This window comes from Pseudomonas sp. TE6283 (assembly GCF_054060555.1).
On record NZ_JBSSDH010000011.1, the window covers coordinates 1 to 55706 of the forward strand.

Consider the following 55706-nt stretch of genomic DNA (forward strand, 5'->3'; position numbering starts at 1 on the left):
TCCATGCCCGTCACCTCCCTCCGCAAGACCTCCGTTCGGCCTCCTGAAGTCGCGAAGTTACGGGCGGCGCCTGGACTGGCGCAGCTGTCGCTAGTGGGCTGCAGGGGTTAATCTTCTGATCGCCAAAGCCAAAGCCAAAGCCAAAGCCAAAGCCAAAGCCAAAGCCAAAGCCAAAGCCAAAGCCAAAGCCAAAGCCGGCAGGCGTCAAAGGGCGTCGTGGCGAGCCAGCGCCCACTCCACGTGCTCGCGTACCAGCTCCGAAGGATCATCCCGCCGCGCGTTGAGCGCCTCCAGCACGGGAATGGTCGATGGCGCATTCCCCAGTCCCACCGCCAGGTTACGCAAAAACCGCTCATACCCCGCCCGCCGCAAGGGCGAGCCCTCGGTGCAACCGAGAAAACGCTTTTCATCCCACAGGAACAGCTCGGCCAGCTCGATATTGTCCAGCCCCCGGCGGGGCATGAAGTCGTCTTCGGTAGAGGTCTTGGCGAAACGGTTCCAAGGACAGACGATCTGGCAATCGTCGCAACCGAACACACGATTACCAATCAATGGTCGCAGTTCCAGTGGAATGGCACCGCGCAATTCGATGGTCAGGTACGAAATGCAACGCCGCGCATCGAGTTGGTAAGGCCCGACGAACGCCTGGGTCGGGCAGATGTCCAGGCACGCCTGGCAGCGCCCGCAATGATCGCTGCCTTGCACGCCGTCGATCGGTAGCGGCAGGTCGACGAACAGCTCGGCCAGGAAGAAATAGCTGCCGGCCTTGCGGTTCAGCAGCAGGGTGTTCTTGCCGATCCAGCCCAGGCCGGCTTCCTGCGCCAGGGCCTTTTCCAGCACCGGGGCGCTGTCGACGAAGGCACGGTAGCCAAAGGGACCGATGGCCTCCTGGATGCGATCGGCGAAGTGCTGCACGCGCTTGCGCACCAGCTTGTGGTAATCGCGGCCCAGGGCGTAGCGCGAGATATAGGCCTTTTCCGGCTCCGCCAGGCGCTTGGCCATCTGCGTGTCGCCGGGCAGGTAGTCCATGCGCAGCGAAATCACCCGCAGCGTGCCGGGGATCAACTCGGCCGGGCGCGAGCGCTTGTGGCCATGGTCGCCCATGTACTCCATCTCGCCGTTGTAGCCGGCGGCCAGCCAGCGCTGCAGGTGCTGTTCGTGTTCGCCAAGATCGACGCCGGCGATGCCGACATGGGCAAAACCGAGTTCGCGGCCCCAATCCTTGATCGATTGGGCCAGTGTGGCGATGTCTGGGAGGTTGGCGGACATGGATGAACAAGCATTGCAAGCGGAGGTGCGTATAATTCTGCCAGACATCGGAGCCTTTGACCCCATGCCTCAGACCAAACACCCCCCATTGCTGCTGAGCAGCCTGACCTTGGCCGGGCTGCCACCCCGCGCCGCCGATGCCCACAAGGGCGATTTCGGCCATGTGCTGGTGATCGGCGGTGACCTCGGCACCGGCGGCGCGGTCTTGCTCAGCAGCGAGGCGGCGCTGCGTTGCGGCGCCGGCCTGGTCAGCGTGGCGACCCGTGCCGAGCACGTCGCCGCCGGGCTGGCCCGCCTGCCGGAGGTGATGTGGCAGGGCGTGAGCTCGGCCAACCAGTTGCTCGGCCCGCTCGCACGGGCCACGGTGCTGGTGGTCGGCCCCGGGCTGGGCCAGGCGGCCTGGGGCCGCAGCCTGCTGTCGGCGGTGACCCATGCGCATCTGCCGCAGGTATGGGACGCCGATGCTCTCAACCTGCTGGCCGCTGCGCCACTGGCGTTGCCCAGCGGCAGCATCCTCACCCCGCACCCGGGCGAGGCAGCGCGGCTGCTGGGCATCTCCACCGAGGCGGTGCAGGCCGACCGGCCGGGCGCCGCGCGCAAGCTGGCGCGGCGTTACGCCAGCGTCTGCGTGCTCAAGGGCGCGGGCACGCTGGTGGCCGATCCGGCGGGGCAGCTGGCGCAGTGCGGGCGAGGGCATCCGGCCATGGCCGGTGCCGGGCTGGGCGATGTGCTTACCGGCGTGTTGGCGGCGTTGTTGGCCCAGGGGCTGGACGCCTGGCAGGCCGCGTGCCTGGGGGTATGGTTGCATGCCTGCGCGGGCGAGCGCCTGGGTGTCAAAGGTAGAGGGCTGGCGGCCAGCGATCTGGTCCCGGTCATTAGAGCGTTATTGGAGGAGCATTCAGCGTGTCAGGTGTAACCCTGTTTCTGGCCGACGAGCCAGCCACCGTCGCCTTTGGCGCCAAGCTGGCCGAAGTGACCAAAGGTCATGGTGTGATCTTTCTCGAAGGCGACCTGGGCGCCGGCAAGACCACGCTGTCCCGTGGCCTGATCCGTGGCCTGGGTCATGAAGGTCCGGTGAAAAGTCCGACATTCACCGTGGTCGAACCTTACGAAATCGGCGACATCCGCGCCTTCCATTTCGACCTCTATCGCCTGGTCGATCCGGAGGAACTGGAGTTCATGGGCATTCGCGACTATTTCGAGGGCGATGCGCTGTGCCTGTTCGAATGGCCCGACAAAGGCGCGGGCGTTTTGCCAAAGCCCGACCTGACCATTACCATAAGCCCGCAAGCGGGCGGACGTTCGCTGAACCTGTCGCCGCAGGGGGCACGCGGCGAAGCCTGGTGTGCCGTTCTGGCCAAAGAATTCAAACAGTAAGTGGGGAAAGGTATGCGCATACGCGCACTGGTCGCCGTCGTTGGGCTGCTGCTGACCGCGGTGACCGTTGACGCGCTGGCCGTCACTCAAGTCAAGAGCATGCGCCTGTGGCGCGCTCCGGACAACACGCGGCTGGTCTTCGACCTGTCCGGGCCTGTGCAGCACAGCGTCTTCACCCTGACCGCACCCGATCGCCTGGTGATCGACATCAATGGCGCCACCCTGGGTGCGCCGCTGAACGTCTCCACCTCGAATACGCCGATCACCAGCGTGCGCTCGGCCCAGCGCACGCCCACCGACCTGCGGGTGGTGGTCGACCTGAAAAAGGCCGTCTCGCCCAAGAGCTTCACCCTGGCGCCAAACGCCCAGTACGGCAACCGCCTGGTGGTCGACCTGTACGATCAGGAGGCCGATGCCATCGCCGCCAGCAACCCGACCCCGCCACCGACGCCGCAGCCCCCGGCCACGACGCCAGCGGTGCCGGTCACCCCGGCGCAACCGGCGATCAAGCTGCCGCCAGCTCCGAGCGGCAAGCGTGACATCGTGGTCGCCATCGACGCCGGTCACGGCGGCGAAGACCCTGGCGCGTCCGGCTCGCGCGGCCAGCACGAGAAAGACATCGTGCTGGATATCGCCAAGGAGCTGCAGCGCCAGATCAACGCCGAGAAGGGCTACCGGGCCGAGCTGACCCGTACCGGCGACTACTTCATCCCGTTGCGCAAGCGCACCGAGATCGCCCGCAAGAAGGGCGCCGACCTGTTCGTTTCGATTCACGCCGACGCCGCGCCGTCGAAGGCCGCGTTTGGTGCTTCGGTGTTCGCCCTGTCCGACCGTGGCGCCACCTCCGAGACCGCCCGTTGGCTGGCCGACACGGAAAACCGCTCCGACCTGATCGGCGGTGCCGGCAACGTCAGCCTCGACGACAAGGACCGGATGCTGGCCGGCGTGCTGCTCGACCTGTCGATGACCGCCACCCTCAGCTCCAGCCTCAACGTTGGCCAGAAGGTGCTGGGCAACATGGGACGGGTCACGCCGCTGCACAAGCAGCGTGTGGAACAGGCCGGGTTCATGGTGCTGAAATCGCCGGACATTCCGTCGATCCTGGTCGAGACCGGGTTCATCTCCAACGCCAACGAGGCCGCCAAGCTGGCGACCCGCAGCCACCAGCAGGCGCTGGCGCGCTCGATCCACACCGGCGTGCGCCAGTTCTTCCAGCAGAACCCGCCACCGGGCACCTACATCGCCTGGCTGCGCGACAGCGGCAAGATCGCCCAGGGGCCGCGTGAGCACACCGTGCGCCCCGGCGAGACACTGGCGATGATCGCGGTGCGCTACCAGGTCAGCGTTGCCAGCCTGCGCAGCAGCAACAGCCTGAAGACCGACGAGCTGAAGGTCGGCCAGCACCTGGACATCCCCACCACCGCCTTGGCGTCCCAGCAATGAGTGGCGGCTCGCGCATCCAGCTGCTCAGCCCGCGGCTGGCCAACCAGATCGCCGCCGGCGAGGTGGTCGAGCGCCCCGCGTCGGTGGCCAAGGAACTGCTGGAGAACAGCCTCGACTCCGGTGCCCGGCGCATCGAGGTCGAGGTCGAGCAGGGTGGCGTGAAGCTGCTGCGGGTGCGCGACAACGGCAGCGGCATCGCCCCGGATGACCTGCCGCTGGCCCTGGCGCGTCACGCCACCAGCAAGATCCGCGAACTGGAGGACCTCGAAGGCGTACTCAGCCTCGGCTTTCGCGGAGAAGCCCTGGCCTCGATCAGCTCGGTGGCACGCCTGACCCTGACCTCGCGTACCGCCGACGCCAGCGAAGCCTGGCAGGTGGAAACGGAAGGGCGCGAGATGACGCCGAGGGTGCAGCCCGCCGCGCATCCGGTCGGCACCTCGGTCGAAGTGCGCGACCTGTTCTTCAATACCCCGGCCCGGCGCAAGTTCCTCAAGGCCGAGAAGACCGAGTTCGATCACCTGCAGGAAGTGATCCGGCGCCTGGCGCTGGCGCGCTTCGACGTCGGCTTCCACCTGCGCCACAACGGCAAGACCATCTTCAGCCTGCACGAAGCAGCCGACGAGATGGCCCGGGCGCGGCGCGTGGGCGCCATCTGCGGCCCGGGCTTCCTCGAGCAGGCGCTGCCGATCGACGTCGAGCGCAATGGCCTGCGCCTGTGGGGCTGGGTCGGCTTGCCGACCTTCTCGCGCAGCCAGGCCGACCTGCAGTACTTCTTCGTCAATGGCCGCGCCGTGCGCGACAAGCTGGTCGCCCACGCGGTGCGCCAGGCCTATCGCGACGTGCTGTTCAATGGCCGCCACCCGACCTTCGTGCTGTTCCTCGAGTGCGACCCGACCGGAGTGGACGTCAACGTGCACCCGACCAAGCACGAAGTGCGCTTCCGCGAAGGGCGCATGGTCCACGACTTCCTTTATGGCACCCTGCACCGCGCCCTGGCCGACGTGCGCCCGGAAGACCAGCTCGCCGCGCCTGCCGCGACCAGCGAGATGCTTCGCCCGAGTGGCCTGCAGGCCGGCGAGTTCGGTCCGCAGGGCGAGATGCGCCTGGCCTCGCCGGTGCTCGAGCAGCCCCAGGGCGAGGCGCGTCCTGCCTTCTCCTCCGGCGGTTCTGGCGCCGGTTATCAGTACCAGTACACCCCGCGCCCCGCGCAGCCGGTCAACGTCGGCGAGGCCCAGGCGGTCTACCGCGAGTTCTACGCGCCGCTGGACAACACCGCCGCCACGTCGAGCGCACTGCCGGAAAGCCAGGGCGACATCCCGCCGCTGGGCTACGCCCTGGCACAGCTCAAGGGTATCTATATCCTCGCCGAGAACGCCGTCGGCCTGGTGCTGGTGGACATGCACGCCGCCCATGAGCGGATCATGTACGAGCGCCTGAAGGTGGCGATGGCCAGCGAAGGCCTGAGCGGCCAGCCGCTGCTGGTGCCCGAGTCGCTGGCGCTGAGCCAGCGCGAGGCCGATTGCGCCGAGGAGCACGCCCAGTGGTTCCAGCGCCTGGGCTTCGAGCTGCAGCGCCTGGGGCCGGAAACCCTGGCTATTCGCCAGATCCCGGCGCTGCTCAAGCAGGCCGAGGCTAACCGTCTGGTCCAGGACGTGCTAGCTGACCTGATGGAATACGGCACCAGCGACCGGATCCAGGCGCACCTGAACGAACTGCTCGGAACCATGGCCTGCCACGGCGCGGTGCGCGCCAACCGGCGCCTGGCCATCCCGGAGATGAACGCGCTGCTGCGCGACATGGAAAACACCGAGCGCAGCGGCCAGTGCAACCATGGCCGGCCGACCTGGACCCAGATGGGCCTGGACGACCTGGACAAGCTGTTCCTGCGGGGCCGATGAGATGAGTGCGAAACCCCCGGCGATCTTCCTCATGGGACCGACTGCAGCCGGCAAGACCGACCTTGCCATCGAGCTGACCAAGGTGCTGCCCTGCGAGCTGATCAGCGTCGATTCGGCGCTGGTCTATCGCGGCATGGACATCGGCACCGCGAAGCCCTCCAAGGAGCTGCTGGCCGCCCACCCGCACCGTCTGATCGATATCCTCGATCCTGCCGAAAGCTACTCGGCCAAGCGGTTCTGCACCGATGCCCTCGAAGCCATGGCCGAGATCACCGCGCGCGGCAAGATCCCGCTGCTGGTCGGCGGCACCATGCTTTATTACAAGGCGCTGATCGAGGGCCTGGCCGACATGCCGGAAGCTGACCCAGCGGTGCGCGCAGAACTCGAGGCCCAGGCCGCCACGCTGGGCCTGGGCGAACTGCACCGGCAACTGGCTGAGGTGGATCCCGAATCGGCGGGGCGCATCCACCCGAATGACCCGCAGCGGTTGATCCGTGCGCTCGAAGTGTATCGGGTCAGCGGCCAGACCATGACCGCCCACCGCCAACGTCAATTCGCGGAAAGTAGCGCTGCAGACGCAGGCGCGGGCGGGCATTTGCCCTATACTGTCGCGAGTTTGGCGATTGCTCCTACAGATCGTCACATTTTGCATCAGCGAATTGCGTTACGATTTTCACAGATGCTGGAACAGGGCTTCGTCGACGAGGTCCGAACGCTGCGAGCCAGAAGTGACTTGCACGCGGAACTGCCGTCTATACGGGCAGTGGGCTATCGACAGGTCTGGGATCATCTCGACGGCAAGCTGACTGAGAATGAGATGCGTGAACGCGGTATCATTGCCACACGCCAGCTGGCCAAGCGGCAGTTCACCTGGTTGCGCGGTTGGGAAGGCGTGCATTGGCTGGATAGCCTGGCCTGCGACAATCTGTCCCGCACCTTGAAATACCTGGGGACCGTCTCCATATTGAGCTGAGTCCCTGCCAAATGCCGTCTATCCTTGCGGACGGGCGTCATAATTTATCGATTTTCTTGATTTTCTACTATTGATCCTTACAGGAGTGCGGCATATGTCAAAAGGGCATTCGCTACAAGACCCTTACTTGAACACCTTGAGAAAAGAAAAAGTCCCGGTTTCGATCTATCTGGTCAACGGGATCAAGCTGCAGGGCCAGATCGAATCCTTCGACCAGTTCGTTGTGCTGCTGAAGAACACTGTCAGCCAGATGGTCTACAAGCACGCCATTTCGACTGTCGTACCTGCCCGTCCGGTTCGCCTGCCAAGCCCGTCCGATGCCGATCACGGCGACAGCGAGCAAGGCAACGCTTGAAAAAAGTAGGAGCCTGCATTGTTCTTTGAGCGCCACGGTGGTGGTGAGCGAGCGCTGCTCGTTCACTTGGAAGGTCAGAACCCTGAGGCGCGCGAAGACCCGCAGGAGTTTCAGGAGCTGGCGCTGTCGGCCGGCGCCGATATCGTCTCGCTGGTAACAGTGGCGCGGCATCAGCCCACCGCCAAGTTTCTGATCGGCAGCGGCAAGGTCGACGAATTGCGCGACCTGGTCCAATCAGCCGAAGCCGACCTGGTGATTTTCAATCACACCCTTACGCCCAGCCAGGAACGCAACCTCGAGCGCGTCTTCGAGTGTCGCGTGCTGGACCGCACCGGGCTGATTCTCGACATCTTCGCCCAGCGGGCGCGCACTCATGAAGGCAAGCTGCAGGTCGAACTGGCCCAGCTCGAGCACATGAGCACGCGGCTGGTGCGCGGCTGGACCCACCTTGAGCGGCAGAAGGGCGGTATCGGCCTGCGCGGCCCGGGCGAGACCCAGCTGGAAACCGACCGCCGCCTGCTGCGGGTGCGCCTGCGTCAGATCAAGGCACGCCTGGAGAAGGTGCGCAGTCAGCGCGAGCAGGCCCGTCGCGGGCGCAAGCGCGCGGACATCCCGTCGGTGTCGCTGGTGGGCTACACCAACGCCGGCAAGTCGACCCTGTTCAACGCCCTGACGCAATCCGAGGTGTATGCCGCGGACCAGTTGTTCGCCACCCTCGACCCGACCTTGCGCCGGCTCGAACTGGCCGACCTGGGGCCGATCGTGCTGGCCGACACTGTGGGCTTCATCCGCCACCTGCCGCACAAGCTGGTCGAGGCATTTCGGGCTACGCTCGAAGAGTCGAGCAACTCCGACCTGCTGCTGCACGTGATCGACGCCCATGAGCCCGAGCGCATGGAGCAGATCGAACAGGTGCTGGCGGTGCTGGGCGAGATCGGGGCCGAGAGCTTGCCGATCCTCGAGGTCTATAACAAACTCGACCTGCTTGAAGATGTCGAGCCGCAGATCCAGCGCGATGCCGATGGCAAGCCGCAGCGGGTCTGGGTATCGGCACGTGATGGACGCGGCCTGGAGCTGGTTGGCCAGGCGATTGCCGAGTTGCTGGGGGACGATCTGTACGTCGGAACCCTGTGCCTGGAGCAACGGTTTGCCCGCCTGCGCGCGCAATTCTTTGCCCTGGGTGCCGTGCAGAGTGAAGAGCATGATGAAGAAGGGCGCAGCCTGCTGAGCGTGCGACTGCCCAGGGTCGAGTTGAATCGCCTGGTCAGCCGCGAAGGCATGGAGCCGCAAGTGTTTGTCGAGCAACACACTTTGCAATAAATGCCCGTCGAGGTCGGCGGGCAGCGGTGACAGGCATTCTGTAGCATTGGACGGCGCGCCGTGGGCGCGTCTTTGCTTTATCAGATGGAGAGCGCTATGGCTTGGAACGAGCCGGGTGGCAACTCGAACAATCAGGATCCCTGGGGCGGTCGCCGTAACGGCGGTGGCGGTGGTGGCGACAAGAAAGGTCCACCGGATCTCGACGAGGCCTTCCGCAAGCTGCAGGACAGCCTGAATGGCATGTTCGGCAGTGGCAAGAAACGCGGTGGCAGTGGCGACCGCAATATCGGCAAGGGTGGCGGCTATGGGCTGCTGGGCATTGGCCTGGCGGTGCTGGCTGCCATCTGGCTGTATAACGCCGTGTACGTGGTGGACGAGCAGGAGCAGGCCGTGGTGCTGCGCTTCGGCAAGTACTACGAAACCGTCGGTCCCGGCCTGAACATCTACTTCCCGCCGATCGATCGCAAGTACATGGAAAACGTGACCCGCGAGCGGGCCTACACCAAGCAGGGCCAGATGCTCACCGAAGACGAGAACATCGTCGAGGTGCCGCTGACCGTGCAGTACCGCATCAGCAACCTGCAGGACTTCGTGCTCAACGTCGACCAGCCGGAAGTCAGCCTGCAGCATGCCACCGACAGCGCCCTGCGCCACGTGGTGGGTTCCACCTCGATGGACCAGGTGCTGACCGAAGGCCGCGAGCAGATGGCCGTGGATATCCGCGAGCGTCTGCAGCGTTTCCTCGACACCTACCGCACCGGTATCACCGTCACCCAGGTCAACGTGCAGAGCGCGGCAGCCCCGCGTGAAGTGCAGGAAGCCTTCGACGACGTGATCCGCGCCCGGGAAGACGAGCAGCGTGCGCGCAACCAGGCCGAGTCCTACGCCAATGGCGTGGTGCCCGAGGCACGTGGCCAGGCGCAGCGCATCATCGAGGACGCCAACGGCTACCGCGATGAAGTCATTGCCCGCGCCAAGGGTGAGGCCGACCGTTTCACCAAGCTGGTGGCCGAGTACCGCAAGGCGCCGGACGTGACCCGTCAGCGTCTGTACCTGGAAACCATGCAGGAGGTGTACAGCAACTCCAGCAAGGTCATGGTGGCGACCAAGGACGGGCAGAACAACCTGCTCTACCTGCCACTGGACAAGATGGTCGAAGGCAGCCGCAACAGCACGCCAGCGCCGGTCAGCGGTGTTTCACCGTCGGTCAACGACGCCGCCGCGCGCGCCGCGCAGGACCTGCAACAACAACCGCCGCTGCGTTCCAGGGAGAGCCGCTGATGAGCAATAAATCGCTGTTCGCCCTGATTGGCGCCGTGGTGCTGGCGATCATCGCCTGGAACTGCTTCTACATCGTCTCGCAGACCGAGCGCGCGGTATTGCTGCAGTTCGGCCGCGTGGTCAAGGCTGATGTCCAGCCCGGCCTGCACGTGAAGGTGCCGTACGTGAATCAGGTGCGCAAGTTCGACGCCCGTCTGATGACCCTCGACGCCCCGACCCAGCGTTTCCTGACCCTGGAGAAGAAAGCGGTGATGGTCGATGCCTACGCCAAGTGGCGGGTCAAGGACGCCGAGCGCTTCTACACCGCCACATCGGGCATGAAGCAGATCGCCGACGAGCGCCTGTCGCGGCGTCTGGAAAGCGGTCTGCGTGACCAGTTCGGCAAACGCACCCTGCACGAAGTGGTGTCCGGTGAACGTGACGCGCTGATGGCCGACATCACCGCCTCGCTGAACCGCATGGCCAGCAAGGAGCTGGGTATCGAAGTGGTCGACGTGCGCGTCAAGGCCATCGACCTGCCGAAGGAAGTCAACCGCAGCGTGTTCGACCGCATGAGCACCGAGCGTGAGCGTGAGGCCCGCGAGCACCGAGCCAAGGGTAACGAGCTGGCCGAAGGTATTCGAGCCGACGCCGATCGCCAGCGCCGCGTGCTGCTGGCCGAGGCGTATCGTGAAGCGGAAGAGACCCGCGGTGATGGCGACGCCCAGGCGGCTGCCATCTATGCCAAGGCCTACAGCCAGGACGCCGATTTCTACGCGTTCCACCGTAGCCTGCAGGCCTACCGCGAGAGTTTCTCCAGCAAGAGCGACGTACTGGTCCTGGACCCGAAGAACGAGTTCTTCCGTTACCTGGACAAGAGCAAGCCCTGAGGCTGCTCTCATGACGGGGCACCCCGTCTGGCAGCTAAAATGCCAGGCGGGGTGCATCCTGAATGAAAAGGGGTGTATGATGCGGCAGCCGGGAAATTCCCGGCTTTTTTGCGTCTGCAAGGTTGATCGGCCCATGGCTTGTTGACGGTTTGGTCAGGACGCAAGGCAATTCGAGGGTATTGGGTACGGTGGTTGCGCTGGGATCAGTGCTGCCCGCTATTGTGCGCCAATGCCTGCTTCACTCACGGCTCGCCTGCGGGCAGGCCGCCCGGACCAGAGGGGAAATGGCGTAATGGCAACGGTAGACCGCTGGCTGCTGCCAGATGGCATCGAGGAAGTACTGCCACCTGAGGCGGCGCGCATCGAGATCGCGCGGCGTCAGGTGTTGGACCTGTTCCAGAGTTGGGGTTACGAACTGGTCGTCACGCCGCATATCGAGTACCTGGAGTCGCTGCTCACCGGCGCCGGCCAGGACCTGGACCAGCGCACCTTCAAGGTCGTCGACCCGCAGTCCGGCCGCCTGATGGGCTTCCGTGCCGACTTCACTCCGCAGGTGGCGCGCATCGACGCCCACACCCTGCGCCGTGAGGGCCCGAGCCGCCTGTGCTACGCCGGCAGCGTGCTGCATGCGCAACCGCGTGCCCTGTCCACCTCGCGCAGCCCGATCCAGCTGGGCGCCGAGCTGTACGGCGATGCCAGCCCCACCAGCGATGTCGAGGTCATCAGCCTGATGCTCGCCACGCTGCAGCTGACCGATGTGCCGGATGTGCACATGGACCTTGGCCATGTCGGTATCTACCGCGGCCTGGCCCGTGCCGCCAACCTGTCCGGCGACGTGGAGCAGCAGCTGTTCGACGCCCTGCAGCGCAAGGCGGTCGACGAAGTGCAGGCGCTCACCGCCGACCTGCCGAAGGACCTGGGCAACATGCTGCGTGCCCTGGTCGAGCTGTGCGGCGGCCGTGAAGTGCTGGCCGAAGCGCGCGTGCGCCTGGGTCGTGCCCCGGCCAGCGTGCTCGCGGCGCTGGACGACCTGCTGGCGATCGCTGATCGCCTGGCGGCGCGTTACCCGGATTTGCCGCTGTACTTCGACCTTGGCGAGCTGCGCGGCTACAACTATCACACCGGCGTGGTGTTCGCGGTGTTCGTGCCGGGCGAAGGTCAGTCGATCGCTCAGGGCGGTCGCTACGACGACATCGGCGCCGATTTCGGCCGGGCACGCCCGGCCACCGGATTCTCCACGGATTTGAAGACCCTGGTCACACTGGGGCGAGCGGAGGTCGTATTGCCTGCTGGCGGCATCTGGATGCCCGACAGCAGCGATGCGGCCCTCTGGCAGCAAGTCTGCCAGTTGCGCAACGAAGGCCAGCGTGTGGTCCAGGCCCTGCCTGGCCAGCCGTTGAGTGCTGCCTTCGAAGCGGATTGTGATCGGCAATTGATTCAGCAAGACGGGCGCTGGCAGGTTCTGCCGCTGACCCATTGAGATTCTTCGCCGGCAGTGGGCCGGCAACCAAGTTGCGTGAATGAGGACAAGTGTTATGGGTAAGAATGTCGTCGTCCTGGGCACCCAGTGGGGTGATGAGGGCAAAGGCAAGATCGTCGATCTGCTGACCGAACATGCTGCCGCCGTAGTGCGCTACCAAGGTGGCCACAACGCGGGCCACACCCTGGTGATCAACGGTGAGAAGACCGTTCTGCACCTGATTCCCTCGGGCATCCTGCGTGAAGGTGTGCAGTGCCTGATCGGCAACGGCGTGGTCGTTGCTCCCGACGCCCTGATGCGTGAAATCACCAAGCTGGAAGAGAAGGGCGTGCCAGTGCGCGAGCGCCTGCGCATCAGCCCGGCCGCCCCGCTGATCCTGTCCTACCACGTGGCCCTCGACCAGGCCCGTGAGAAGGCCCGTGGCGAAGCCAAGATCGGCACCACCGGTCGCGGCATTGGCCCGGCCTACGAAGACAAGGTGGCCCGTCGCGGCCTGCGCGTGGGCGACCTGTTCCACCGCGAGCGTTTCGCCGCCAAGCTCGGTGAGCTGCTGGACTACCACAACTTCCAGCTGGTGAACTACTACAAAGAACCGGCCATCGACTTCCAGCAGACCCTGGACGAGTGCATGGCCTACGCCGAGCAGCTCAAGCCGATGATGCTCGACGTCACCGCCGAACTGCACAACCTGCGCCGCGCCGGCAAGGACATCATGTTCGAAGGCGCCCAGGGTTCGCTGCTGGACATCGACCACGGTACCTACCCGTACGTCACCAGCTCCAACACCACTGCCGGCGGCATCTCCACCGGTTCCGGCGTTGGCCCGATGTACCTGGACTACATCCTGGGCATCACCAAGGCCTACACCACTCGCGTCGGTTCCGGTCCGTTCCCGACCGAACTGTTCGATGAGACCGGCGCCACCCTGGCCAAGCGTGGCCACGAGTTCGGCTCGACCACCGGTCGTGCCCGTCGTTGCGGCTGGTTCGACGCCGTCATCCTGCGTCGCGCCATCGACGTCAACAGCATCTCGGGCATCTGCCTGACCAAGCTGGACGTGCTGGACGGCCTGGAAACCATCAACATCTGCGTTGGCTACAAGAACGAGAACGGTGCCGTCATCGACGCGCCGTCCGATGCCGACAGCTACATCGGCCTGGAGCCGGTGTACGAAGAGATGCCGGGCTGGAGCGAGTCGACCTTGGGCGTGAAAACCCTGGAAGAGCTGCCGCAAGCCGCGCGCAACTACATCAAGCGCATCGAGGAGCTGGTCGGCGCGCCGATCGACATCATCTCGACTGGCCCGGACCGCAACGAGACCATCGTGCTGCGTCATCCGTTCGCCTGATCGGCCGCTTCGGTAGCTGATTGAACGCCGCGCTCTCGCAAGGGAGCGCGGCGTTTTCATTTGCGAGCAAGGGTGGCTTTGCACAAATGCCTTGCCCCCTTCTACTCATTGGCGTTTATACCTGCTGCCTCAGGCACAACCCTTGCTGTAAGAAGTTTCTGTAGATGCCATCAAAGTAATGGCGCCAGAAACACGAGGGTTACAACGTGTCTGCCATCCTTTCACTGTTACGAAGCCGCCTCTTGCGGCCTGTGTTTGTTGCGCTTGGTATCGCTCTTCTGGTGCAGGTGCTGGTCGCCGTTGCACTGACACGGAGCACGGTCACCGCCCTGGAGGCCGATTTGGGCGCGCGCCTGGGTAACGACAGTCAGAAGCTGGCCGCCGAACTGGAGCAGGCTGGACAGGATGTCCGCGCCGGGCTCGACAGCCTGTCGGCCAGTACCCGCCAGCGCCTCAGCGCCGGCCTCTCCGAGCGTCTGCAGGGCGAGCAGCATCAACTGCGGGCCACCCTGGAGAAGAATCTCAAGGACTCGGCCAATGACATGGCCGAGCTGCTGGCCTCGGTCGCGCCGCGGGCGATCTGGGACAACGACGTGCCGACGCTGTCGGACTTTGCCCGTCGCGCCCAGCGCAATCCCAACGTGCTGTTTGTGATCTACGACGACGCCCAGGGTCAGCACCTGACCCGCTACCTCAACCGACAGAACCCGATCAACCAGGCGTTGATGGACAAGGGGCAGGGTGAGCGGGCGCTGGACAAGGTACTGGACGCCGCGCGCAAGGATCCGTCGGTGTACTACGTCGAGGCTTCGATCAACCCCAACGGTGCCGAGATCGGCAAGGTGCTGATGGGTGTCTCCACCGTCGGCGTCGACCAGGAGCTCAAGGCCCTCGACCAGCGCTTCGCCGCCCTGATCGCCAGCGGCGAACAACTGGTCGGCGACAGCCTGGTGGCTGCCGCTGCCGACAGCGGCAAGGCCCTGCGCGCGCGGTTGGAAACGGCGCAGAACAGCGCCACGGCGATGCAGGCCAACACCGCGCAGACCGTGCGCGATGCCGCCGCCGAGCTGCGCTGGCGCATCGGCCTGGGCCTGGTGCTGGTGGGCCTGGGCGTGCTGTTGGTGGTGGCCCTGGTGCTCGGGCGTCGGGTGCTTAGCAAGCTCGGCCTGCTGATCGCCGCGCTGAACGACCTGGCCGCGGGCGAGGGCGACCTGACCAAGCGGGTCAAGCTCGATAGTCGTGACGAGATCGGCGACATGGCCTCGGCGGTCAACCGCTTCGTCGACAAGCTCCAGCCCATCGTCCGCGAAGCCGGCGAGGTGGCGCAGCGCACCGGTGTCGAGATCGACAGCATGGCCCAGCGCAACGCGGGGGCCGATGCCGCCGCCGCGCTACAGCGTGACGAAGTGGCGGCCAGCCTGCGCGACCTGTCGAGCATGGCCGACGAGGCCCAGGCCGAGAGCCACGCCATGCAGGCGGCGTTGCAGCAGGTGGTGGACATTCGCCAGGCCACCGACGAGAACAGTCGCGCCTCCACCCAGCTGGCAAGGTTGATCGAGAACCTGGCCGGCGAGGTGCAGACCGGCTCCCAGGTGATCGAGCGGCTGGCCAAGCAGAGCGAGCAGATCGAGGTGGTGCTGACGGTGATTCATGGCATCGCCGAGCAGACCAACTTGCTGGCGCTGAACGCCGCCATCGAGGCGGCGCGGGCCGGGGAAACCGGGCGCGGCTTCGCCGTGGTGGCCGACGAGGTGCGGGCGCTGGCGAGCAAGACGCAGAGCTCGACAGGTGATATCCAGTCGCATATCGCCGCCCTGCAGCAGGGGGCCAAGGAGGCGGTGGCGACCATCAGCCAGGCCGGACGCCAGGCCAGCGAGGGTCTGCTGGTGTTGCGTGATAACGAGCGTCGCCAGCAGTCGGTGCAGGCGGCGGTGGAGCAGGTGCATGCGGCGATCGGCCTGGCCACCCGCGCGGCGGAGCAGCAGGCCAATGGCGCCCAGGCCGTGCGTGGTCGGGTGGAGAACATTCATGCCCAGGCCGAGCGCTCGGCCGAGGTGGTGATGCAGACCACGGCCAGCAGCAAGGTACTGGATGACCTGGCGGCGCAGTTGCGCGCCAGCCTGGGGCAGTTCCGGGCCTGACTCGGGCGAGGGCTGAGCCCTCGCATCGCGACACAAGGCCGCTCCCACAGGTTCGGCGCTCGGTGCAGTGCCTGTGGGAGCGGCCTTGTGTCGCGATTGGGCCGCAAAGCGGCCCCAGCGGGTGTCACGCCTTGTTCAGATACATCCGTGTCGTCAGCAGGTACACCGGCAATCCCGACACCACGATCAGCAATGCCGCATAAGGCGCCGCCGCCGCGAACTCGACGTTGGCGGTGTGCGCCCACACCTCGGTGGCCAGGGTGGTCATGCCGGTCGGGCTTAGCAGCAGGGTCGCGGTCAGCTCCTTCATCGCATCCAGGAACACCAGGGCGAACGCCGCCGCCATCGCCGGGAAGATGATCGGCAGGGTGACCCGGCAGAACGCGGCGAAACTGCTCGCACCCAGGGTGCGTGCGGCCTCTTCGAGCGTCGGTGAGGCCTTGTTCAGCGCCGTGCGCACCGGCGACTGCGCCAGTGGCAGGAACAGCAGGGCATAGGCAAGGATCAGCAGCGCCGTGGTCTGGTACAGCACCGGCACATAGTGCAGGGCGAAGAACACCAGGGTCAGGGCGATCACCAGCCCGGGCAGGGCGTGCAGCAGGTATGGCAGGCGCTCGGCCCAGATCGCCAGGCGCCCCTTGTAGCGCACCACCAGGAAACTGATCGGCAGGGCCAGCAGCACGCAGAAACCGGCGCCGCCCAGGGATACCGACAGCGAAGTGGCCAGGGCCTTGCCGATGGCCGCGACCGGGAAGGCCGCCGACGAACCGACGCTCAGCCAGTAGCCAAGCATGGCCAGCGGAATGCCGCTGCCCAATACCGCCAGGGCCAGGCAGAACAGCTGCCCCAGCGGCATCCAGGCACGCAGGCGCAGCGGTTGCGCGCGGCGCGCCACGCCCTGGCCGATGCGCACATGGCGGGCCTTGCCGCGCACCCGCAGCTCCAGCCACAGCATCGCCAGGCACAGCACCAGCAGCACCGCCGAGAGCATGGCCGCGTTGGCGTTGCTGAACTCCAGCTCGAACTGCTGGTAGATCGCCGTGGTGAAGGTCTGCAGGCCGAGGATCGACAGGGCGCCGAACTCCACCAGCATATGCAAGGCGATCAGCAGCGCGCCACCGAGCATCGAGGGCCACAGCAGCGGCAGGGTGATCCTGTGGAACACGCCCCAGCGACCGCAGCCCAGGGTGCGCGCCGATTCCTCCAGGGAGGTGTCGAGGTTGCGCAGGGTGGCGGCCACCGGCAGGAACACCAGCGGGTATTTCGACAGTGCCATCACCAGAATGGCCCCGCCCAGCCCCTCGAAGTCCGAACTCAGCGACACCCAGGTGAAGCTGCTGACGAACGACGGCACGGCGAACGGCAGGCACAGCACCACGCCCCACAGGCGCCGCCCCGGCAGGTCGCTACGCTCCAGCAGCCAGGCCAGGGCCACGCCAACCAGCAGGCAAAGCACGGTGACGCCGACCATCAGCAGCAAAGTGTTGCGCAGCAGGCCCCAGACAAACGGGCGCCAGAGCAGGCGCAGGGCTTCGTGCCAGCCGGCTTCCCAGGCCTTGAGTCCGACGTACAGCAACGGCAGCAGGCTCATCGTCACCAGGAACAACACGGGCAACACCACCCAGGTGGAGGGTCGCTTGCGCTTCGGTACGAAGCGCGACAAGGCGGGCGAGGGCAGGGCGGCGGTCATCAGAGCAGGCCAACCTCACGCTCGAGTTCGATGGCTTCCTCGGCATTGCCAAGGTCCGCCGGCGAGATCTTCGGCGGGCGCAGATCCTCGAACGGTTTCAGGCCACGGTCCGAAACCATGCCCTTGTGCAGCGGGTACTCGGCGGTGGTCTGGGTGATCACCCGCTGGCCTTCTTCGCTGGCCATCCAGTTGAGCAGGGCCTGGGCTTCCTTGGGGTGCTTGCTGGCCTTGACTACTGCGGCGCCGGAAATGGTGACCAGGTTGCCGGCATCGCCATCGGCCAGGTAGTACAGCTTGGAATCCAGCTTGCCGCGCTCACGCTCGAGGGCATACCAGTAGTAGTTGTTCACCAGTACCGCGGCGACTTCGCCTTTTTCCACGGCCTTGAGGGCCACCATGTTGTTGGTGTAGGTCTTGCCAAAGGCTTTCAGGCCGGTCAGCCATTCTTCGGTGGCTTCGCGGCCATGCATCTTCAGGATGGCCACGGCCTGTTCCTGGAACGCGCCGCTGGTGGGGACGTAGCCGACGCGCCCTTCCCACTCGGGGTTGGCAAAGTCCATGACCGTGGTCGGCAGGTCTTTCTCATCGATCTTCTTCGGGTTGAACACCACGATGCGGGTGCGGGCGGTGATGCCCATCCAGGTGCCGTTGGCGCCTACGTATTCCCTGGGCATCATGTTCGCGGTGGCGTCGTCGATCTTCGCCAGCAGGCCCAGCTCGCCCAGGTTGTTCAGGGGCGGGGATTCCTCGGTGTAGATGATGTCGGCCGGCGAGCGTGCGCCTTCCTCGATGATCTGGCTGGCCAGCTGGTTGCTGCTGCCCTTGCGGATATTGATATGGATGCCGGTCTTGGCCTCGTAGGCCTTGGCGATGGCGTCGCCGATTTCCTTGTGCTGGCCGTTGTACATCGTCAACGTGACCGGTTCGTCTGCCAGGGCGGCCGGAGCGCCGATCACCAGGCTCAGAACTGCGGCGGCCAGGGTGCGCATCAGCGGTTGCGGGCGGATCGTCATGCGGGTACTTCCTCGCTTACGGCTACATATTTGGAAACAATGGTAAACGAAATCGTTTCTCAAATGGGCGCATGACGGGAAATTCATGGGTCGACCATGGGATAGGGGCTTGCCCCGCGATACAAAATCGCAGGCAAGAAAAAACCCACTAGCAAGCTAGTGGGTTTTTGTATGGTGCCCAGGAGAAGACTCGAACTTCCACGACCGTTAAGTCACTGATACCTGAAACCAGCGCGTCTACCAATTCCGCCACCTGGGCAAAGCTTTGCATCATCTGGTGAAGGCGACTATCGTTCGCTTTCACACAGTAGTAACAGATCCTTGGTCATCTGTTACTTGAAAAATTTGGTGCCCAGGAGAAGACTCGAACTTCCACGGCCGTTAAGCCACTGATACCTGAAACCAGCGCGTCTACCAATTCCGCCACCTGGGCACACATTCGAGATTACAAGATGCTTTACAGCGTCGTTCATCTCTACTACAACTTCGGGGTTGTCCGTCGTTGTGGTGCGCACTATACGGACGCCCCTGATGCCTGTAAACCCCCCGAACGAAAAAAAATTCAAAAAATTCAACTTGTTGATTCCGCAGGCCTATTGCCGCACGACGGACACGTTGCCGGGGCTGTCCAAGGCTGACATTTCCGGTTTCAATACGCCTATGCCAGAATTCCACTCTATATACCCCAAGGTGAACCCTTTCTGATGGCCGATTGGCAATCCCTCGATCCCGAGGCCGCTCGCGAAGCGGAAAAATACGACAACCCCATCCCCAGCCGTGAGCTGATCCTGCAGCGCCTCGCCGACCGTGGCGAACCGGCTGCCCGAGAGCAGCTGGCCGAAGAGTTCGGTCTTTATGAAGAAGACCAGATCGAAGCCCTGCGCCGCCGCCTGCGTGCCATGGAGCGCGATGGTCAGCTTATCTATACCCGGCGCGGCACCTATGCCCCGGTGGACAAGCTCGACCTGATCTGCGGCCGCGTATCCGGCCACCGAGATGGTTTCGGCTTCCTGATCCCCGACGACGGCAGCGAGGACCTGTTCCTCAGCCCGGCACAGATGCGCCTGGTGTTCGACGGCGACCGCGGCCTGGCCCGGGTGTCCGGCGTCGACCGCCGTGGCCGCCGCGAAGGCGTGCTGGTCGAAGTCATTTCCCGCGCCCATGAAAGCGTGGTTGGCCGCTACTTCGAAGAAGGCGGCATCGGCTACGTGACCCCGGACAACCCGAAGATCCAGCAGGAAGTGCTGGTCACCGCCGGGCGCAACGGCGGTGCCAAGATCGGTCAGTTCGTGTCGATCAAGATCACCCACTGGCCAACCCCACGCTTCCAGCCCCAGGGCGACGTGGTCGAGGTGATCGGCAACTACATGGCGCCGGGCATGGAGATCGACATCGCCCTGCGCAGCTATGACATTCCGCATGTCTGGCCGAAGGATGTGATCAAGGAGGCGCGCAAGTTCCGCTCCGAAGTCGAGGAGAAGGACAAGGAGAAGCGCGTCGACCTGCGCCATCTGCCGTTCGTCACCATCGACGGCGAGGATGCCCGCGACTTCGACGACGCCGTCTATTGCGAGCCGCTGGGCAAGCTGCGCCTGTTCTCCGGCGGCTGGCGCCTGTACGTGGCGATCGCCGACGTCTCCAGCTATGTGCGCCTGGGCTCGGCCCTGGACGTCGAGGCCCAGCAGCGCGGTAACTCGGTGTACTTCCCCGAGCGCGTGGTGCCGATGCTCCCCGAGGAGCTGTCCAACGGCCTGTGCTCGCTGAACCCGCACGTCGATCGCCTGGCCATGGTCTGCGAAATGACCATGAACAAGGCCGGCCAGATGGTCGACTACCAGTTCTACGAAGGGGTGATCCACTCCCATGCGCGCCTGACCTACAACAAGGTCAGCAGCATGCTCGAGCATGCCCGCACCCGTGAGGGCAAGGCGCTGCGCGAGGAATACAAGGAAGTCCTGCCGGACCTGAAGAACCTGTACAACCTGTACAAGGTGCTGGTCGATGCCCGTCACACCCGTGGCGCGATCGACTTCGAAACCCAGGAAACCCGGATCATTTTCGGCGAAGACCGCAAGATCGACGAAATTCGTCCGACGGTGCGCAACGATGCCCACAAGCTGATCGAGGAATGCATGCTGGCGGCCAACGTCGCCACCGCCGAGTTCCTGCAGAAGCACAACGTGCCTGCGCTGTACCGGGTGCACGACGGTCCGCCGCCGGAGCGCCTGGAAAAACTGCGCGCCTTCCTCGGCGAACTGGGCCTGACCCTGCACAAGGGCAAGGATCCATCGCCCAAGGACTACCAGCAACTGCTGGCGAGCATCGCCGGGCGTGCGGACTTCCACCTGATCCAGACCGTCATGCTGCGCTCGCTGAGCCAGGCGGTGTACAGCGTCGAGAACAACGGTCACTTCGGCCTGAACTACGAGGCCTACACCCACTTCACCTCGCCGATCCGGCGCTACCCGGACCTGCTGGTGCACCGCGCCATCCGCAGTGTGATCCGCTCCAAGATCGACACCCCGCACGTCAAGCGTGCCGGCGCCATGAGCATCCCCAAGGCGCGCATCTACCCGTACGACGAGAGCACCCTCGAGCAGATGGGCGAGCAGTGCTCGATGACCGAGCGCCGTGCCGACGAGGCCACCCGCGACGTGGTCAACTGGCTCAAGTGCGAGTACATGCGTGATCGCGTGGGCGAGACCTTCCCCGGCGTGATCACTGCGGTGACCGGTTTCGGCCTGTTCATCGAGTTGACCGACATCTACGTCGAAGGCCTGGTGCATGTCAGCGCCCTGCCGGGTGATTACTACCACTTCGATCCGGTACACCACCGTCTGTCGGGCGAGCGCAGTGGTCGCAGCTTCCGCCTGGGCGATACGGTCGAGGTCAAGGTCATGCGCGTCGATCTCGAGCAGCGCAAGATCGATTTCGAAATGTCCGAGGCCACCGTCAACGCGCCGGTCGCCCGCAAGTCCGCCGCGCCTGCCGGCAAGGCCGCGCCGGAGCCGGCAGCGGCGCCCGAGGCGAAGATCTCGCCCAAGCCGCGCAGCCGCAAGAGCGAAACCGCCGAGGCGTACTTCCCGAAAGACGCGGTGCAGCGCAACGCCGAGGTGCGCAAGAGCCGCGAGATGAAGAAGGCGCTGATGAGCGACGCCAAGCACAGCGCTCACGCCGGTGGCAAGGCGGAGAAGGGCGCCAAGGCGTCGGGCAAGACCAAGCATCGCAAGGGGCCGTCGAAGTCCGGCGCGCCACGTAAGGGCAAGAGCAAGTCATGAGTCAGCTGGAAAAGATCTACGGTGTGCATGCTGTACAGGCGCTGCTGCAGCACCACCCCAAGCGCGTCAAGCAGATCTGGCTGTCCGAGGGGCGCAGCGAGCCGCGCATCCAGGCCTTGCTGGCCCTGGCCGCGGAAAACCGCGTCCAGGTCGGCCAGGCCGAGCGTCGTGAGCTCGACGCCTGGGTCGAGGGCGTGCACCAGGGCGTGGTCGCCGAGGTGAGCCCGAGCCAGGTCTGGGGCGAACTGATGCTCGAGGAGCTGCTCGAGCGCACCGAGACGCCGCCGCTGATCCTGGTCCTGGACGGTGTCACCGACCCGCACAACCTTGGCGCCTGCCTGCGCACCGCCGATGCCGCCGGCGCAACGGCGGTGGTGGTGCCCAAGGACAAGTCGGCGACCCTGACGCCGGTGGTGCGCAAGGTGGCCTGCGGTGCCGCGGAAGTGATTCCGCTGGTGGCCGTGACCAACCTGGCCCGAACCCTGGAAAAACTCCAGCAGCGCGGTCTGTGGGTGGTCGGCACTGCCGGCGAGGCCGAGCAGGAGATTTACCAGCAGGACCTGACCGGCCCGCTGGTGATGATCATGGGCGCCGAAGGCAGGGGCATGCGCCGTCTGACCCGCGAGCACTGCGATTTCCTGGTCAAGCTGCCGATGGCGGGCAGCGTCAGCAGCCTGAACGTCTCGGTGGCGACCGGGGTGTGCCTGTTCGAGGCCGTCAGGCAGCGTCAGGCCAAGCGCTGATTCCTCGCCTAGGGTGGGCTCCCGCGAGCCCGCCCTCGCAGGATCGCTCCGGCGGGCGAATATGTTTCCGACTGTTCAAATATTCGCCAGCCTCCTTGCTTGTCCCTCCAGCCTTCTCTACAATTGCGCCCCTTGCCGAGCTGGCAGGCGCGCATGCGCCTTCTCGCCAGGGCAAGACATACAAGTGTCATTCACTCCTTGTCTGACCAGGTAGCTGGCAGACTACTAACCCGTAAGGAGCATTCATGCGTCATTACGAAATCATCTTCCTGGTTCACCCGGACCAGAGCGAGCAAGTCGGCGGCATGGTTGAGCGTTACACCAAGCTGATCGAAGAAGACGGCGGCAAGATCCACCGTCTGGAAGACTGGGGCCGTCGTCAACTGGCCTACGCAATCAACAATGTTCACAAGGCTCACTACGTGATGCTGAACGTTGAGTGCACCGGCAAGGCCCTGGCCGAGCTGGAAGACAACTTCCGCTACAACGATGCCGTGATCCGTAACCTGGTCATCCGTCGTGACGAAGCCGTTACCGGCCCGTCCGAGATGCTCAAGGCCGAAGAGAACCGCAGCGAGCGCCGTGAGCGTCGCGAACGTCCTGAGCATGCTGATGGCGCCGAAGGCGACGACAGCAATGACAGCGACAACAGCGATAACGCTGACGAGTAATCCACGGACCTTTTGAGGAGCCAATCACATGGCACGTTTCTTCCGTCGTCGTAAATTCTGCCGCTTCACTGCTGAAGACGTGAAAGAGATCGACTTCAAAGATCTCAACACCCTGAAAGCTTACGTATCCGAAACCGGCAAGATCGTTCCAAGCCGCATCACCGGTACCAAAGCTCGTTATCAGCGTCAGCTGGCTACCGCTATCAAGCGCGCCCGCTTCCTGGCCCTGCTGCCCTACACCGACAGCCACGGCCGCTGAGACCGGGTCGTCGACTAAGTAGCAAGGGATAGGCATGCGAGCGTTGGCAAGTTTCATCATGCGCGGTCGTGTGCAGGCCACCCTCGTGGTGGTCATCAGCGCGGTACTGCCGCTGCTGTTCTGGTTGAGTGCCGCCGCCGGGAGCCTGGTGTTCCTGCGGCGCGGTTTCAAGGACGCGTCATCGATCATCGCCTGGGGCCTTTTGCCAGCGATGGTCCTGGCGTACTTCGGCGAACTGAGCACCTTGCTGGTGCTGTTGGGAACGCTGGTTCTGGCCGCCTTGTTGCGGGCCGGACATTCCTGGACCCGGGTGCTGCTGTCCAGTGTCGCATTAGGCTTGCTGTACAGCCTGATCCTGGACGCGGTGATGCGCGAGACCTTCGAGGTGCTGGCCAAGGCGCTTGAAAAAGCCCTGCCGCAGATCGAGGGCCAACCGGTACTACCTGGTGAGCTGATCGGCCCTTTGCTGGTCGCTTCCAGTGCGGTAATGCTGCAGCTGTTCAGCCTGCTGGCTCTGATGCTGGCGCGCTATTGGCAGGCGGCGTTGTACAACCCCGGCGGTTTCGGTCGCGAGTTTCGCGAGCTGAGGCTGCCACTGGTGCCAATGCTGGTGCTGGTGTCGTTGATGGTGCTCGGTCCGTTTCTCGGCTCGCCGTTCATCGTCCTAGCCACCGCCTCCAGCCTGGTGCTGCTGCTCGCTGGCATCGCCCTGATTCACGGGCTGGTGGCGCAAGGGCGACTGGCCGGGTTCTGGCTGGTGGGGATGTACGTGACGCTGCCGCTGCTCATGCAGCTGATGTATCCGTTGCTCGTGGTTTTGGCCATTGTCGACAGCCTGATTGATTTTCGCGGTCGCAAGTCCCCTTCACAGGGTGACGACTCCGCGAACGGTGAAGGTTAAAAGTTAAGAGGTTTTACCAAATGGAACTGATCCTGCTGGAAAAAGTCGCCAACCTGGGCAACCTGGGCGACATCGTTAAAGTCAAGTCCGGCTACGGCCGTAACTTCCTGCTGCCGTTCGGCAAGGCCACCGTCGCCAACGCCGCCAACAAGGCCGCGTTCGAAGAGCGCCGCGCCGAGCTGGAAAAAGCCGCCGCAGAGAAGAAAGCTTCGGCTGAAAGCCGCGCTGCCCAACTGGCCGAGCTGGAAGTGACCATCACTGCCACCGCTGGCGACGAAGGCAAGCTGTTCGGTTCGATCGGCACCCACGACATCGCTGACGCCCTGACCGCCTCCGGCGTTGAAGTGGCCAAGGCTGAAGTTCGTCTGCCGAACGGCACCATCCGTCAGGTTGGCGAATACGACGTAGCCGTGCACCTGCACAGCGACGTTGAAGCCACCGTACGTGTGGTCGTCGTAGCTGCCTAAGCTGCGCTGACCGGCTGGCTCCTTGTGGGTCAGACGGTTAACATCGGGCACGGTCCTGTGTTTAGCAGGCCGTGCCCTTTGTCTTTTTCATCCCCCAGAATTCTTTCGTGGCCATGAACGAGATCACCACCCCCGAGCAGCTCGACCTGCAAACCGCCGCCCTGAAGGTGCCGCCGCATTCCATCGAGGCCGAACAGGCCGTGCTCGGTGGCCTGATGCTGGACAACAACGCCTGGGAGCGGGTACTGGACCAGGTGTCGGACGGCGATTTCTACCGGCATGACCACCGCCTGATCTTCCGTGCCATCCACAAGCTGGTGGACGCGAACCAGCCGTTCGACGTGGTGACCCTGCACGAGCAGCTGGACAAGGAAGGCGTGTCCACCCAGGTCGGCGGCCTGGCATATCTGGCCGAGCTGGCCAAGAACACCCCGTCGGTGGCCAACATCAAGGCCTACGCCGCGATCATTCGCGAGCGGGCCACGCTGCGTCAGTTGATCAGCATCAGCACCGACATCGCCGACAACGCCTTCAACCCCCAGGGGCGCAACGCCGAGGAGATCCTCGACGACGCCGAACGGCAGATCTTCCAGATCGCCGAGGCGCGGCCGAAGACCGGTGGCCCGGTGGGGGTCAACGAGCTGTTGACCATGGCCATCGACCGCATCGACACGCTGTTCAACTCCGACAGCGACATCACCGGCGTGTCCACCGGCTTCACCGACCTGGACGAGAAGACCAGCGGCCTGCAGGCAGCCGACCTGATCATCGTTGCCGGCCGTCCGTCGATGGGCAAGACCACCTTCGCCATGAACCTGGTGGAAAACGCCGTGTTACGCAGCGACAAGGTGGTGCTGGTGTTCTCCCTCGAGATGCCCGGTGAGTCGTTGATCATGCGTATGCTCTCCTCGCTCGGGCGGATCGACCAGACCAAGGTGCGTTCCGGTCAGCTGGACGACGATGACTGGCCGCGGCTGACCTCGGCGGTGAACCTGCTCAACGACCGCAAGCTGTTCATCGACGATACCGCCGGTATCAGCCCCTCGGAGATGCGGGCACGTACCCGCCGGCTGGCGCGCGAGCATGGCGAGATCGCCATGATCATGGTCGACTACCTGCAGCTGATGCAGATTCCGGGTTCGGCCGGTGACAACCGGACCAACGAGATTTCCGAGATCTCCCGCTCGCTCAAGGCGCTGGCCAAGGAATTCAACTGCCCGGTGATCGCCCTGTCGCAGCTCAACCGCTCCCTGGAGCAGCGGCCCAACAAGCGTCCGGTCAACTCCGACCTTCGTGAATCGGGTGCGATCGAGCAGGACGCCGACGTGATCATGTTCGTCTACCGTGACGAGGTGTATCACCCCGAGACCGAGCACAAGGGCGTGGCCGAGATCATCATCGGCAAGCAGCGTAACGGCCCCATCGGCTTCGTGCGCCTGGCGTTCATCGGCAAGTACACCCGCTTCGAGAACCTCGCGCCGGGCATGTACAACTTCGACGACGACGAATAAGCCGCTGGCCTGTTCGCCCGTCCATGAATCCGACCATCACCGTCGGATTTGGTCAAAATTTGTGCTATATTCCGCGCCCGCGATTTTCCTGCACATTAGAACCGGTCACTGACATGCAAGCAGCCAAACCACTCTACGACTATCCCAAGTACTGGGCCGAATGCTTCGGGCCAGCGCCTTTCCTGCCGATGAGCAGGGAGGAGATGGATCAGCTCGGCTGGGATTCCTGCGACATCATCATCGTGACCGGCGACGCCTACGTCGACCATGCGTCGTTCGGCATGGCCATCATCGGCCGTCTGCTGGAAGCCCAGGGTTTCCGCGTGGGCATCATCGCCCAGCCGAACTGGCAGTCGAAGGACGACTTCATGAAGCTCGGCGAGCCGAACCTGTTCTTCGGCGTCGCGGCGGGCAACATGGACTCGATGATCAACCGCTACACCGCGGACAAGAAGATCCGTTCCGATGACGCCTACACCCCCGGCGGCATGGCCGGCAAGCGTCCGGACCGCGCCAGCCTGGTGTACAGCCAGCGCTGCAAGGAAGCCTACAAGCACGTGCCGATCGTGCTCGGCGGCATCGAGGCCTCGCTGCGCCGCATCGCCCACTACGACTACTGGCAGGACAAGGTCCGCCATTCGATCCTGGTCGATGCCAGCGCCGACATCCTGCTGTACGGCAACGCCGAGCGGGCGATCGTCGAGGTCGCCCAGCGCCTGTCCCAGGGTGAACGCATCGAGCACATCACCGATGTGCGCGGCACCGCGTTCATTCGCCGTGACACCCCGCAGGGCTGGTTCGAGATCGACTCCACCCGCATCGACCGTCCGGGCCGGGTCGACAAGATCATCAACCCGTACGTGAACACCCAGGACACCCAGGCCTGTGCCATCGAGCAGGCCAAGGGCGAGCAGGAAGACCCGAACGAAGCCAAGGTCGTGCAGATCCTCGACAGCCCGAGCGTCACCCGCGAGAAGTCGGTGATCCGCCTGCCGTCGTTCGAGAAGGTACGCAACGACCCGGTGCTCTACGCCCACGCCAACCGCGTGCTGCACCTGGAGACCAACCCGGGCAATGCCCGCGCCTTGGTGCAGAAGCATGGCGACGTGGATGTGTGGTTCAACCCGCCACCCATTCCCATGACCACCGAGGAAATGGACTACGTGTTCGGCATGCCCTACGCACGCGTCCCGCACCCGGCCTATGGCAAGGAGCGCATCCCGGCCTACGAGATGATCCGCTTCTCGGTGAACATCATGCGTGGCTGCTTCGGCGGCTGCACCTTCTGCTCGATCACCGAGCACGAAGGCCGGATCATCCAGAACCGCTCCCACGAATCGATCCTGCACGAGATCGAGGAGATGCGCGACAAGGTGCCGGGCTTCACCGGCGTGGTCTCCGACCTTGGCGGCCCGACCGCCAACATGTACCGCATCGCCTGCAAGAGCCACGACATCGAGAAGCACTGCCGCAAGCCGTCGTGCGTGTTCCCGGGCATCTGCGAGAACCTCAACACCGACCACAGCTCGCTGATCGAGTTGTACCGCAAGGCCCGCGCCTTGCCGGGGGTGAAGAAGATCCTGATCGCCTCGGGCCTGCGCTACGACCTGGCGGTAGAGTCGCCGGAATACGTGCGCGAGCTGGTCACCCACCACGTCGGCGGCTACCTGAAGATCGCCCCGGAGCACACCGAGCGTGGTCCGCTGGACAAGATGATGAAGCCGGGCATCGGCACCTACGACCGCTTCAAGCGCATGTTCGAGAAGTTCTCGAAGGAAGCGGGCAAGGAGCAGTACCTGATCCCGTACTTCATCGCCGCGCACCCGGGCACCACCGACGAAGACATGATGAACCTGGCCCTGTGGCTCAAGGGCAACGGTTTCCGCGCCGACCAGGTGCAGGCGTTCTACCCCTCGCCGATGGCCTCGGCCACGGCCATGTACCACTCGGGCAAGAACCCGCTGCGCAAGGTCACCTACAAGAGCGAAGGGGTGGAGATCGTCAAGAGCGAGGAGCAGCGCCGCTTGCACAAGGCGTTCCTGCGCTACCACGATCCGAAGGGCTGGCCGATGCTGCGTGAAGCGCTGCAGCGCATGGGCCGCGCCGATCTGATCGGGCCGGGCAAGCACCAGCTGATACCGCTGCACCAGCCGCAGACCGACAGCTACCAGAGCGCGCGGCGCAAGAACTCGACGCCGGCCGGCAGCCACAAGGTGGGCAAGGACCAGAAGATCCTCACCCAGCACACCGGCCTGCCACCGCGCGCCAGCGACGGCAGCAAGCCGTGGGACAAGCGCGAGAAGGCCAAGGCCGAGGCGTTCGCCCGCAACCAGCAGGCGGCCAAGGAACGCAAGGAAGCGGCCAAGGGCGGCAAGGGCAAGAAGCCGCGCCAGCCGGTCATTCCGCGCTGATCTACCGGCCATGGGGCTGCGTTGCAGCCCTTTCGCGACACAAGGCCGCTCCCACAGAAATACAGCGTACGCTGATCGAAGTGCGTGGGCCTTGTATCGCGAAAGGACCGCAACGCGGTCCCAGGCTCTCAGCTTTCAATCAGGCTGCTTGTCGACCCACTTCGGCAACACCGGCGATTCGAACCGATCCATCCCGTCCAGCAGCTCATCCGGCTGCTGCCCCAGCAACAGCATCGCCCGATGCTGCGGGCGCACGAAGCCCTCTTCGACGATATGGTCGAGGAACCCGCCCAGCTTTTCATAGAACCCGTTCACATCCAGCAGCCCCAGCGGCTTGGCGTGATAGCCCAGTTGCCCCCAGGTCCACACCTCGAACAGCTCCTCCAGCGTGCCCAGGCCGCCCGGCAGGGCGATGAACGCATCGCTGAGCTCGGCCATGCGCGCCTTGCGCGCGTGCATGCCGTCCACCACCTCCAGGCGGGACAGGCCCCTGTGGCCGATCTCGGCGTTCATCAGGCTTTGCGGAATGATGCCGATGACTTCGCCACCAGCAGCCAGCGCGGCATCGGCGACGGTGCCCATCAGGCCGACCGCGCCACCGCCGTAGACCAGGGTCAGGCCACGGCGTGCGATGGCCTGGCCCAGGGCCACGGCGGCTTCGCGGTAGGCGGGGTTGGCACCGATGCTGGCGCCACAGAAGACACAAACGGAACGTACAGGCATTGCTTATCTCCCTTTACATGCGCGCACAGGGTAAGGCGCATGCCTGTCGCTTCCAAGGGGGATCATTCGGGACGGGCGAACTCACAGATGGCGCCACTGGCGCCGTGAGCGTAAGCGGCGAGCAGGCTGTTCATGAAGCTGGAAAGGGACATTTCATTCAACTCCTAAATGAGAGGTTGTCCCATCGTCTATCAAGAGGGCATGATGTGCACTTTGATTGGTTGTATACAATCCATTGAACAAATCTACTGTCTGGCCACTTGACACCCCTTGACCCACATCAGGTACGGGCGTCCGATTTTCAGGCAGTCTCGCAATTGATAAAACCCTGCCAAGGAGATTCATGATGTTTGCGAAAGCTGTAGCGGTATCCCTGCTGACCCTCGCCAGCGCCTCTGTCTTTGCCGCCGACTGCAAGGTGACTGTCGACTCGACCGACCAGATGTCGTTCAACACCAAGGAATTCACCATCGACAAGAGCTGCAAGACCGTCGAGATCGAACTGACCCACGGTGGCAGCCTGCCGAAGAACGTCATGGGCCATAACCTGGTCATCAGCAAGACCGCCGACATGGACCCCATCGCCAAAGAGGGCATGTCGCAAGGCCTGGACAAGGACTACATCAAGGCCGACAACGCCGCGATCATCGGCCACACCAAGATGATCGGCGCCGGCGAAAAAGACACTATCAAGCTCGACACTTCCAAGCTGGAAGCCGGCGGCGACTACAGCTTCTTCTGCACCTTCCCGGGCCACATCTCGATGATGAAGGGCAAGGTTGTCGTCAAGTAACGATTGGCTGAGCAGGGGAGGGCTTTGCCCTCCTTTCTGACCGGTCCGACGCCTCGGCAAGGCCGCTCCCACAGGGAAATGTGATCCCCTGTGGGAGCGGCCTTGTGTCGCGAAAGGGCTGCGTAGCAGCCCCATTGGCCTCAAGGCGCAAACGGCAGCTCGCGCTTGTGTTGGGTCTTGCGGTAGGTGGCGACGATGATGTCGAACGCTGCCTGATCGACCGGCTGGCCATGCAGGAACGCATCGATCTGCTGGTAGGTCACGCCATGTGACGCCTCGTCCGGCTTGCCCGGCTCGAGGTCTTCCAGGTCCGCGGTCGGCACCTTCTCCACCAGCGACTCTGGCGCGCCGAAGCTGCGCGCAATGGCCCGCACCTGGTTCTTCACCAGCCCGCTCAGCGGCGCCAGGTCGCACGCCCCGTCACCGAACTTGGTAAAGAAGCCCATCACCGCCTCGGCGGCATGGTCGGTGCCGATCACCAGGCCCGCGCGGGCGCCGGCGACGGTGTACTGGGCGACCATGCGCGTGCGCGCCTTGACGTTGCCGACGACGAAGTCGACCAGGGTCGGCGAGCCGTTTTTCAATTCCTCGACTTCCGCCGCCAGGGCTTTTACGGCCGGGGCGATGTCGATGGTGTGCACCTCGTCGGCCTTGATCACCTCCAGGCAGGCCTGGGCGTCGTGCTCGTCGTGCTGCACCTGGTACGGCAGGCGCACGGCAATGAAGGTGTAGGCCTTGTCGCCGGTTTCGCTGCGCAGTTCATTGATGGCGCGCTGGGCGAGCAGGGCGGCGGTCAGCGAGTCGACGCCGCCGCTGATGCCCAGTACCAGGGTCTTGAGCCGGGCGTTGGCCAGGCAATCCTTGATGAATGCCACGCGCCTGGCGACTTCCTGCTCGAGCGCGGCGGCGTCTGCGAACGGCGGCTGCACCTTGAGCGCCCGGGCAATCTCTTGCTGAACGGCTTGCATGGGTTACTCCTTGCTGGGGACTTTGAATACGTGACGCAGGTAGGCGACGAAATTCGCGTCGCGGCACTGGGTCTTGGCGGCTTCGTCGGAAATCTTCGCCACTGGCGAGCCGTTGCAGTCGGTCATTTTAAGCACGATGTTCATCGGCGCCACACCGGGGATGTCACAGGTCAGGTTGGTGCCGATACCGAAGCTGACATTGATGCGCCCGCGCAGGGCCCGGAAGATCTCCAGCGAGCGAGTCAGGTTCAGGCCGTCGGAGAACACCAGGGTCTTGGTCATCGGGTCGATCCCCAGCTTCTGGTAGTGGGCGATGGCCTTCTCGGCCCAGGCCACCGGCTCGCCGGAGTCGTGGCGCAGGCCGTCGAACAGCTTGGCGAAGTACAGGTCGAAGTCCTGGAGGAAGGCGTCCATGGTGATGCAGTCGGTCAGGGCGATGCCGAGCAATCCACGGTATTCGCGGACCCAGCAGTCCAGCGCGGCGATCTGGCTGTCGATCAACCGCGGGCCGAGCTGCTGGTGGGCCATGATCCACTCGTGTGCCATGGTGCCCAGGGGCTTGATATCCAGTTTCCACGCCAGGTCGACGTTGCTGGTGCCGACGAAACGACCCGGGAACTCATCGCGCAGCACCCGCACTACTTCTTCCTGTACGCGGCTGGAAAAACGCCGGCGGGTGCCGAAGTCGGCCACCTGCAGGTGGGCCAGTTCGTCGTCGCTGGCGTGGGCGCGCAGCCAGTCGAACTTGCGGTGCAGCTGGTCGCGGGCATCGGCCAGGCGCATGCGTGGATGCAGGCGGCGGTTGCGCACCTCGCTGATGATCGCCAGCAACGGCACCTCGAACAGGATCACATGCAGCCAGGGGCCGCGCAGGCGCAGGAACAGCTGATCGTTTTCGATACCGATGCGCACATAACGCAGGTTGAAGCGGAACAGGCGCAGGAAGCGCAGGAAGTCCGGCTTGAGGAAGCTGATGCGCTCGAGGAAGGCCAGTTGATCGTCATCCAGGGTCAACTCGCTGAGCCGTTCGAGCTGGTTGCGGATCTCGCCCAGGTAGGGCCGCAAGTCCTCGCCATTGCGGCAGCGGAACTCCCATTCGACGTCGGCGTCCGGGTAGTTGTGCAGGACGGCCTGCATCATCGTCAGTTTGTAGAAGTCGGTGTCGAGCAGGTTGTGCACGATGCGCTCGGCGAATGCGCTCTCGCTCATCAGGGGGAAGCTCCAAGGCGGGCAATGGCGACCATTGTGCCAGATCGCGGGGCAAGCCCGCTCCCACGCCGCTCGCGATCCTGGCCTTCGCAGGTAATTTTCCGTGCGCCAGCTAGCCTTCAAACGGTGCTGCCTGTAGCAGTCACGCACCAGCGGTGTGCAGTTCGGTGACGTCCGCTGTTACAGGTCGGTTGCACGTTAACACTCGCAAGGGTTGCAATGATGGCGCTCGATGGTTGCTCCTTGTCTAGGTGTGTCGGTAGCGCTTGCTCCGCAGTAGACGGTTGCACGCTCAATAAAGAAAAGGCCGCCGGTCGCCTCTGTTCACCCCCTGTCGTGTGTTTTCCCGGAAGACAAAACCACTGGCACGGCCCTTGCTCGGAGCACAGGGCTGAGAAGTTGTAGTGCCAACCAAAAAAATACTCTAGGAGCACCACCTCATGTCGCAGACGTTTTACAAGAAAGGTTTCCTGGCACTGGCCGTAGCCACGGCACTGGGTGTTTCTTCGTATGTTCAGGCCGACATCAAGATCGGCGTCGCGGGTCCCATGACCGGGGCCAACGCAGCGTTTGGCGAGCAGTACATGAAAGGTGCGCAGGCAGCGGCCGATGTGATCAACAAGGCCGGTGGCGTGAACGGCGAGAAGATCGTCCTGGTCAAGGGCGATGACGCCTGCGAGCCGAAGCAGGCCGTGGCCGTGGCGAACCGTCTGGTCGATCAGGACAAGGTGGCGGGCGTGGTCGGCCACTTCTGCTCCTCCAACACCATCCCCGCTTCCGAGGTCTACGACGAGGCCGGCGTGATCGCCATCACGCCCGGCTCGACCAACCCGCAGGTGACCGAGCGCGGCCTGTCCGCGATGTTCCGCATGTGCGGCCGTGACGACCAACAGGGCATCGTCGCCGGCAACTACATCGTCGATGTGCTCAAGGGCAAGAAAGTCGTCGTGCTGCACGACAAGGATACCTACGGCCAGGGCCTGGCCGACGCGACCAAGGCGCAGTTGATCAAGCGCGGTGTCACGCCGGTGCTTTACGAAGGTTTGACCCGTGGCGAGAAGGACTTCAGCGCCGTGGTCACCAAGATCCGCGCCGCAGGTGCCGATGTCGTCTACTTCGGCGGCCTGCACCCCGAGGCCGGTCCGCTGGTGCGCCAGCTGCGCGAGCAGGGCCTGAAGGATGTGGCGTTCATGTCCGACGACGGCATCGTCACCGACGAACTGGTGGCCACCGCCGGCGGCGCCCAGTATACCAACGGCGTGTACATGACCTTCGGCGCCGACCCGCGCCTGCTGCCCGACAGCAAGGCGGTGGTGGAGGAGTTCCGCAAGAACGGCACCGAGCCTGAAGGCTACACCCTGTACGCCTACGCTTCGGTCCAGGCCCTGGCCGCCGCCTTCAACGGCGCCAAGTCGAACAAGGGCGAGGATGCCGCCAAGTGGCTGAAGGCCAACCCGGTCAAGACCGTCATGGGTGAGAAGAAGTGGGACCAGAAGGGCGACCTGACCGTCTCCGACTACGTGGTCTACCAGTGGGATGCCAACGGCAAGTACCACCAGCTGGAAAAACAACAATAACAACGGCATCCGGCCCGGGCGCGCCATGCTCCGGGCCGTGGCCCCGCGGTACCTGTCATTGTCAGTAGATCTGCACAGTTCTGCGCTGCGAGGGCCGTTGCATCCGGACCCTGCGTGGTCGGCGCTCGTGCGATCTCAATCAGGTGAGATTGCGTTATGGATGGTATTTTCCTGCAGCAACTGGTCAACGGCCTGACCCTCGGGTCGGTCTACGGCCTGATCGCCATCGGCTACACAATGGTCTATGGCATCATCGGCATGATCAACTTCGCGCACGGCGAGGTGTACATGATCTCCGCGTACCTCGCGGCGATCAGCCTGGCATTGCTGGCCTACTTTGGTATCGAGTCGTTTCCGCTGCTGATGCTGGGCACCCTGTTGTTCACCATCGTCGTCACCGGCGTCTATGGCTTCACCATCGAACGCATCGCCTACAAGCCTCTGCGCAACTCCACCCGCCTGGCTCCGCTGATCAGCGCCATCGGCATCTCGCTGATCCTGCAGAACTACGCGCAGATCAGCCAGGGCGCCCGCCAGCAAGGCGTGCCGACCCTGCTCGAAGGCGCCATGCGCATCGAAGTGGGCACCGGCTTCGTGCAACTGACCTACACCAAGATCTTCATCCTGGTGGCCGCCTTCGTTGGCATGGCGCTGCTCACCTACGTCATCAAGTACACCAAGCTCGGGCGCATGTGCCGAGCGACGCAGCAGGATCGCAAGATGGCCTCGATCCTGGGCATCAATACCGACCGGGTGATCTCCTACGTCTTCGTCATTGGCGCGGTGATGGCTGCGCTGGCCGGCGTGCTGATCACCATGAACTACGGCACCTTCGACTTCTACGCCGGCTTCATCATCGGCATCAAGGCCTTCACCGCCGCGGTGCTCGGCGGTATCGGCTCGCTGCCGGGGGCGATGCTCGGCGGCATTATCCTGGGGATCTCCGAATCGTTGTTCTCCGGCCTGATCAACTCCGACTACAAGGACGTGTTCAGCTTCTCGCTGCTGGTGATGATCCTCATCTTCCGTCCCCAAGGCCTGCTGGGTCGCCCGCTCGTGGCTAAGGTGTGAACATGTCCGCTGCCAATTCTGCCTCTGTTGCCCAAACCAAAGGTTTCGACCTCAAACGCAGCCTGCTGGAGACGATCGTCGCCGGCCTGCTGGCCCTCATCGTCTTCGGTCCGGTCGTCGGCGTGGTACTTGACGGCTACAGCTTCAACGCCGAACCGGCCCGCGTGGCCTGGCTGGTCGGCGGTGTGATGGCCGGGCGTTTCATCCTCAGCGTATTCCTGCAGACACCGACCGGCCAGCGCATGCTCCAGGGCTTCGATAGCGGTGGTTCGGGCGTGCATGTACTGGCGCCGGACTACAAGTCGCGGCTGCGCTACATCATCCCGGCGCTGATCGTCATCGCCATCGTGTTCCCGGTGTTCGCCAACAAGTACTTGCTGACCGTGGTCATCCTCGGCCTGATATACGTGCTGCTGGGCCTGGGCCTTAACATCGTGGTGGGCCTGGCGGGCCTGCTCGACCTGGGCTACGTGGCGTTCTACGCCATCGGCGCCTATGGCCTGGCCCTCGGCTACCAGTACCTGGGCCTGGGCTTCTGGAGCGTGCTGCCGCTGGCGGCGATCGCCGCGGCGCTGGCGGGGTGCATCCTCGGGTTCCCGGTGTTGCGCATGCACGGCGATTACCTGGCCATTGTCACCCTGGGCTTCGGCGAGATCATTCGCCTGGTGCTGAACAACTGGCTGTCGTTCACCGGCGGCCCGAATGGCATGCCGGCGCCGTCGCCGACCTTCCTGGGGCTGGAGTTCGGCCGCCGGGCCAAGGATGGCGGAGTGCCGATCCATGAGTTCTTTGGCTTCGATTACAACCCCAACCTGAAGTTCGTGTTCATCTACGCCGTGCTGTTCCTGGTGGTGCTGGCGGTGCTGTACATCAAGCACCGGCTGACTCGCATGCCGGTGGGCCGCGCCTGGGAAGCCCTGCGCGAGGACGAGATCGCCTGCCGTTCCATGGGCCTGAATCACGTGCTGGTCAAGCTCTCGGCGTTCACCCTGGGCGCATCCACCGCTGGTTTGGCCGGGGTGTTCTTCGCCACCTACCAGGGCTTCGTCAACCCATCGTCGTTCACCTTCTTCGAGTCGGCACTGATCCTCGCCATCGTCGTGCTCGGCGGTATGGGCTCTACCGTGGGCGTGGTGATCGCCGCGTTCGTGCTGACCGTGGCCCCGGAGTTGCTGCGCAGCTTCTCCGAGTACCGGGTGCTGCTGTTCGGCGTGCTGATGGTGCTGATGATGATCTGGCGACCGCGGGGGCTGATCCGCATCAGCCGTACCGGCGTGGTCCCGCGTAAAGGAGTGGCGCCATGAGCGACGAAATCATTCTGTCGGTCGACAACCTGATGATGCAGTTCGGCGGGATCAAGGCGCTCAGCGATGTCAGCCTGAAGGTCAAGCGCAACCAGATCTTCGCCCTGATCGGCCCCAACGGCGCCGGCAAGACCACCGTGTTCAACTGCCTCACCGGCTTCTACAAGGCCAGCGGCGGGCGTATCGAGCTGAACGTGCGCGGCAGCCACACCAACGTCATCCAGCTGCTCGGCGAGCGCTTCCAGGCGGCGGACTTCGTCTCGCCGGCGCGCTTCGCCAACCGCCTGTACTACAAGATGTTCGGCGGTACCCACCTGGTCAACCGCGCAGGTCTTGCACGGACCTTCCAGAACATTCGCCTGTTCAAGGAAATGTCGGTGGTGGAAAACCTGCTGGTGGCCCAGCATATGTGGGTCAACCGCAACCTGCTGGCCGGCGTGCTCAACACCCCGGGTTATCGCAAGGCCGAGAGCGACGCGTTGGACCATGCGTTCTATTGGCTGGAGGTGGTCGACCTGGTCGATTGCGCCAACCGCCTGGCTGGCGAACTGTCGTACGGCCAGCAGCGCCGCCTGGAAATCGCCCGGGCCATGTGCACGCGGCCGAAGATCATCTGCCTGGACGAGCCGGCCGCCGGCCTCAACCCGCAGGAGACCGAGGCCCTCAGCCGCATGATCCGCGTGTTGCGCGATGAGCACGACATCACCGTGGTGCTGATCGAGCACGACATGGGCATGGTCATGAGCATCTCCGACCATATCGTCGTACTTGATCACGGCAATGTGATCGCCGAAGGCACGCCGCAGGACATCCGCCACAACCCGACGGTGATCGCCGCCTACCTGGGTGCAGACGAAGAGGAGCTGATATGAGTGCGCCCATTCTCGAGTTGAAGGACCTGGATGTGTTCTACGGGCCGATCCAGGCCCTGAAGAAAGTCTCGATGCATATCAACGAGGGCGAGACGGTGAGCCTGATCGGCGCCAATGGCGCGGGCAAGTCGACACTGCTGATGTCGATCTTCGGCCAGCCGCGGGCGGCCTCCGGGCAGATCGTCTATCGCGGCACCGACATCACCCGCAAGTCGTCGCACTACATTGCCTCCAACGGCATTGCCCAGTCTCCGGAGGGGCGCCGGGTGTTCCCCGACATGACCGTCGAGGAGAACCTGATGATGGGCACCATTCCGATTGGCGACAAACATGCCGGTGAGGACATGCAGCGCATGTTCGAGCTGTTCCCACGGCTCAAGGAGCGGCGCAACCAGCGTGCCATGACCATGTCCGGCGGCGAGCAGCAGATGCTCGCCATCGCCCGGGCGCTGATGAGCCGGCCCAAGCTGCTGCTGCTCGACGAGCCCTCGCTGGGGCTGGCGCCGATCGTGGTCAAGCAGATCTTCTCCACCCTGCGCGAGCTGGCGCAGACCGGCATGACCATCTTCCTCGTCGAGCAGAACGCCAACCATGCGCTGAAGCTGTCGGACCGGGCCTATGTGATGGTCAACGGGCAGATTCGCATGACCGGGACGGGGCAGGAACTGTTGGTCAACGAGGAGGTGCGTAACGCCTATCTGGGCGGGCACTGAGGATTTAGCACGCTCTTTGTAGGAGCGGCCTCGTGTCGCGAAAGGGCCGCGAAGCGGCCCCGGCGATTTTGCATGGTGTTGAGATCCTGGGGCTGCTTCGCAGCCCTTTCCGACCGGTCCGGCGCCCCGGCAAGGCCGCTCCTACAGGGGTATTGCCCCACGATAGGTTTTATGCCAGTCGGCAGATGTGGACAACTTGTCGCATATCTTTCTTGAAACACTCCACAACCCCACTGCAAACCCTTGTTTCCACAGGTGGAAAACTTTCCACGGATTGTGTGGAACCGCCTGTGGAAAACATGGTGGCACCTCGCTCCAGCCCAGAAAAATCAAGACGTACAAGATTGTGGTCATTTTTTGATCAAGTGCTGCTTGTGCATGATTCTAGAGGTGTTTTGCCCAGCAGACAGATTTGCCCACAGCACGTTATTTTCTGTGGATAACTCTGTGGGAAAACCTTGGACAGACCGCCAGAGGCGGCATGGTTGAAAGCCTCGCGCCATCATCCAGGGATGTCCACAGCGCGCAGAGGTTCCCTTGACCCGACGAGTTGCCCCCAATCCATGGGGAAAGCCTTGTGGATAAGGTGCGCATAGCCCGGTGCAGCCCTTCTACCACGGGCCTCAGCGAGGTTAGTACATTTTTTGACCTGCGGTCACGACGGTTGTGGTCGAGCCCTGCGCCGGGCATGCTGCGAGGCCTGTCGACGACAATCCAACGCTTGAGGAGAAGAGCATGACATCCACCGTATTCATCACTGGCGCGACGTCCGGTTTTGGCGAGGCCACCGCCCGCCGTTTCGCCGACGCCGGCTGGAAGCTGGTACTCACCGGTCGGCGCAAGGAGCGCCTGGATGCGTTGTGCCAGGAACTGTCGGCCAAGACCGAGGTGCACGGTCTGGTGGTCGACGTGCGTGACCGCCAGGCGATGGAAGCCGCCATCGCCAGCCTGCCGCCGAGCTTCGACAAGCTGCAGGGCCTGGTCAACAACGCCGGCCTGGCGCTGGGCGTGGACGCCGCGCAGAACTGCAGCCTGGACGACTGGGAAACCATGGTCGACACCAACATCAAGGGGCTGATGTACACCACTCGCCTGCTGTTGCCTCGACTGATTGCCCACGGGCGCGGCGCGTCGATCCTCAATGTCGGTTCGGTGGCGGGCAACTACCCGTACCCGGGCGCCAACGTCTATGGCGGCACCAAGGCCTTTGTCGGCCAGTTTTCCCTGAGCCTGCGCTGCGACCTGCGAGGGACGGGCGTGCGGGTGAGCAATATCGAGCCGGGGTTGTGCGAGAGCGAGTTCTCGCTGGTGCGCTTCGGCGGTGACCAGGCCAAGTATGACGCCACCTATGCCGGCGCCGAGCCGATCCAGCCGCAGGACATCGCCGAAACCATCTTCTGGATTCTGAACCAGCCGGCGCATATCAACATCAACAGCCTTGAGCTGATGCCAGTGAGCCAGGACTGGGCAGGGTTCTCGATTGACCGGTCGGCCAAGGGCTGATACGCCAATGATCGCGGGGCAAGCCCGCTCCCACGATGGCGTGGGAGCGGGCTTGCCCCGCGATTGCGTCAGATCAGGCGCTGCAAGCCTTCCAGGCAGGTTGCCAGGTGATACGGCGTAGTCGATGGCATGTCGTGGCGGCTGACCGCGCCATTACCATCACGGCACTCATGCCAGCCACCGTCATGCAGGAATCGCGACTCCAGCGCCTGTAGCTGCGCCTGCAACCTCGCCTCGCTTCCTGGCCGCAAGGCCAGTGCCCGCAGGTACTCGGCCTGGGCCCAGATCCGTTGGGTCGCATCGATGACCTTGCCGTCCACATCGAGCATCGCCAGCACCGCCGTATCTTTCACACCGCACTGCTCGGCGTAGTCGAAGGCGCGGGTGATGGAAGCGTGCAGCGCTGTCCCGTGCAGCAGCGGCGAGGTGTCCAGCAAGTAGAACCATTCGAACTGGTGCCCCGGCTCGAACCAGTTATCCACAGCCCCGCGTGGTTTCTCCAGCATCAGGCCGTGGCGCTGTTCGATGAACTGCGCCTGCAGCGCGTCGCATAACTGCAGCAGCGACTGGAGAACCTCTCCGTCCTCGCGCACGGCCAGCACCTGCAGGAAGGCCTCGGCCAGGTGCATCTGCGGGTTCTGCAACGGGCCGCTGCCCAGGTCCGACCAGTCCTCAGCGAGGCTGGCCTCGTACAGGCCATCGTCACGGGCGAACTGCTCGGCAACGACTTCGAGGGCACCGTTGAGCGTGGCTTCCACCAGGCCTTCACCGACCTTGCCCCAGTAATGGGCACAGGCGAACACGATGAAGGCGTGGGTGTAGAGGTCCTTGCGTCGGTCCAGCGGCTTGCCCTGGGCGTCGATGCTGTAGAACCAGCCGCCGTGCTCGGCGTCGTGGAAGTGCTTCTGCAGCGAACGGAACAGCGCGGCGGCGCGTTCGGCGGCGCCCGGTTGCCCGATGCGGCTGCTGAACAGGTACAGCTGGCGGGCGCAGGCCATGGCCCGGTAGCGTTGCACCGGCAGTGGCCGGTGCTGGGTGTCCAGGGCTTCGTACGGCAGGGCCATGTCGGCGTTCCAGCCAGGGCCCTGCCACAGCGGCACGATGCGCTCGGCGAAGTGCTGTTGGAAACGGGTCAATGCGGGGCGGGGGTCGGACATGGTCGCGCTCGTGACGGTCAGGCAGGGCGCCATGGTAGCAGATGTAACAAGTGCTTCGTGGGCCCGTCAGCCGGGATTGCCCAGCCCCTGCCAGTGCCGCGCGCCCACGAAGATGAAGCGCAGTTGCTGGGTGATCTTCTCCTGCGGCGTCAGCGCCTGTGGATGACTCGACTCAGGGCTGTCGATCAGTTCCGGCAGGGTGGCGAACACGGTCTTGACCACCAGGTCGGCCATCACCGCCAAGGCGGCGCCGTCCAGATGCTGCCAACGCGGCATGCGCGCCAGGTCCGTGGCCAGGTCGTTGCTGATGTCCTGGCGCAGGCGGGCGATAGCCTGGCGCACTGGCTGCGAGCCGCCGTATTGCTCGCGGGCGAGGAACAGGAACTGCGCCCGGTGGGCGACGACCACGTCGAGGAAGATGCGCACCGAGGCGTCGGTGATGCCGCCCAGCTCGAATTCGTTGTGGCGTACCAGGCGGATGGTCTGGCGGAAAGTGGTGTCCACCTCGGCAACCAGGGCCAGACCCAAGGCATCCATGTCGGGGAAGTGACGGTAGAAGCCGGTGGGCACGATGCCCGCGGCCTTGGCCACCTCGCGCAGGCTGATGCTGCCGAAGCCACGGCCGCTCTCCATGAGCAGGCAGGCGGCATCCAGCAGGGCCTGGCGGGTCTGTAGCTTCTGTTCGGCGCGCGGCAGCATGGGGCAGGATTCTATGACGGTACGGCTGGGCATTCTGGATAAAAAAACAAAGCCCGGTCAATGGACCGGGCTTGGAGGGTAGCAGGCGCAGTGGGGCGGGTTGTTGTTCTCGGCCATGGCGATCAGCTCACACGGCTGAGTTCGACCAGACGATCCGAGCCACCTTCGGCGACACGGTTGTTGCGTTCGTTGAGGCGATCAGCGCCACCCTCGGCGACACGGTCATTGCGTTGGATCAGACGATCCGAGCCACCCTCGGCAACCCGGTCATTGCGTTGGATCAGACGATCCGAGCCACCTTCGGCAACCCGGTCATTGCGTTGGATCAAGCGATCGGAGCCACCTTCGGCAACGCGGTTGTTACGTTCGAGCAGACGCTCGGAGCCGCCTTCGGCCACACGGCCTGCGCGCTCCTGCAGGCGCTCGGCGCCACCTTCTGCCAGGGTGTTCAGCGGTTGGCTGATGGTGGCGGCGCTGGAGCGCGATTCGGCGCTCAGGTGCTGGTCTTCGGCTGGCAGGGCGAAGGCGTTGGCGGCAAGTACGGACAGGGTCAGGCTCAGCAGCAGATGGCGTTTCATGGTTCGGTGCTCCTCGGGGGGGCTGGAAAGTGGGTACGAAGCCAATGCTACGCCTGGTAACTCCAGAGAAAAGTTCATAAGGATAATGGTAACAATCGACGGGATTGATACTGTGCGTGGGGGGCTCTGGATCAATGTTTTCAGGTGTTTTTCAAGCGCTGAGGCACGCTTGAGCCCCGGTAACACTGCCGCTGTCCGTGGACGAAAAGCTGAGAAAGGCGTCAGGAAAATCCTGGTTATCATGGCGCACGGATTAAACCCGGCGGTTTTTCATCAGTCCGACATAATGAGTGCCATGCAGTCAGGAGAACCATGCAATGACGCGCCCTGCCAGAATCCTCATCTGGACCTTCGCCACCCTCGCCACCCTGCTGGCGATCCTGGTAGTGGTGATCGCCACTTTCGACTGGAACCGCGTCAAGCCGCTGCTCAACGAGAAAGTCTCCGAAGCGCTGCACCGGCCCTTCGCGATCAACGGCAACCTCGCCGTGCACTGGCGCACCGAACCCGAGGAAGGCGGCTGGCGGGCCTTCGTGCCCTGGCCGCACTTCAGCGCCGAGGACCTCACCCTGGGCAACCCCGACTGGCTCAAGGAGCCGCGCATGGTCGCCCTCGAGCGTGTGGACTTTCGCCTGGCGCCCTTGCCGCTGATCGTCCAGCGCATCAGCATTCCGCGCATCGACCTGGTCAAGCCCAGCGCCAGCCTTACCCGGCTGGCCGATGGCCGGGCCAACTGGGTGTTCGATTTCGGGCCCAAGGATGAGAACGAGGCACCGTCAAAGTGGGAGCTGGACATCGGCGCCATCGGCTTCGACCAGGGCAACGTCAGCTTCGACGACCAGACGCTGAAGACCAGCATGAAGGTGCAGGTCGATCCGCTGGGCAAACCAATCCCGTTCAGCGACATCGTCGGCAAGGCCCGCGCCGAGAAGGCCGGCAATGCCCAGGACTATGCCTTCGGCTTCAAGGCCCAGGGCCGCTACAAGGGCCTGGCGGTGGCCGGCACCGGCAAGATCGGCGGCCTGCTGGCGCTGCAGGACGCCAGCCAGCCGTTTCCGCTGCAGGCCGATGTGCGTATCGGCGATACCCAGGTCGCGCTGGCCGGGACCCTGACCGATCCACGCAACCTCGGCGCCCTCGACCTGCGCCTGAAGCTTTCCGGCAGCAGCCTGGGCAACCTCTACCCGCTGACCGGCGTGACCTTACCCGATACGCCGCCGTACGCCACCGATGGTCATCTGACCGCCAACTTGCACGCCGCCGGCGGCGCGCAGTTCCGTTACGAGGGCTTCAACGGCAAGATCGGCGACAGCGACATTCACGGCGACCTGGCCTTTGTCGCCAGCCAGCCCCGGCCGAAGCTCTCCGGCAACCTGGTATCCAACCAGCTGCTGTTCAAGGACCTGGCGCCACTGATCGGTGCCGATTCCAACAGCGAGCAGAAGGCCCGCGGCGGCGCCAGCAAGCAGCCGGCGGGCAAGGTGCTGCCGGTCGAGGAGTTCCGCACCGAGCGCTGGCGGGCCATGGACGCCGACGTGACCTTCGCCGGCAAGCGCATCGTGCACAGCGAGAAGCTGCCGTTCAACGACCTGTCCGCCCATGTGATCCTCGAGGACGGCCTGCTGCGCCTGGAGCCGCTGCGCTTCGGCGTGGCCGGCGGCAACCTCGATTCCAACATCCGCCTGGATGGGCGCAGCGCGCCGTTGCAGGGCCGTGCACGGCTGACCGCGCGTGGCTTCAAGCTCAAGCAGCTGTTTCCCAGCTTCGCGCCGATGCAGACCAGCTTCGGCGAACTCAACGGCGATGCCGACATCAGTGGCCGGGGCAACTCGGTGGCCGCGCTGCTGGGCACTTCCAACGGGGATCTGCGCCTGTTGATCAACGATGGCGCAATCAGCCGCAGCCTGATGGAGATCGCTGGGCTGAACGTGGGCAACTACGTGATCGGCAAGTTGTTTGGCGACGAAGATGTGAAGATCAATTGTGCCGCAGCGGATGTCGGGATCAAGGATGGCCTGGCCACCAGCCGCTTGTTCGTTTTCGATACCGAGAACGCGATCATCTACATCAACGGCACGGCCAACTTCGCCAGCGAGCAGTTGGACCTGAAGATTACCCCGGAGTCCAAGGGCCTGCGTCTGTTCTCGCTGCGTTCGCCGTTGTATGTACGTGGGCCGTTCGCCAAGCCGAGTGCCGGCGTGCAGGCGGTGCCGCTGGCGCTGCGTGGCGCGGGGATGGTGGCGCTTGGCGTGGTGGCCGGGCCGGCGGCGGGGCTGCTGGCGCTGATCGCGCCGAGCAGCGGGGATGAACCCAACCAGTGCACGCCGTTATTGCAGCAGATGCGCGCTGGCAAGGCGCCGACGGCGGTGAAGGGCAAGAAATAGGGCCGCTTTGCGGCCCTTTCGCGACGCAAGGCCGCTCCCACAGGCAAAGCGTCGACCTTGAGTCATGTGTTTGACCTGTGGGAGCGGCTTTGCGAAAGGGGCGCAGCGCCCCCAGGCATCACAGCCCCTGCAACAGGTCCGACATATCGTCCGCGTGCTCTTCCTCCTGGGCCAGGATGTCCTCGAAGATGCGCCGGGTGGTCGGGTCCTTGTCGCCGATGTACTGGATGATCTCACGGTAGCTGTCGATGGCGATGCGCTCGGCCACCAGGTCCTCCAGCACCATCTCCTTCAACGAATTGCCTGCCACGTACTGCGCGTGGGAGTTCTTGGTCAGGTTGTCCGGATTGAAGTCAGGCTCACCGCCCAGCTGCACGATGCGCTCGGCCAGCTTGTCGGCGTGCTCGGCTTCCTGGTTGGCATGCTCGAGGAACTCCGCGGCGGCAACGCTGGCCTTGATGCCGCTGGCCATGAAGTAGTGACGCTTGTAGCGCAGGACGCAGACCAGCTCGGTGGCCAGCGACTCGTTGAGCAGGCGCAGGATCTTTTCACGATCGGCGTGGTAACCCTCGGTCACCGCACCTTGCTCGACATGCTGGCGGGCACGTTCGCGCAGGGTCTTCACATCGGTCAGTTCAACGCTCATGTTCATCTCCGAAAGCATCAGGGTAGTCATAGTGTGTCATGCGCCGTGTACGGCGTCGCTGTCTTGTTGGCGTTGCTTGCAGGTCTTGAAGCCCTTGGCGTCGACATGGCCGGTGGCGTCGAAACGCACGTAGTAGGGCTGCTGGTGGCCATCACGGTTGAGGATGTAGTCGTTGCAGGTGCCGCCGTGGGGCAGGTCGATGACGTTGGACGGGCTGCCGCCGATGGCAATGACCTTTTGCATGGTCATGCCGTGCTCGACCTGCTTGACCAGCGGCTCGTCGCGGTAGGTGACGTAGTCCACCGGGTTTTCCGGACGGCTGCCGCAGGCGGCGAGGGTGGCGCTTGCCAGAAGGATGGCCAGGGTTCGCTTGTACATGGTCCCGCTCCTTGCTCAGGGTCTGTTCTGCTTGGAACCGCGCGGCGCGCCGGGAGTTCGATTGCACTTGTCGCCGGTCGCGCTGTAGGGTGGACCGGTCTGTTCACGGATGAGGGCAAGGGGGATGAGTCAGGAGCTGGCCACGCGTTATCCACTGGTGCTGGTGCCGGGCATGCTCGGGTTCGTGCGGGCGCTGGTGTATCCCTACTGGTTCGGCATCGTGCCGGCATTGCGCCGGGGCGGCGCGCAGGTGTTCCCGGTGCAGGTGTCGCCGCTGCATTCCAGCGAAGTGCGGGGTGAGCAGTTGCTGGTCATCATCGAGGACATCTGCCAGCGCACGGGGGCCGACAAGGTCAACCTGATCGGTCACAGCCAGGGCGCCCTCAGTGCCCGCTATGCGGCGGCGAAGCGGCCTGATCGGGTGGCTTCGGTGACGTCGGTGGCCGGCCCCAACCATGGCTCGGAGCTGGCCGACCATCTCGAGCGCACGGCACCTGGTGACTCTGTGCGGGGGCGCCTCCTCAAGGCAGTGCTGCATGGTTTCGCTGTGGTGTTGGGTTGGCTGGAGACCGGCTGGCGCCGCGATCCGCTGCCGATCGACGTGCACGCCTCGCACCAGTCGCTGACCAGTGCCGGGGTGGCGCTGTTCAACCAGGCTTATCCACAAGGGCTGCCCGAGGTCTGGGGGGGCGACGGGCCGGCTGAGGTGAACGGTGTTCGCTACTACTCCTGGTCCGGCACCCTGCAGCCAGGGCGTACCGACCAGGGCCTGAACCGTTTTGACGGCAGCAACCGATTTTGCCGGCTGTTCGCCCGCAGTTTCGTGCTGGAGAAGGGGCAATGCGATGGCATGGTCGGGCGTTTCAGTTCGCACCTGGGGCAGGTGATTGGCGATGACTATCCGCTCGATCACCTGGATATCGTCAACCAGTCGCTGGGCGCGGTGGGCAAGGGTGCCGAGCCGGTGCGGTTGTTCACCGAGCATGCCGCACGGCTCAAGGCTGCGGGGCTGTGAGAAGCCTGGGGCTCCTTCGCAGCCCTTTCGCGACACAAGGCCGCTCCTACAGGGGATTGCATTCGTCTGTGGGAGCGGCCTCGCGTACTAACGCCGTACCGGAGTGGTCCAACGCTCGGCCAGCAGCACGCCAACCAGCGTCAGCACACCGCCAACCAGGTGATAACTGGCCAACTGCTCATCCAGCACTACCGCAGCGATCACCGCCGTGACCACCGGCAGCAGGTTGAAGAACAGCGTGGTCCGACTAGGCCCCAGGCGATGCACCGCCTGCATCCACACCCGCGGCGCGACCATCGAGGCCAGCAGGCCGGCATACAGCACCAGGCCAATGTTGTGGCCGTTCAACCCGGTCTTGGGTGACAGCAGGAACAGCGGCAGCAACACCAGGATCGCCACCAGCACCTGCAGGTAGAGCAACTGCAGCGGCGGCAGGCGCAGCTGCCATTTTTTCAACAGGAAGCTGTACAGCGCATAGGCGAAAGTGGCCACCAGCATCATCAGGTCGCCGGCGTTCAATCCCTGGTGCAGCAGCACGCCGGGTTGCCCGGCCGAGACCACCTCCAGCACGCCGAAGAACGACACCAGCGCGCCCAGCAGCGCGCCATAGGTCAGGCGCTGACCGAGCCAGGCGATGGACAGGGCCAGCGACATCAGCGGCATCAACGAGAGGATGATGCCCATGTTGGTGGCGCTGGTGATGGCGGCGGCGAAGTAGGCCAGGCTCTGGTAGATGGCCATGCCCAGCACGCCCAGCACGAAGATCTTGCCCAGGTGCGGGCGGATGGCCGTGCGGTTGCGCCAGAGCTGTGGCAGCAGGAAAGGGGTAAACAGCAGGCCGGCCAGCAGCCAGCGGTAGAAGCCGATCTCGGCGGGGAAGATGGCCCCGGCGGACATCTTGGTGACCACGGTGTTGCCGGCCCAGATGAGGATGGCGATGAGGGGGAAGAGGTAGTTCATGATGATTCTCGAGTTGCGGTTGACCCGTGGGAGCGGGCTTGCCCCGCGATTGCGCCAGGCCAGGAAATGATGTTGGCCGGGCGGGTGCAATCGCGGGGCAAGCCCGCTCCCACGTGGCGGCCATTATCGCTTGTCTGTCCAAATGCCTATACTTCCATCCAGACAACCCGTCCCGCGAAGCAGACAGCATGACCCGCAAGTTCCTCGACATCCCCCGGTTCGACCGGCTCCCCGCACCGGTCTACTTCCGCTACGACGAATTCGGCGCCGACACCCACAGCCCGCCGCACCGTCACCCCTGGGGCCAGCTCAACTATGCCTCCCATGGCCTGATGCACCTGGATGTCGAGGGCCAGCGCTTCATCTCGCCCCCGCACTACGCTGTCTGGGTGCCGCCGGAGACTGAGCATGGCTGCTACAACCCCCAGGCCATCATCTACCGTTCGGTCTATCTGGAGCGCAGCTTGTGCGCTGATCTGCCGGCGCAGCCCTGCAGCCTGGTGATCAGCGACATCCTCAAGGCGATCCTTAGCGACTTCGCCCGCCGCGACCTGCATATCGCCCAGGACGAGCGCGACCAGCGCCTTGTTCAGGTACTGATCGACCAACTGCGCCTGGCGCCGACGCAGACCTGTTATTTGCCGTTCGCCCGCAGCGACAGCCTGCGCCAGGTGCTCAAGGCGTTGCACGCGGGGCCTGGCGATAACCGGCCGCTCGCCCATTGGGCCGGGCAGGTGCATGTCAGCGAGCGTACCCTGGCCCGGCAGTTTCTGCGGGAGCTGGGGATGAGCTTCGGCGAATGGCGCTTGCGACTGCGCTTTCTGCGGGCTATCGAGGCGCTCGAGGCGGGCACGCCGATCCAGGCCATCGCCTTCGACCTCGGCTATAGCAGCGCTTCGGCCTTCATCGCCATGTTCCAGCGCCAGGCCAATTGCACCCCGGAGCAGTACCGGCGGCGGGCACGGACAGAGATGTAAGAATTCTTGTCTACACTCAGCGGCGACGAGCGCGCATCCGGCGCGCAGGCAAGGAGACCACTCCATGAAGCTGCTGCACGTACCCCTGCTGGTGTTGGGCCTGTTGATCGCGGGCCAAGGGTTCGCCGCCACCGCGCAACAGGATAAGATGAAGACCTGCAACGCCGACGCCACCGCCAAGGCGCTCAAGGGCGATGAACGCAAGGCGTTCATGAGTATCTGCCTGAAAAAGGCCGAGCCGGCCAAAGCCGCCACCCAGCAGGAGAAGATGAAGACCTGCAACGCCGACGCCAATACCAAGGCGCTCAAGGGCGATGAGCGCAAGACCTTCATGAGTGACTGCCTGAAGAAGAAATGACCTGCGCCTATGCCTGTGCCGTGAAGGCTGGCAGACTGCGGGACTTTCCGCTGTCTGCCGTTGAGGCTGTATGACTTTCACTCCCCGCCAGGTCACCCTGGCCAGCTGGATCATCGTCATGGCGGGCCTGTTGCTGGCGCTGCCGCTGAAGCTGCTGCCGAGCCTGCTGGCCGGCCTGCTGGTCTACGAACTGGTCAACATGCTCACCCCGCGCCTGCAACCGCTGATCGCCGGGCAGCGCGCACGCTGGTTGGCGGTGGCGCTGCTCGGCACCCTGGTGGTGAGCACGCTGACGTTGCTGATCGCCGGCGCCTTCAGTTTCCTGCTGCACGAGGCCGAGAACCCCGGCGCCTCGCTGGACAAGTTCATGGGCCTGGTCGAGCGCGCGCGGGGCCAGCTGCCGCCGTTCATCGAAGCCTACCTGCCGGCCAGCGCCGCCGAGTTCAAGGTGGCCATCGGCGACTGGATCAAGAGCCACCTGACCGACCTGCAACTGGTGGGCAAGGGCATGGCGCACATGTTCGTGACCCTGCTGATCGGCATGATCCTCGGCGCCATCGTCGCCCTGCAGCGCATCCCCGACATCTCCCGGCGCAAGCCCCTGGCGGCGGCGCTGTTCGAGCGCCTGAGCCTGCTGGTGCAGGCGTTTCGCAACATCGTCTTCGCGCAGATCAAGATCTCGCTGCTCAACACCTTCTTTACCGGCATCTTCCTGGCCGTGGTGCTACCACTGTTCGGCGTGCACCTGCCGTTGACCAAGACGCTGATCGTGCTGACCTTCCTGCTCGGGCTGCTGCCGGTGATCGGCAACCTGATGTCCAACACCCTGATCACCATCGTCGGCTTGTCGCTGTCGATCTGGGTGGCGATGGCGGCGCTGGGGTATCTGATTGTTATCCACAAGGTCGAGTACTTCCTCAACGCGCGGATCGTTGGCGGGCAGATCAGTGCCAAGGCCTGGGAGCTGTTGCTGGCGATGCTGGTGTTCGAGGCGGCATTCGGCTTGCCGGGGGTGGTGGCGGGGCCGATCTATTACGCTTACCTGAAGAGTGAGTTGAAGCGGGCGGAGTTGGTCTGAAGGATTGCCGGGGCCGCCACGCGGCCCCGGGATGGCTCAGGCGGCGCCGTAACGCTTGCGTGCCTCGATCGCCAGCCCACTGCCAATGCTGCCGAAGATATTGCCTTCCACATGCCGCGCATTGGGCAGCATCGCCGCCACGCTGTTGCGCAGCGCCGGAATCCCGCTGGAACCACCGGTGAAGAACACCGTGTCCACCTGCCCCTCGCTCACGCCGGCCTTGGCCAGCAGCTCGGTCACGCTGCCGCGCACCCGCTCCAGCAACCCGCCGATGGCGTCTTCGAACAGCGCCCGGGTCAGTTCGGCCGACAGTTCAGGCTCGATCCGGCCGAAGTCGATGCGACGGCTGTTGCGCTCGGTCAGTTCGATCTTGCTGGCTTCCACTTCCATCGCCAGCCAGTGCCCGGCGCGCTGCTCGATCAGGTTGAACAGGCGGTCGATGCCTAGTGTGTCCTCGATGTCATAGCGCATGCTGCCCAGGGCCAGTTGCGACTTCTGCGAGTACAGGGCGTTGATGGTATGCCAGGTGGCCAGGTTGAGGTGGTAGCTGGTGGGCATCAGCGCGCCGCTCTTCATCCGGCTGCCGTAGCCGAACAGCGGCATCACGCCCTGCAGGCTCAGCTGCTTGTCGAAGTCGGTACCGCCGATGTGCACGCCGCCGGTGGCGAGGATGTCGCTCTGGCGCTCGGCCACCAGGTGACGCTCCGGCGACAGGCGGATCAGGGTAAAGTCCGAGGTACCACCGCCGATATCGACAATCAGTACCAGCTCTTCACGGCAGATGCCCGACTCGTAGTCGAACGCCGCGGCGATCGGTTCGTACTGGAACGACACGTCCTTGAAGCCGATCTTGCGCGCAACCTCCGCCAGGGTGTCCTCGGCCTCCTGGTCGGCGGCCGGGTCTTCGTCGACGAAGAACACCGGGCGGCCCATCACCACCTGGTCGAATTCGCGGCCGGCATCGGCTTCGGCACGCTTTTTCAGTTCGCCGATGAACATGCCCAGCAGGTCCTTGAACGGCAGGGCGCTGCCCAGCACGCTGGTGTCGTGCTTGATCAGCTTGGAGCCCAGCAGGCTCTTGAGCGAGCGCATCAGGCGGCCTTCGTAGCCCTCCAGGTACTCGTGCAGGGCCAGGCGGCCGTACACCGGGCGACGCTCCTCGATGTTGAAGAAGACCACCGACGGCAGGGTGATCTTGCCGTCTTCCAGGGCGATCAGCGATTCGACGCCCGGGCGGTGCCAGCCGACCGTGGAGTTGGAGGTGCCGAAGTCGATGCCGAGGGCACGGGCCGGGGATACGTCAGACATGAAGGAGAGCTTCCGGAGGCAAAACGGCCGCGCAGTTTATGCCAGTCTGCGGCTAAATCAAGACCGGTCGTCTGCGATAGCGCAACCCCGGATGAACCTTGAAAGGCTATGCTTGACCCCAATCTTCAGTAGCAATACGTACATTCACATCGGTGATCCATAGATGGACTTCAAAGACTATTACAAGATACTGGGCGTCGAGGCGAGCGCGGACGAGAAGGCGATCAAGGCCGCGTACCGCAAGCTCGCGCGCAAGTATCACCCCGACGTCAGCAAGGAGCGTGACGCCGAGGACAAGTTCAAGGAGGCCAACGAGGCCTACGAAGTGCTAGGCGACAAGGACAAGCGCGCCGAGTACGACGAAATCCGCAAGTACGGCGGCCAGCATGGCCGGCCGTTCCAGGCGCCGCCTGGCTGGGAGTCCCGCGGCGGTGGCGGCGGTGGCTTCGAGGGTGGCGATTTTTCCGATTTCTTCAGCTCGATCTTCGGCGCCCGGGGCGGCAACCCCTTTGGTGGCGGCGGTGGCCGGCAGCAACGCAGTGCCGGCAGGCGAGGGCAGGACGTGGAACTGGAACTGGCGGTCTTCCTCGAAGAGACCCTGAACAAGGAATCCAAGCAGATCAGCTTCCAGGTGCCGCAGACCAACGGTGCCGGGCAGCGTACCGGGTTCACCACGAAAACGCTGAACGTGAAGATCCCCGCCGGGGTGACCGACGGCGAGCGCATCCGTCTCAAGGGCCAGGGCGCGCCGGGCGTGGGCGGTGGGGCCAACGGCGACCTGTTCCTGACTATCCGCATGGCTCCGCACCCGCTGTTCGATGTCGAAGGCCATGACCTGATCATCACCGTGCCGCTGGCACCGTGGGAAGCGGCGCTCGGCGCCAAGGTGGCCGTGCCGACCCTGACCGGCAAGATCAACCTGACCATCCGCCCGGACAGCCAGAGCGGCCAGCGCCTGCGGGTCAAGGGCATGGGCCTTTTGAACAAGCAGGGCGAGCGCGGCGACCTGTACGCCCAGCTCAAGGTGGTCATGCCCGCCCAGTCCGATGCCGCCGCGCGCGAACTGTGGACCCAGCTCTCCGAGAAAGCCGCGTTCAATCCGAGGACTCAATGGAGTAAGTGATCATGAGCAGCACCCTGATCGTTCAACTGGACATGCGTACCCTGTGCCAGGAAGCCGATGTGTCGGCCGACTGGGTGATCGAGATCGTCGAGCACGGCATTGTCGAACCGTCGGGGCGAACGCCCGAGGAGTGGGTGTTCGATGACCGCGCGCCGGTGACGCTGAAGCGCGCGGTGAAGCTGCATCAGGAGCTGGAGCTGGAGTGGGAAGGGGTGGCGCTGGCGTTGGAGTTGCTGGAGGAGGTGCAGCAGTTGCGTAGCGAGAACAGCATGTTGCGCCAGCGGCTGGGGCGGTTTGTGCAGGGGTAATGCTCACCTGACCTGATATTTTTGCCAGTAGACGCGGTCTGATGGTCACTCTAGCGTTGAGACTCCATCCGCATGGTGCGGATCTCCCAATGCAGGAGTGTCGACATGGCTGTGCAGCAACTCACCGAGGCGCAATTTGAAGACAAGGTACTGAAGGCTGGAAAGCCTGTGGTCGTCGAGTTCTTCAAGTACAAGGCCGATGGCGCCGAGAACTCCAGCAAGCGTATGAGCAAGGTGCTGGATGACTGGGCATCCTCGGAATCGAAGGCTGACTTTTTCCGCATGCCCTTGAGCGATAGCCCGGATGTGGCCGGGAGGTATGGTGTTCAATCCGCTCCAACGCTGCTGTATTTTTCCAAGGGCAGCAAAGTTGAAGAGCTCATCGGCTACTACAATGACGAACGTCCCAAGACCTTGCTGGCGCGCCATTTGTGATGAGGCATAGCACTCAAGCGCTAGTCAGGACTTTGTAGTACAGCTCTGTGGCTCGGCAGGTACCTTCCGGGCCGCAGGCATAATCCGGAATCTCCCCCGCCTTGCTGTACCCCAGCGTCCGTTAGAACGCCTCCGCCCCAGACCCCGCCTCGGTTTCCAACGCCCTTATCAACTGACGCTGTCGCGCATCGCTGTGTACCAGCAGCTTCTGCGCCTCGGCTCGGTTCAGCCCGTTGGGCTTCAGTTCTGTGAAGGGGGGAGGGTGTCGTCATCCAGATAAAGCTGCATGAATGTCAGGTCCAGCCACCGGCCGAATTTCACGCCTACCTGCGGCATCTGTCCGGTCACCCTGAATCCCAGCCGCTCATGCAGGCGCACCGACGCGGCATTGCCGCTTTCGATGGCGGCGACCATCACATGCTTGCCACAGCCCCTTGCCCGTTCGACCAGTGCTGCCATCAGCACTGGGCCCAGACCTTTGCCGCGCTGGTCGCCACGGATGTACACCGAGTGTTCGACCGTATGGCGGAAGCCCTCGAAGGGGCGCCAGTCGCCGAACGAGGCGTAACCCAGTACGCCGCTGTCATCCACCGCGACGAGGATCGGATAACCCTGCAGCGCACGGGCCTCGAACCAGGCCCGGCGGTTGGCCAGGTCCACCGGGGTTTCGTTCCAGATCGCCGTGGTGTTGGCCACGGCGTCGTTGTAGATGTCGAGGATGCCCGGCACGTCGTCGATCAGGGCGTCGCGGATCTGGTAACTCATGACAGCGTCTCGCAAGGGAAGTGGCTGCAGATTAAATGGTAACCAGGCCGCGCACACCTTCGGCCTGCATGTTTTCCCCCCGGCCGCGCTGGACGATCTCGCCGCGGGCCATGACCAGGTACTGGTCGGCCAGCTCCTCGGCGAAGTCGTAGAACTGCTCCACCAGCAGGATGGCCATGTCGCCCCGGTCGGCGAGCTTGCGGATCACCGCGCCGATTTCCTTGATCACCGACGGCTGGATGCCTTCGGTGGGCTCGTCGAGGATCAGCAGGCGCGGGCGGCTGGCCAGGGCGCGACCGATGGCCAGCTGTTGCTGCTGGCCACCGGAGAGGTCGCCGCCACGGCGTTGCTTCATCTGCTCCAGCACCGGGAACAGTTCGTAGATGAAGGCTGGCACTTCCCGGGCCTCGCGGGCGGGGAACCGCGACAGGCCCATCAGCAGGTTTTCCTCGACGGTCAGGCGCGGGAAGATTTCGCGGCCCTGCGGCACGTAGGCGATGCCGGCCTGGACCCGTTGCTGGGGCTTGAGCGTGGTAATGGGTTTGCCTTCCCATTCCACGCGGCCCTCGCGGGCCGGCAGTAGGCCCATCAGGCAGCGCAGCAGGGTGGTCTTGCCCACGCCGTTGCGGCCCAGCAGGCAGGTGACCTCGCCGACCTTGGCCTCGAAGGACAGGCCGCGCAGGATGTGGCTGCCGCCGTAGTATTGGTGCAGGGTGTCGATTTTCAGCATGTTCTGCCCTTGAGTCGTTCAATTCGTGGGAGCGGGCCTATCTACCGAGATACACCTCGACCACCCGCTCATCCTCCTGCACCTGTGCCAGCGACCCTTCCGCCAGCACACTCCCCTGGTGCAGCACCGTCACATGGTCGGCAATGCTGCCGACGAAGCCCATGTCATGCTCCACCACCATCAGCGAATGCCTGCCCGCCAAGGAGCGGAACAGCTCGGCGGTGAACTCGGTCTCGGCATCGGTCATCCCCGCCACCGGCTCGTCGAGCAGCAGCAACCTCGGCTCCTGCACCAGCAGCATGCCGATTTCCAGGAACTGCTTCTGCCCATGGGACAACAGCCCCGCCTGGCGCTGGGCCAGGGGCAGCAGGCGCAGGGTGGTCAGCACCTCCTCGATGCGCTGGCGCTGCTCGCCGGACAACCGCGCCACCAGGCTTGCCCACACCGACTTGTCGGCCTTGAGCGCCAGCTCCAGGTTCTCGAGCACCGTCAGCGCCTCGAACACCGTGGGTTTCTGGAACTTGCGGCCGATACCGGCCTGGGCGATCTGGCATTCACTCATGCGGGTCAGGTCGAGGGTGTCGCCGAAAAACGCGGTACCTGTGTCGGGGCGGGTCTTGCCGGTGATCACGTCCATCATCGTGGTCTTGCCGGCGCCGTTGGGGCCGATGATGCAGCGCAGCTCGCCGACGCCGATGTACAGGTTCAGGTCGTTGAGCGCCTTGAAGCCATCGAAGCTGACGCTGATGCCCTCCAGGCTCAGCACCGTGCCGTGGCGGGTGTCGAGCCCGGCCTCGCGGCGCCGGCCCAGGCCGATCGCCTCGCGCCCGCTGCCGATCTGGTCGAAGATCGGTTCCAGCATGAATTCCGGATGCACCGGGGGCACGCTTCTCATGGCTGACTCCTTTTCTTCACAAGGCCGACCACGCCCTTGGGCAGGTACAGGGTGACGAGGATGAACAGCGCGCCGAGGAAGAACAGCCAGAACTCGGGAAACGCCACGGTGAACCAGCTTTTCATGCCATTGACCAGGCCGGCGCCAAGCAGCGGCCCGATGAGTGTGCCGCGCCCGCCGAGCGCCACCCACACGGCGGCCTCGATGGAGTTGGTCGGCGACATCTCGCTGGGGTTGATGATGCCCACCTGCGGCACGTACAGCGCTCCGGCCAGGCCGCACAGCACGGCGCTGAGCACCCAAACCAGCAGCTTGAAGCCGCGCGGGTCGTAGCCGCAGAACATCAGGCGGTTCTCGGCGTCACGCACGGCAGTGAGCAGGCGCCCGAACTTGCTCTGGGTCAGGCGCCAGCACAGGAACAGGCTGCCCAGCAGCAGGCCAACCGTGAGCAGGAACAGCACGGCCCGGGTGCCCTGGGCGG

51 protein-coding genes, 2 tRNA genes and 3 pseudogenes (1 of these 56 running past the window's edge) are annotated in these 55706 nt (G+C 64.3%); 36 read left to right on the plus strand and 20 right to left on the minus strand.

All coding sequences use genetic code 11. The features are described 5' to 3' along the window. Positions 1-204: 204 nt before the first annotated feature. Positions 205-1269, minus strand: a complete 1065-nt coding sequence (queG, locus tag ACVWZ5_RS15805) for a tRNA epoxyqueuosine(34) reductase QueG (RefSeq protein ID WP_084942425.1) — start codon at positions 1267-1269, stop codon at positions 205-207. A 64-nt stretch (positions 1270-1333) separates the two neighbouring features. Between queG and ACVWZ5_RS15810 the strand changes: the two genes are divergently transcribed. The 13 genes and pseudogenes from ACVWZ5_RS15810 to ACVWZ5_RS15870 all read left to right on the plus strand — a co-directional run. Further along, positions 1334-2185: an NAD(P)H-hydrate dehydratase gene (locus ACVWZ5_RS15810; RefSeq protein ID WP_028688266.1), complete on the plus strand. Its 852-nt coding sequence runs from the start codon at positions 1334-1336 to the stop codon at positions 2183-2185. An 8-nt stretch (positions 2186-2193) separates the two neighbouring features. Beyond that, positions 2194-2646 (plus strand): tRNA (adenosine(37)-N6)-threonylcarbamoyltransferase complex ATPase subunit type 1 TsaE, encoded by a 453-nt coding sequence (gene tsaE / locus ACVWZ5_RS15815; protein ID WP_371349750.1) that lies wholly within the window; start codon positions 2194-2196, stop codon positions 2644-2646. 12 nt (positions 2647-2658) lie between these two features. Next, positions 2659-4089, plus strand: a complete 1431-nt coding sequence (locus ACVWZ5_RS15820; RefSeq protein WP_028688264.1) for an N-acetylmuramoyl-L-alanine amidase — start codon at positions 2659-2661, stop codon at positions 4087-4089. Then, the gene (mutL, locus tag ACVWZ5_RS15825) at positions 4086-5987 is read left to right on the plus strand and encodes a DNA mismatch repair endonuclease MutL (RefSeq protein WP_062572676.1); all 1902 of its coding nucleotides are present in this window, start codon (positions 4086-4088) and stop codon (positions 5985-5987) included. The genes ACVWZ5_RS15820 and mutL overlap by 4 nt, the downstream gene beginning before the upstream one ends. A gap of 1 nt (position 5988) precedes the next feature. Continuing rightward, complete coding sequence (gene miaA / locus ACVWZ5_RS15830; RefSeq protein WP_084942427.1) at positions 5989-6960, plus strand: tRNA (adenosine(37)-N6)-dimethylallyltransferase MiaA; 972 nt, start codon at positions 5989-5991, stop codon at positions 6958-6960. A 94-nt stretch (positions 6961-7054) separates the two neighbouring features. Continuing rightward, the gene (gene hfq / locus ACVWZ5_RS15835) at positions 7055-7315 is read left to right on the plus strand and encodes an RNA chaperone Hfq (protein WP_028688261.1); all 261 of its coding nucleotides are present in this window, start codon (positions 7055-7057) and stop codon (positions 7313-7315) included. A gap of 18 nt (positions 7316-7333) precedes the next feature. Beyond that, entirely contained in the window at positions 7334-8635 is a 1302-nt protein-coding gene (hflX, locus tag ACVWZ5_RS15840) for a ribosome rescue GTPase HflX (RefSeq protein WP_028688260.1), read from the plus strand. A 96-nt stretch (positions 8636-8731) separates the two neighbouring features. Continuing rightward, positions 8732-9916 (plus strand): FtsH protease activity modulator HflK, encoded by a 1185-nt coding sequence (gene hflK, locus ACVWZ5_RS15845; protein ID WP_062360849.1) that lies wholly within the window; start codon positions 8732-8734, stop codon positions 9914-9916. Further along, positions 9916-10785, plus strand: a complete 870-nt coding sequence (gene hflC / locus ACVWZ5_RS15850; protein WP_062360850.1) for a protease modulator HflC — start codon at positions 9916-9918, stop codon at positions 10783-10785. The genes hflK and hflC overlap by 1 nt, the downstream gene beginning before the upstream one ends. Before the next feature lie 292 nt (positions 10786-11077). Continuing rightward, on the plus strand, positions 11078-12265 hold the full coding sequence (locus ACVWZ5_RS15855) for an ATP phosphoribosyltransferase regulatory subunit (RefSeq protein ID WP_028688257.1): 1188 nt from the start codon (positions 11078-11080) through the stop codon (positions 12263-12265). A gap of 55 nt (positions 12266-12320) precedes the next feature. Then, a complete protein-coding gene (locus ACVWZ5_RS15860; RefSeq protein ID WP_028688256.1) occupies positions 12321-13613 on the plus strand; it encodes an adenylosuccinate synthase in 1293 nt (430 codons plus the stop codon). 1022 nt (positions 13614-14635) lie between these two features. Continuing rightward, positions 14636-14848, plus strand: a pseudogene (locus ACVWZ5_RS15865) (methyl-accepting chemotaxis protein); the annotation flags it as partial. 390 nt (positions 14849-15238) lie between these two features. Further along, positions 15239-15754, plus strand: a pseudogene (locus tag ACVWZ5_RS15870) (methyl-accepting chemotaxis protein); the annotation flags it as partial. A gap of 124 nt (positions 15755-15878) precedes the next feature. Here ACVWZ5_RS15870 and ACVWZ5_RS15875 read toward each other — a convergent pair. The 4 genes from ACVWZ5_RS15875 to ACVWZ5_RS15890 form a co-directional block, all read right to left on the minus strand. Further along, on the minus strand, positions 15879-17444 hold the full coding sequence (locus tag ACVWZ5_RS15875) for an ABC transporter permease (RefSeq protein WP_457340725.1): 1566 nt from the start codon (positions 17442-17444) through the stop codon (positions 15879-15881). Continuing rightward, positions 17444-18457: an extracellular solute-binding protein gene (locus ACVWZ5_RS15880; protein WP_028688253.1), complete on the minus strand. Its 1014-nt coding sequence runs from the start codon at positions 18455-18457 to the stop codon at positions 17444-17446. The genes ACVWZ5_RS15875 and ACVWZ5_RS15880 overlap by 1 nt, the downstream gene beginning before the upstream one ends. 172 nt (positions 18458-18629) lie before the next feature. Beyond that, a tRNA-Leu gene (locus ACVWZ5_RS15885) sits at positions 18630-18716 on the minus strand. An 87-nt stretch (positions 18717-18803) separates the two neighbouring features. Then, positions 18804-18890, minus strand: a tRNA-Leu gene (locus ACVWZ5_RS15890). Between the two features lie 271 nt (positions 18891-19161). Between ACVWZ5_RS15890 and rnr the strand changes: the two genes are divergently transcribed. The 8 genes from rnr (at position 19162) to ACVWZ5_RS15930 (ending at position 28698) form a co-directional block, all read left to right on the plus strand. Beyond that, positions 19162-21735, plus strand: a complete 2574-nt coding sequence (rnr, locus tag ACVWZ5_RS15895; protein WP_457340726.1) for a ribonuclease R — start codon at positions 19162-19164, stop codon at positions 21733-21735. Next, positions 21732-22478, plus strand: coding sequence for a 23S rRNA (guanosine(2251)-2'-O)-methyltransferase RlmB (gene rlmB, locus ACVWZ5_RS15900; RefSeq protein ID WP_062572681.1), 747 nt, complete (start codon positions 21732-21734; stop codon positions 22476-22478). The genes rnr and rlmB overlap by 4 nt, the downstream gene beginning before the upstream one ends. Before the next feature lie 245 nt (positions 22479-22723). Beyond that, a complete protein-coding gene (gene rpsF / locus ACVWZ5_RS15905) occupies positions 22724-23149 on the plus strand; it encodes a 30S ribosomal protein S6 (RefSeq protein WP_011535936.1) in 426 nt (141 codons plus the stop codon). Positions 23150-23177: 28 nt separating this feature from the next. Then, positions 23178-23408 carry a 30S ribosomal protein S18 gene (gene rpsR, locus ACVWZ5_RS15910; protein ID WP_003249563.1) on the plus strand — a complete coding sequence of 77 codons (231 nt, stop codon included), beginning with the start codon at positions 23178-23180 and terminating at the stop codon, positions 23406-23408. A 34-nt stretch (positions 23409-23442) separates the two neighbouring features. After that, a complete protein-coding gene (locus ACVWZ5_RS15915) occupies positions 23443-24309 on the plus strand; it encodes a YybS family protein (protein WP_062572682.1) in 867 nt (288 codons plus the stop codon). A 20-nt stretch (positions 24310-24329) separates the two neighbouring features. After that, positions 24330-24776 (plus strand): 50S ribosomal protein L9, encoded by a 447-nt coding sequence (gene rplI / locus ACVWZ5_RS15920; protein WP_028688249.1) that lies wholly within the window; start codon positions 24330-24332, stop codon positions 24774-24776. Between the two features lie 113 nt (positions 24777-24889). Continuing rightward, a complete protein-coding gene (gene dnaB / locus ACVWZ5_RS15925; RefSeq protein WP_023629368.1) occupies positions 24890-26287 on the plus strand; it encodes a replicative DNA helicase in 1398 nt (465 codons plus the stop codon). A gap of 113 nt (positions 26288-26400) precedes the next feature. Beyond that, complete coding sequence (locus tag ACVWZ5_RS15930; protein ID WP_062572683.1) at positions 26401-28698, plus strand: YgiQ family radical SAM protein; 2298 nt, start codon at positions 26401-26403, stop codon at positions 28696-28698. Between the two features lie 135 nt (positions 28699-28833). Here ACVWZ5_RS15930 and ACVWZ5_RS15935 read toward each other — a convergent pair whose 3' ends face one another. After that, positions 28834-29421: an LOG family protein gene (locus ACVWZ5_RS15935; protein ID WP_084942433.1), complete on the minus strand. Its 588-nt coding sequence runs from the start codon at positions 29419-29421 to the stop codon at positions 28834-28836. 346 nt (positions 29422-29767) lie between these two features. Here ACVWZ5_RS15935 and azu point away from each other — a divergent pair, with 346 nt between their 5' ends. Then, positions 29768-30214 (plus strand): azurin, encoded by a 447-nt coding sequence (gene azu / locus ACVWZ5_RS15940; RefSeq protein ID WP_301141720.1) that lies wholly within the window; start codon positions 29768-29770, stop codon positions 30212-30214. Positions 30215-30354: 140 nt separating this feature from the next. On the opposite strand, the gene nadE is transcribed toward azu, so the two are convergent. Then, entirely contained in the window at positions 30355-31182 is an 828-nt protein-coding gene (gene nadE, locus ACVWZ5_RS15945; RefSeq protein ID WP_062572686.1) for an ammonia-dependent NAD(+) synthetase, read from the minus strand. Between the two features lie 3 nt (positions 31183-31185). Beyond that, positions 31186-32391, minus strand: a complete 1206-nt coding sequence (gene pncB / locus ACVWZ5_RS15950) for a nicotinate phosphoribosyltransferase (RefSeq protein WP_062572687.1) — start codon at positions 32389-32391, stop codon at positions 31186-31188. A 440-nt stretch (positions 32392-32831) separates the two neighbouring features. On the opposite strand from pncB, the gene ACVWZ5_RS15955 reads away from it, so the two are divergent. From ACVWZ5_RS15955 to ACVWZ5_RS15980, 6 genes are all read left to right on the plus strand, one after another. Further along, positions 32832-33968 carry a branched-chain amino acid ABC transporter substrate-binding protein gene (locus tag ACVWZ5_RS15955; RefSeq protein ID WP_062572688.1) on the plus strand — a complete coding sequence of 379 codons (1137 nt, stop codon included), beginning with the start codon at positions 32832-32834 and terminating at the stop codon, positions 33966-33968. 156 nt (positions 33969-34124) lie between these two features. Continuing rightward, positions 34125-35039 (plus strand): ABC transporter permease subunit, encoded by a 915-nt coding sequence (locus ACVWZ5_RS15960; RefSeq protein WP_028688242.1) that lies wholly within the window; start codon positions 34125-34127, stop codon positions 35037-35039. 2 nt (positions 35040-35041) lie between these two features. Continuing rightward, on the plus strand, positions 35042-36343 hold the full coding sequence (gene livM, locus ACVWZ5_RS15965; protein WP_062572689.1) for a high-affinity branched-chain amino acid ABC transporter permease LivM: 1302 nt from the start codon (positions 35042-35044) through the stop codon (positions 36341-36343). Continuing rightward, entirely contained in the window at positions 36340-37215 is an 876-nt protein-coding gene (locus ACVWZ5_RS15970) for an ATP-binding cassette domain-containing protein (protein WP_050707124.1), read from the plus strand. The genes livM and ACVWZ5_RS15970 overlap by 4 nt, the downstream gene beginning before the upstream one ends. Further along, positions 37212-37928, plus strand: coding sequence for an ABC transporter ATP-binding protein (locus ACVWZ5_RS15975; protein WP_028688239.1), 717 nt, complete (start codon positions 37212-37214; stop codon positions 37926-37928). The genes ACVWZ5_RS15970 and ACVWZ5_RS15975 overlap by 4 nt, the downstream gene beginning before the upstream one ends. A gap of 735 nt (positions 37929-38663) precedes the next feature. Next, positions 38664-39431, plus strand: a complete 768-nt coding sequence (locus ACVWZ5_RS15980) for an SDR family oxidoreductase (protein ID WP_023629361.1) — start codon at positions 38664-38666, stop codon at positions 39429-39431. Positions 39432-39499: 68 nt separating this feature from the next. On the opposite strand, the gene ACVWZ5_RS15985 is transcribed toward ACVWZ5_RS15980, so the two are convergent. The 3 genes from ACVWZ5_RS15985 to ACVWZ5_RS15995 all read right to left on the minus strand — a co-directional run bounded on the left by ACVWZ5_RS15985 (position 39500) and on the right by ACVWZ5_RS15995 (position 41865). Beyond that, positions 39500-40588 (minus strand): AGE family epimerase/isomerase, encoded by a 1089-nt coding sequence (locus ACVWZ5_RS15985; RefSeq protein WP_457340727.1) that lies wholly within the window; start codon positions 40586-40588, stop codon positions 39500-39502. Positions 40589-40654: 66 nt separating this feature from the next. Next, positions 40655-41287, minus strand: coding sequence for a TetR family transcriptional regulator (locus ACVWZ5_RS15990; RefSeq protein ID WP_062572691.1), 633 nt, complete (start codon positions 41285-41287; stop codon positions 40655-40657). Between the two features lie 122 nt (positions 41288-41409). Beyond that, a complete protein-coding gene (locus ACVWZ5_RS15995) occupies positions 41410-41865 on the minus strand; it encodes a hypothetical protein (RefSeq protein WP_062572692.1) in 456 nt (151 codons plus the stop codon). 317 nt (positions 41866-42182) lie between these two features. Here ACVWZ5_RS15995 and ACVWZ5_RS16000 point away from each other — a divergent pair, with 317 nt between their 5' ends. Further along, positions 42183-44249: an AsmA family protein gene (locus ACVWZ5_RS16000; protein WP_186600196.1), complete on the plus strand. Its 2067-nt coding sequence runs from the start codon at positions 42183-42185 to the stop codon at positions 44247-44249. Between the two features lie 118 nt (positions 44250-44367). Here ACVWZ5_RS16000 and ACVWZ5_RS16005 read toward each other — a convergent pair whose 3' ends face one another. Further along, positions 44368-44895: a ferritin-like domain-containing protein gene (locus ACVWZ5_RS16005; RefSeq protein ID WP_036985638.1), complete on the minus strand. Its 528-nt coding sequence runs from the start codon at positions 44893-44895 to the stop codon at positions 44368-44370. Positions 44896-44931: 36 nt separating this feature from the next. Then, complete coding sequence (gene osmE, locus ACVWZ5_RS16010; protein ID WP_028688233.1) at positions 44932-45273, minus strand: osmotically-inducible lipoprotein OsmE; 342 nt, start codon at positions 45271-45273, stop codon at positions 44932-44934. Between the two features lie 124 nt (positions 45274-45397). Between osmE and ACVWZ5_RS16015 the strand changes: the two genes are divergently transcribed. Then, on the plus strand, positions 45398-46288 hold the full coding sequence (locus tag ACVWZ5_RS16015) for a lipase family alpha/beta hydrolase (RefSeq protein WP_062572694.1): 891 nt from the start codon (positions 45398-45400) through the stop codon (positions 46286-46288). Between the two features lie 87 nt (positions 46289-46375). Here the strand turns inward: ACVWZ5_RS16015 and ACVWZ5_RS16020 are convergent, their stop codons facing one another. Beyond that, positions 46376-47248: a DMT family transporter gene (locus ACVWZ5_RS16020; RefSeq protein ID WP_028688231.1), complete on the minus strand. Its 873-nt coding sequence runs from the start codon at positions 47246-47248 to the stop codon at positions 46376-46378. Between the two features lie 188 nt (positions 47249-47436). Between ACVWZ5_RS16020 and ACVWZ5_RS16025 the strand changes: the two genes are divergently transcribed. The 3 genes from ACVWZ5_RS16025 to ACVWZ5_RS16035 all read left to right on the plus strand — a co-directional run bounded on the left by ACVWZ5_RS16025 (position 47437) and on the right by ACVWZ5_RS16035 (position 49661). After that, positions 47437-48225, plus strand: a complete 789-nt coding sequence (locus ACVWZ5_RS16025; protein WP_301141705.1) for an AraC family transcriptional regulator — start codon at positions 47437-47439, stop codon at positions 48223-48225. 64 nt (positions 48226-48289) lie between these two features. Next, positions 48290-48583: a PsiF family protein gene (locus ACVWZ5_RS16030; RefSeq protein ID WP_084942440.1), complete on the plus strand. Its 294-nt coding sequence runs from the start codon at positions 48290-48292 to the stop codon at positions 48581-48583. 70 nt (positions 48584-48653) lie between these two features. Further along, a complete protein-coding gene (locus tag ACVWZ5_RS16035; RefSeq protein ID WP_343581879.1) occupies positions 48654-49661 on the plus strand; it encodes a hypothetical protein in 1008 nt (335 codons plus the stop codon). A 36-nt stretch (positions 49662-49697) separates the two neighbouring features. On the opposite strand, the gene ACVWZ5_RS16040 is transcribed toward ACVWZ5_RS16035, so the two are convergent. Continuing rightward, a complete protein-coding gene (locus tag ACVWZ5_RS16040) occupies positions 49698-50969 on the minus strand; it encodes an Hsp70 family protein (protein ID WP_062572697.1) in 1272 nt (423 codons plus the stop codon). Between the two features lie 163 nt (positions 50970-51132). On the opposite strand from ACVWZ5_RS16040, the gene cbpA reads away from it, so the two are divergent. The 3 genes from cbpA (at position 51133) to ACVWZ5_RS16055 (ending at position 52835) form a co-directional block, all read left to right on the plus strand. After that, a complete protein-coding gene (gene cbpA / locus ACVWZ5_RS16045) occupies positions 51133-52092 on the plus strand; it encodes a curved DNA-binding protein (protein WP_028688226.1) in 960 nt (319 codons plus the stop codon). 2 nt (positions 52093-52094) lie between these two features. Beyond that, positions 52095-52400, plus strand: coding sequence for a chaperone modulator CbpM (locus ACVWZ5_RS16050; RefSeq protein ID WP_062572698.1), 306 nt, complete (start codon positions 52095-52097; stop codon positions 52398-52400). A 105-nt stretch (positions 52401-52505) separates the two neighbouring features. Continuing rightward, on the plus strand, positions 52506-52835 hold the full coding sequence (locus ACVWZ5_RS16055; RefSeq protein ID WP_062572699.1) for a thioredoxin family protein: 330 nt from the start codon (positions 52506-52508) through the stop codon (positions 52833-52835). A 13-nt stretch (positions 52836-52848) separates the two neighbouring features. Here the strand turns inward: ACVWZ5_RS16055 and ACVWZ5_RS16060 are convergent. The 5 genes and pseudogenes from ACVWZ5_RS16060 to urtC all read right to left on the minus strand — a co-directional run. Continuing rightward, positions 52849-53076: pseudogene (locus ACVWZ5_RS16060) on the minus strand (GNAT family N-acetyltransferase); the annotation flags it as partial. Continuing rightward, the gene (locus ACVWZ5_RS16065; RefSeq protein WP_062572700.1) at positions 53076-53600 is read right to left on the minus strand and encodes a GNAT family N-acetyltransferase; all 525 of its coding nucleotides are present in this window, start codon (positions 53598-53600) and stop codon (positions 53076-53078) included. The pseudogene ACVWZ5_RS16060 and the gene ACVWZ5_RS16065, both read right to left, overlap by 1 nt. A 31-nt stretch (positions 53601-53631) precedes the next feature. After that, a complete protein-coding gene (gene urtE, locus ACVWZ5_RS16070) occupies positions 53632-54330 on the minus strand; it encodes an urea ABC transporter ATP-binding subunit UrtE (protein ID WP_062572701.1) in 699 nt (232 codons plus the stop codon). A gap of 37 nt (positions 54331-54367) precedes the next feature. Continuing rightward, positions 54368-55225 carry an urea ABC transporter ATP-binding protein UrtD gene (gene urtD, locus ACVWZ5_RS16075; RefSeq protein ID WP_062572702.1) on the minus strand — a complete coding sequence of 286 codons (858 nt, stop codon included), beginning with the start codon at positions 55223-55225 and terminating at the stop codon, positions 54368-54370. Further along, a protein-coding gene (gene urtC, locus ACVWZ5_RS16080; protein ID WP_062572703.1) for an urea ABC transporter permease subunit UrtC crosses the window boundary here: on the minus strand, positions 55222-55706 show its 3' end. It continues 595 nt past the right edge of the window; 485 of the gene's 1080 nt are visible here — the last part of the coding sequence; the start codon falls outside the window, past its right edge — the gene reads right to left on this strand; its stop codon occupies positions 55222-55224. The genes urtD and urtC overlap by 4 nt, the downstream gene beginning before the upstream one ends.

What these genes read in the sequence shown, in the direction of transcription:
- queG (WP_084942425.1), bottom strand. Translation starts at nt 1,269, where the DNA reads ATGTCCGCCAACCTCCCAGACATCGCCACACTGGCCCAATCGATCAAG.
- ACVWZ5_RS15810 (WP_028688266.1), top strand. Translation starts at nt 1,334, where the DNA reads ATGCCTCAGACCAAACACCCCCCATTGCTGCTGAGCAGCCTGACCTTG.
- ACVWZ5_RS15820 (WP_028688264.1), top strand. Translation starts at nt 2,659, where the DNA reads ATGCGCATACGCGCACTGGTCGCCGTCGTTGGGCTGCTGCTGACCGCG.
- mutL (WP_062572676.1), top strand. Translation starts at nt 4,086, where the DNA reads ATGAGTGGCGGCTCGCGCATCCAGCTGCTCAGCCCGCGGCTGGCCAAC.
- miaA (WP_084942427.1), top strand. Translation starts at nt 5,989, where the DNA reads ATGAGTGCGAAACCCCCGGCGATCTTCCTCATGGGACCGACTGCAGCC.
- hfq (WP_028688261.1), top strand. Translation starts at nt 7,055, where the DNA reads ATGTCAAAAGGGCATTCGCTACAAGACCCTTACTTGAACACCTTGAGA.
- hflK (WP_062360849.1), top strand. Translation starts at nt 8,732, where the DNA reads ATGGCTTGGAACGAGCCGGGTGGCAACTCGAACAATCAGGATCCCTGG.
- hflC (WP_062360850.1), top strand. Translation starts at nt 9,916, where the DNA reads ATGAGCAATAAATCGCTGTTCGCCCTGATTGGCGCCGTGGTGCTGGCG.
- ACVWZ5_RS15855 (WP_028688257.1), top strand. Translation starts at nt 11,078, where the DNA reads ATGGCAACGGTAGACCGCTGGCTGCTGCCAGATGGCATCGAGGAAGTA.
- ACVWZ5_RS15860 (WP_028688256.1), top strand. Translation starts at nt 12,321, where the DNA reads ATGGGTAAGAATGTCGTCGTCCTGGGCACCCAGTGGGGTGATGAGGGC.
- ACVWZ5_RS15875 (WP_457340725.1), bottom strand. Translation starts at nt 17,444, where the DNA reads ATGACCGCCGCCCTGCCCTCGCCCGCCTTGTCGCGCTTCGTACCGAAG.
- ACVWZ5_RS15880 (WP_028688253.1), bottom strand. Translation starts at nt 18,457, where the DNA reads ATGACGATCCGCCCGCAACCGCTGATGCGCACCCTGGCCGCCGCAGTT.
- rnr (WP_457340726.1), top strand. Translation starts at nt 19,162, where the DNA reads ATGGCCGATTGGCAATCCCTCGATCCCGAGGCCGCTCGCGAAGCGGAA.
- rlmB (WP_062572681.1), top strand. Translation starts at nt 21,732, where the DNA reads ATGAGTCAGCTGGAAAAGATCTACGGTGTGCATGCTGTACAGGCGCTG.
- rpsF (WP_011535936.1), top strand. Translation starts at nt 22,724, where the DNA reads ATGCGTCATTACGAAATCATCTTCCTGGTTCACCCGGACCAGAGCGAG.
- rpsR (WP_003249563.1), top strand. Translation starts at nt 23,178, where the DNA reads ATGGCACGTTTCTTCCGTCGTCGTAAATTCTGCCGCTTCACTGCTGAA.
- ACVWZ5_RS15915 (WP_062572682.1), top strand. Translation starts at nt 23,443, where the DNA reads ATGCGAGCGTTGGCAAGTTTCATCATGCGCGGTCGTGTGCAGGCCACC.
- rplI (WP_028688249.1), top strand. Translation starts at nt 24,330, where the DNA reads ATGGAACTGATCCTGCTGGAAAAAGTCGCCAACCTGGGCAACCTGGGC.
- dnaB (WP_023629368.1), top strand. Translation starts at nt 24,890, where the DNA reads ATGAACGAGATCACCACCCCCGAGCAGCTCGACCTGCAAACCGCCGCC.
- ACVWZ5_RS15930 (WP_062572683.1), top strand. Translation starts at nt 26,401, where the DNA reads ATGCAAGCAGCCAAACCACTCTACGACTATCCCAAGTACTGGGCCGAA.
- ACVWZ5_RS15935 (WP_084942433.1), bottom strand. Translation starts at nt 29,421, where the DNA reads ATGCCTGTACGTTCCGTTTGTGTCTTCTGTGGCGCCAGCATCGGTGCC.
- azu (WP_301141720.1), top strand. Translation starts at nt 29,768, where the DNA reads ATGTTTGCGAAAGCTGTAGCGGTATCCCTGCTGACCCTCGCCAGCGCC.
- nadE (WP_062572686.1), bottom strand. Translation starts at nt 31,182, where the DNA reads ATGCAAGCCGTTCAGCAAGAGATTGCCCGGGCGCTCAAGGTGCAGCCG.
- pncB (WP_062572687.1), bottom strand. Translation starts at nt 32,391, where the DNA reads ATGAGCGAGAGCGCATTCGCCGAGCGCATCGTGCACAACCTGCTCGAC.
- ACVWZ5_RS15955 (WP_062572688.1), top strand. Translation starts at nt 32,832, where the DNA reads ATGTCGCAGACGTTTTACAAGAAAGGTTTCCTGGCACTGGCCGTAGCC.
- ACVWZ5_RS15960 (WP_028688242.1), top strand. Translation starts at nt 34,125, where the DNA reads ATGGATGGTATTTTCCTGCAGCAACTGGTCAACGGCCTGACCCTCGGG.
- livM (WP_062572689.1), top strand. Translation starts at nt 35,042, where the DNA reads ATGTCCGCTGCCAATTCTGCCTCTGTTGCCCAAACCAAAGGTTTCGAC.
- ACVWZ5_RS15970 (WP_050707124.1), top strand. Translation starts at nt 36,340, where the DNA reads ATGAGCGACGAAATCATTCTGTCGGTCGACAACCTGATGATGCAGTTC.
- ACVWZ5_RS15975 (WP_028688239.1), top strand. Translation starts at nt 37,212, where the DNA reads ATGAGTGCGCCCATTCTCGAGTTGAAGGACCTGGATGTGTTCTACGGG.
- ACVWZ5_RS15980 (WP_023629361.1), top strand. Translation starts at nt 38,664, where the DNA reads ATGACATCCACCGTATTCATCACTGGCGCGACGTCCGGTTTTGGCGAG.
- ACVWZ5_RS15985 (WP_457340727.1), bottom strand. Translation starts at nt 40,588, where the DNA reads ATGTCCGACCCCCGCCCCGCATTGACCCGTTTCCAACAGCACTTCGCC.
- ACVWZ5_RS15990 (WP_062572691.1), bottom strand. Translation starts at nt 41,287, where the DNA reads ATGCTGCCGCGCGCCGAACAGAAGCTACAGACCCGCCAGGCCCTGCTG.
- ACVWZ5_RS15995 (WP_062572692.1), bottom strand. Translation starts at nt 41,865, where the DNA reads ATGAAACGCCATCTGCTGCTGAGCCTGACCCTGTCCGTACTTGCCGCC.
- ACVWZ5_RS16000 (WP_186600196.1), top strand. Translation starts at nt 42,183, where the DNA reads ATGACGCGCCCTGCCAGAATCCTCATCTGGACCTTCGCCACCCTCGCC.
- ACVWZ5_RS16005 (WP_036985638.1), bottom strand. Translation starts at nt 44,895, where the DNA reads ATGAGCGTTGAACTGACCGATGTGAAGACCCTGCGCGAACGTGCCCGC.
- osmE (WP_028688233.1), bottom strand. Translation starts at nt 45,273, where the DNA reads ATGTACAAGCGAACCCTGGCCATCCTTCTGGCAAGCGCCACCCTCGCC.
- ACVWZ5_RS16015 (WP_062572694.1), top strand. Translation starts at nt 45,398, where the DNA reads ATGAGTCAGGAGCTGGCCACGCGTTATCCACTGGTGCTGGTGCCGGGC.
- ACVWZ5_RS16020 (WP_028688231.1), bottom strand. Translation starts at nt 47,248, where the DNA reads ATGAACTACCTCTTCCCCCTCATCGCCATCCTCATCTGGGCCGGCAAC.
- ACVWZ5_RS16025 (WP_301141705.1), top strand. Translation starts at nt 47,437, where the DNA reads ATGACCCGCAAGTTCCTCGACATCCCCCGGTTCGACCGGCTCCCCGCA.
- ACVWZ5_RS16030 (WP_084942440.1), top strand. Translation starts at nt 48,290, where the DNA reads ATGAAGCTGCTGCACGTACCCCTGCTGGTGTTGGGCCTGTTGATCGCG.
- ACVWZ5_RS16035 (WP_343581879.1), top strand. Translation starts at nt 48,654, where the DNA reads ATGACTTTCACTCCCCGCCAGGTCACCCTGGCCAGCTGGATCATCGTC.
- ACVWZ5_RS16040 (WP_062572697.1), bottom strand. Translation starts at nt 50,969, where the DNA reads ATGTCTGACGTATCCCCGGCCCGTGCCCTCGGCATCGACTTCGGCACC.
- cbpA (WP_028688226.1), top strand. Translation starts at nt 51,133, where the DNA reads ATGGACTTCAAAGACTATTACAAGATACTGGGCGTCGAGGCGAGCGCG.
- ACVWZ5_RS16050 (WP_062572698.1), top strand. Translation starts at nt 52,095, where the DNA reads ATGAGCAGCACCCTGATCGTTCAACTGGACATGCGTACCCTGTGCCAG.
- ACVWZ5_RS16055 (WP_062572699.1), top strand. Translation starts at nt 52,506, where the DNA reads ATGGCTGTGCAGCAACTCACCGAGGCGCAATTTGAAGACAAGGTACTG.
- ACVWZ5_RS16065 (WP_062572700.1), bottom strand. Translation starts at nt 53,600, where the DNA reads ATGAGTTACCAGATCCGCGACGCCCTGATCGACGACGTGCCGGGCATC.
- urtE (WP_062572701.1), bottom strand. Translation starts at nt 54,330, where the DNA reads ATGCTGAAAATCGACACCCTGCACCAATACTACGGCGGCAGCCACATC.
- urtD (WP_062572702.1), bottom strand. Translation starts at nt 55,225, where the DNA reads ATGAGAAGCGTGCCCCCGGTGCATCCGGAATTCATGCTGGAACCGATC.